Genomic DNA, 55905 nt, shown 5'->3' with positions numbered 1-55905 from the left:
CCGACGTCACCAGCGAGGACGGCGTGTCGGCGAACATCGCGGCCGCGGCCGACGCCATGGGCGGGCTCAACGTGGCGGTGAGCTGCGCCGGCATCATCGGCGCGGGTCGCGTGCTGGGCCGCGAAGCACCGATGCCGCTGGCGCGGTTCCAGAGCACGGTGATGGTCAACCTGGTGGGCAGCTTCAACGTGGCCAAGGCTGCAGCGGCTGTGATGCAGCACAACGCGGCCGGCGATGACGGCGAGCGCGGCGTGATCGTCAACACCGCCAGCGTCGCGGCCTACGAGGGGCAGATCGGACAGGCCGCGTACTCCGCATCCAAGGGCGGCGTGGTCGCCATGACCCTGCCGATGGCGCGCGAACTCGCCCGCTTCGGCATTCGCGTCAACACCGTCGCCCCCGGCATCTTCTGGACGCCGATGGTGGACGGGATGCCCGAAGACGTGCAGAAGTCGCTTTCGGCCTCGATCCCCTTCCCCGCCCGCCTCGGCCGCGCGGAAGAGTTCGCAGACCTGGTGCACTACATCCTCGGCAACCGCTACCTCAACGGCGAAACCATCCGCCTCGACGGCGCGGTGCGGCTGGCGCCGAAATGACCGCCACACAGCGGCGGTCATCCCGAACGCAGCGAGGGATCTCGCCCGCCGCCCGGATGTCATCCGAACGAAGTGAGGGATCTTCTCCACGCCGCACCGGCATGACGTCTCGAATGACGTGTGGCATCTTCTCCGGCGGAGATTCCTCCCTCCGGTCGGAATGACAGCGAGGCCTCGGGTCGGAATGACAGCGAGGCCTCGGGTCGGAATGACAACGAGGCGTGTCGATTCAGGTCCCGATTCCAACCCCCTTATCCCCAACCCCGGTCTTCCCATGAAAGCCTACGACGTCAAGAAAGGAAACGTGGTCGAACACAACGGCACCGTGTACCAGGTGCGTGACATCGAGCGCAGTTCGCCGCAGGGTCGCGGCGGCAACGTGCGCTTCCGTTTCATCATGTACAGCGTGCCCGGCGGCAACAAGACGGACGTGGGCTTCGATGCCGAAGACAACCTGACCGAGGTCGAGCTGCTGCGCCGCCAGGCCACGTTCTCGTACAAGGACGGCGAGGCCTTCGTGTTCCTCGACGACGAGGACTACACCCCCTACACGCTCGACGCCGAGGTGATCGGCGACGACGCGGGCTACATCACCGACGGCCTGCAGGGCAGCTACGTGCAGATCATCGACGACCAGCCGGTGGGGCTGCAGCTGCCGCAGCACGTGACGCTGCAAGTCGTCGATACCCCGCCCGAGCTCAAGGGCGGCACCGCCACCAAGCGACCGAAGCCGGCGACGCTCAACACCGGCCTCGAGATCATGGTGCCGGAGTACATCGCCAACGGCGAACGCGTGCTGGTGAACACCACCACCGGCGAGTTCGGCGGCCGCGCCGACTGAGCGGCGATTCGCGGCTTGCGCGGCTGGAAGGCTGAGGCGCATCGCGCCTCGCCAAGGTTTGACAAGCCTGGCAGCACCGTCAGCCAGGCGCAGTCCCCAATCGTCATCCCAGCGAAGTGCTTTGCAACAGCCGCAGGCTGGTCACGCCGCGATCCATGCTGCCGTGACGGCCCGGCGCGCCCGAAGCCCGTCCTGTAGCCGGCGTCAGTGGTCGGACATCGCAACGTCCTGCACCGTGCGCAGACGTTCACCCAGGCGTTCCAGGTTGCGCTCCGTTCCCTCCAGCCGCGCCAGCTGCGCCGGCGGCAGCCACTCACGGGCCTGCAGGTGGAGCGCGTCACGCAGTGCGCGCAGCCGCGCGTCATCCCGCTCGAGCAGGCCAGCCAGGCTTGCACGTTCGTTCGCCCGCGGCAGGCCGTAGCCTGCGGCACCCAGCAGCAGCGACGGACGTCCTGCCCAGGCACCATCGGCAAACAGTTGCCGCAGGCGTTCGGCGGCCTCGCCGGACGCTCCGTCGCCGCGCAGGATCCGCTGCTTCAGCGCCTCCCTCGCCTGTGCCTGCTCTCGCTGCATGGCGGCCTCTTCGAGCACCAGCAGCGCAGCCGTCGCGCGAAGATCGCCGCGTTCGAGAAAGGGCGTGCGCAATTCCGGATCCAGCGCAAACCATGCCCGCGCATCGGCGGCCGGCAGTCCGAGCGCCGCGTCGGCAATCGCGAACATCGCGTCGAAATGCTCGCCCATCGACGCGAACCGGTATCCCTCGCGCAGCGCACGCGCCGCGTCGTCGAGCGCGGACATGTCGGCGATGCCTTCACGCTCCAGCCGACGCAGCAGGCCCGTCGGCGTGATGCTGCGCAGTCGTGTCTGCGACAGCCGCGGCACGCCGTCGTTGAGCAGCTTCCAGGTCTCGACCGCGCAGTTGTTGTCGATGAAGCGGTAGCGGCCGTCGTAGCTCCAGTGCATCTGCGCCGCCCGTTCCAGCAGGCCCGCGACCTCGCCATCGTCCAGCCGCAGCGGGATCGACTGCAGGCCGCGCAGCTCGACCCGGGTGTACTCGTCCACCACCTGTTCCAGCGGCAGCACGAACAGCCGCGACGGATACGAACCGGTCAGGCCGCGCCAGCTGGAGACCTGCACGTCGTCGACGAATGCGCGGAACGACAGCACCAGGTGATGCTGCAGGTCGAGCCTGCACTCCGGCCCGCGCGGCCGCCCCGGCGCGCACACCACCAGCCGCAGCATGGCGTGGCCCCAGCGGCTCATTGGTTGTTCGCTGGCTTCGGCGAACAGGTAGTCCACCGAATGGATCCGCGACGGATCCAGCTCCAGTCCCTGCAGCATCGCTCCGCCCTGTCCCGCCGCGACGAACGGCAGTTGCCGCGGACAGCCCGTCGTCGCGCCCCGTGCCGGCGGCAGTCCGAACCGGTCCGCGAAATGACGGTACAGCGCTGGGCGCGCGCAGGCGTAGCCCGGATCGAGCAGGAAATGCTCGAAGTTCACCGCGACAAATTCGGCCGGTGAGGCCAGCTCGTAGGCATCGGGCGTGCGATCGCGCAGGTCGTTGCGTGAGGTGCGCAGCCCCAGGCGCAGCGGCTGCACCGGCCAGCCGGCCAGGTCGAGCAGGCGCGGCTCCCGCGACAGGCCGCCGCGCGGCGAGCGGTCGTGGACGTGCGCCAGTTCGTGCAGGAGTGCCGCCAGTGCGACGCGTGCATCCGGATCGGCATCGCCTGCCGCCGGATCGCGGCGCAACCATCCGTCCAACAGCGAGCGGCGCAGTCCGATGCGTCCGCCGTGCGCGCGCCCGTGCACCGCATGCGGCAGGTCATCGCGCCAGCGCAGCACGACGGTCGTATCGAGATCGTGCTCAAACGTCGCCGGCAGCAGCTCCCGCGTGCGCGACACGAGTGCGTGGCTCGCCTCCAGCTCGGCAAGCGCCAGGCCCGCCGGGTCGACATCGATCCGCAGCGTCGCCTGCAGCGGCGCGGCCGCCGCCAGCAGCGTGGCCAGCAGCCAGGCGTGGCCAATCGCGCCCATGGTTCCGCTCAGCGGGCGAGGATCGCCTGCGCCAGCCGCAGGTCGCTGGCGGTGCGCGCTGCCGGATCGCGTTCGCGCAGCTGGCGCAGCGCCGCCTCGAGCCGGGCGCCACGGATCACGCCATCGCTGGCGACGAACAGCGCAGCATCCTCGCGCGCAACGGCAACCACCTTGTCGTCGCCCGAGCTGCTGCCCGAAGAAGCCGAGCTGCCTGCCGAAGCCGCGCCCCCGGTGGTCCCGGCAAAGCTTCCAGCGTGGGAGGCAAGGCTGGTGCAGGCGCACAGCGCAAACAGGAATGCGGCAGCTTTCATCGACGAGAGGTCCGGGTGCGGGGTGGCCAGTTTAGCGGCTCGCCGGCGCGCCGGGCTGAATACGGCGCGCACTATCGCGCCGGCGGATCCTGGTCGAACAGCTTGCCCGGGTTCATCAGGCCATCCGGATCGAGCGTGCGGCGGATGCCGCGCATCAGCTCGATTTCAGCCTCGCTGCGCGTCGAGGACAGGTAGGGCTTCTTGACCAGGCCGATGCCGTGCTCGGCCGAAATACTGCCCGCGTGCCGCTGCAGCGCGCCAGCCAGCAGCCTGGTCACCCGCTCGCACTCGGACACGAAGTCCGGCTGCGCCATGTCGCCGGGCTTGAGCACGTTGATGTGCAGGTTGCCGTCGCCGATGTGGCCGAACCAGACCACGTCGAACTGCGGGTACTCGCGCGCCAGCAGCGCCTGGGTTTCGGCCAGGAACGCGGGCATCGCCGACACCCGCACCGAGACATCGTTCTTGTACGGCACATGCGGCGCCAGACTCTCGGTGATGCCCTCGCGCAGGCGCCACAGCTGCGCCGCCTGCGCCTGGCTCTGGCTGATCACCCCGTCCAGCACCCAGCCCTCGCCAACGCAGTGCTCGAACGCGGCCATCACCGCGGCCTCCTCCGCCTCGCCGGCGGCGAACTCGGCGACGACGTAGTACGGATACGCCTCGTCGAACGGCTTCTGCGCGCCGTGCGCGAGCACGTGGTGCAGCGCCCGGTCGGTGAAGAACTCGAAGGCCTCCAGCCGCAGCCGCGCGCGCAGGCTGGCGAACACCTGCATCAGCGCATCGAAGTCCGGCAGTGCAAGCAGCATCACGCTGGTCGGCGGCGGTGGATCGGTCAGCCGCAGCGTGGCCTCGACGATGATGCCCAGCGTGCCTTCCGAGGCCACCATCAGATGGCGCAGGTCGTAGCCGCTGGAATTCTTGACCAGGCCGCGCCCGAGCTCGAGCACTTCGCCCCGGCCGTCGACCACCTTGAGCCCGGCCACCCACTCGCGGGTGTTGCCATAGCGGATCACGCGGATGCCACCGGCGTTGGTGGCGATGTTGCCACCGATCGTGCACGAGCCGCGCGCGGCAAAATCCACCGGATACTCGAGTCCGTGTTCGCGCGCCGCGTTGTGCACGGCCTCCAGCGCGATGCCCGCCTGCACGGTCATGCTGCGGTCGATCGGATCGAACGCGAGCACCCGATTCATCCGCTCCAGGCTCAGCACCAGTTCGCCGTTGGCCGCGACCGCGCCACCGGACAGGCCGGTGCGTCCGCCCGAAGGCACGATCGCCACCTGGGCCTGGCGTGCCCAACGCACGATCGCCTGGACCTGCTCGACCGATGATGGCAGCGCGATCGCCAGCGGCGCCGGCGTCCAGCGCCGGGTCCAGTCGCGGCCGTAGTGCTCCAGGTCGGCGGCGTCCGTGAGCAGACGCAGCTCCGGCAACACCTGCAAGAGCACGTCAAGGCGCGGATCGGTCATCGGAAAAGGCGGCGGCAAAGGGAGCGCAAGCGTGCCAGCAGCGACGGGATGCGTCCAGCGCCACGGTGCACGCGCACGTGCATGCAAGCGCCTGGTTCCCGTACCGTTGCCTCACGCGCGTCGCACGTTGTTCGCAGCAGTCCTGGGCTTCCCGCATCCAGGGGTTTGGATCGTGTCGGTTTCGCGCGCAACGGAATTGGTACCGTCACTGTTCTGTCGATCCGCGCCCGGTGTTCCGCGCAGCATGGCAAAAAGCCTTGGTGCAGTGCGGAAACGCACGCCCGCATCTGGAATAATGCAGGGCTTCCCCGCAGCCGGATGCAAAGCGCATGACGCCACTGAAGACCTCGTTCCCGAAGCAGGACATCCGCATCGTCCTGTTCGAAGGCATCAGCCAGAGCGCAGTCGAGGTGTTCAAGGCCGCCGGCTACGAGCAGGTCGAGCTGCTGACCAAGTCGCTGGTCGGCGACGAGTTGAAGGCCAAGCTGGCCAACGCGCATATCGTCGGCATCCGCTCGCGCACCCAGCTCACCGCCGACGTGCTCGCCGAGGCGCGCAAGCTGATCACCATCGGCTGCTTCTGCATCGGCACCAACCAGGTCGACCTGGATGCGGCCGAACTGGCCGGCATCCCGGTGTTCAACGCACCCTATTCCAACACCCGCAGCGTGGCCGAGCTGGTGGTGGCCGAGGCGATCATGCTGATGCGCGGGATCCCGCTGAAGAACGCGGATTGCCACCGCGGCGGCTGGAGCAAGTCTGCGCTCGGCAGCCACGAGGTGCGCGGCAAGACCCTGGGCATCATCGGCTATGGCCACATCGGCACCCAGGTCGGGGTACTTGCCGAATCGCTCGGCCTGAACGTGCTGTTCCACGACATCGAAGCCAAGCTGTCGCTCGGCAACGCGCGTGCGGCGACCAGCCTGGAGGACCTGCTGGCGCGCTCGGACATCGTGACCCTGCACGTGCCCGAGACGCCGGCCACGCAGATGATGTTCGGCGCCGCGCAGATCGGGCAGATGAAGCCGGGTGCGCACCTGATCAACGCCTCGCGCGGCACGGTGGTGGACATCGATGCGCTGGCAGCGGCGCTGGAGTCCGGACATGTCGGTGGCGCGGCGGTGGATGTGTTCCCGGTCGAGCCCAAGGGCAACGGCGAAGCGTTCGAGTCGCCGCTGACGCGGTTCGACAACGTGATCCTGACCCCGCACGTGGGCGGCAGCACGCTGGAGGCGCAGGACAACATCGGCACCGAGGTCGCGGCCAAACTGGTTCGCTACAGCGACAACGGCGGCACGCTTTCGGCGGTGAACTTCCCCGAAGTCACCCTGCCCGAGCACGCAGGCAGCCATCGCATCCTGCACATCCATCGCAACGTGCCCGGCGTGCTGTCGCAGATCAACGAACTGTTCTCGCGCGAGGGCGTGAACATCGACGGACAGTTCCTGCGCACCGATGCCAAGGTCGGCTACGTGGTCATCGACATCGCGTCCACGCCGCAGATCACCGCGCGCCTGCGCGCCGCGCTCAACGAGATTGACGGAACGCTACGGACGCGGGTGCTGTACTGAGGAACCAGTCGTCGGCTGCCTGCGGCCAGAATGGGTTGTCATTCCGAGCGCAGCGAGGAATCTGCTCGCGTTCTCGTCGTCGTGATCTGCAAGCAGATTCCTCGCTTTGCTCGCAATGACAGATCGAGACAAAAGGAGAGCCACCCATGCCACGCACATCCACCGCCTTCCTGTTCGACCTCGACGGCACGCTGGTCGACAGCGTCTACCAGCACGTGCTGGCCTGGAAGGAGGCGCTCGACCGCGAGGGCGTCGACCTCTCGGTCTGGCGCATCCATCGCAAGATCGGCATGAGCGGCGGACTGTTCACCAACATCCTGCTGCGCGAAACCGGTATCGACATCACGCCCGAACGCCTTGAACGGCTGCGCGGCTGGCATGCCGAGGCCTACAACCGCCAGGCGGCCGCCGGCGCGATCCGGCCCCTGCCCGGCGCGCGCGAGTTGCTGGCCTTCCTCACCGCCGAGGGCATCCCCTGGGCGATCGCCACCAGCGGGCGCATGGAAACCGCGGCGCCCAATATCGCCGCGCTCGGCGTGGATCCGGCGCAGGTTCCGGTGGTCACCCGCGACCAGGTGCGTTACGCCAAGCCCGATCCGGACCTGTTCCTGGCGGCAGCCGATCGCCTGGGCGTGGATATCCAGCATTCGCTGGTGATCGGCGACAGCATCTGGGACATGCTGGCCGCGCAGCGTGCGCGTTCGCTGGGCGTCGGATTGTTGTCGGGAGGCTACGGGCGCGAGGAGCTGGAGCGCTCCGGCGCGTTCCGGGTCTATGACGATCCGGCGGACCTGCTGCGGCATGTGGACGAGGTGGCTGCGCGGCGCTGACGGGCGGCGCGCGCGGGCCGCAAAGCAAGGCTTGGACGACGGCACAGCGGCGTCAGGTTCGATGCTTCGGCTGCCCCCACCCCGACCCTCCCCCGCACGCGGGGGAGGGAGCAGGACACCGGAGTACGCGCTTTCGCTCCCTCCCCTGCGCGCGGGAAAGGAGCAGGACACCGGGGCACGCACTTTTCGCTCCCTCCCCCGTTTGCGGGGGAGGGCTGGGGTGGGGGCCAGCGCGCAGCGCTGGAACGCCGCTACGGCACCTCTTCAACGCCCTGCCGACGCGACAACCATCGCAACGCCATCCGCCGCAGCGACGTGTCCGCATCCGCATCATTCGCGATCGCGCCGATGTCGCGCCACGCCAGCGCATGCGATTCGGCGCTGACCACGAAGTCCTCGCGCTCGCCCGCATGCACCACGTAGCGCACGTCGTAGTGCCAATGGCCGCGCACGCCCTTGTGCTCGGGGATCCAGTGCCGGTCCAGGTCGAACACCTCGGGCTCCACGCGCAGCCCGGCCAGTCCCGACTCCTCCTCCGCCTCGCGCAGCGCGACCGCGCACAGGTCGCGATCGCCGTCGGCATGCCCGCCCAACTGCACCCAGATGCCGAGCTTGCGGTGATGGGTCAGCAGCACGCGCGTGCGCGAACGGTCGACCAGCCAGGCCGATGCGGTGAAGTGCCCGTCCAGGCGATCGCGCACGAACGGGTCGGCCACATCGCCCAGCAGCGCATGGAAGTCCGCGGCCACGCTGGCCTGGTCCGGACACTTCCTGGCGTAGGCATCGAAGGCGCCAGCCAGCACGCTGATCTGTAATTGCATCGGGCTCAAGGTCGCGCATCTCCAGTGGCATTGGTCATGGGCCTGAGATTCTGGCGCATGCTTGCGCGCTTGTGCGCCGGATCGGCGTTTGGCAAGGTAGCCGCGGTAACGATTCCGCGGCCGACCCCCAGCGGCGCCCCAGTCCATCTGCAGGGAACCACCGATGTCGAAAAGTCTGTTCAGGGTCAAGCCGGTCGAGCCGGCGCCGCACGTGGATGCCGGCGAACCGGTCGAAGGCTCCCTGGAGGGGGAGGCCACGTTCAAGCGGACGCTGACCGCCCGCCACCTGGTCCTGCTCGGCGTCGGCGCGGTGATCGGCGCGGGCATCTTCGTGCTGACCGGCCAGGCCGCGGCCAACCACGCCGGCCCGGCGATCATGCTGAGCTTCGTGCTCGCCGGCCTGGCATGCGCGTTCGCAGGCCTGTGCTACGCGGAGTTCTCGGCGATGATGCCGGTGTCGGGCAGCGCCTATTCGTATTCGTACGCCACGCTGGGCGAGTACGTCGCCTGGTTCATCGGCTGGTGCCTGGTGCTGGAATACCTGTTCGCCTCGTCCACGGTGGCGGTGGGCTGGTCGGGTTACCTGGTCAGCTTCCTCACCACGACGTTGGGCCTGCCCTTCCCCGCCGAACTCGCCTCCGCGCCGATCACCTGGGCAAACGGCGAGTTCGTGCGCACCGAGGGCGTGATCAACCTGCCGGCGATCCTGATCGTCGCCGCGGTCAGCGGGCTGTGCTACGTCGGCATCACCCAGTCGGCCTTCGTCAACGGGATCGTGGTTGCAATCAAGGTCGCGGTGATCGCGGCCTTCCTCGGCTTCGGCGTGATGTACATCGATCCGGCCAACTTCACCCCCTTCATCCCGCCCAACGAAGGACCCGGCCAGTTCGGCATGGAGGGTGTATTCCGCGCCGCGACCATCGTGTTCTTCGCCTACATCGGCTTCGATGCGGTCTCCACCGCCGCCGGCGAGGCCAAGAACCCGCAGCGCGACATGCCGATCGGCATCCTCGGCTCGCTGGTGGCCTGCACCCTGGTCTACATCGCCGTGTGCGCGGTGCTGGTGGGCATTGCGCCCTACCGCGAACTCGACACCGCCAAGCCGGTGGCGACGGCGATCGAGCTGGCCATGCTCGCCAACCCCGAAGCCAACCTCGCCTGGCTCAAGACCGCGGTCGAGGTGGGCGCGATCGCCGGTCTGTCCTCGGTGATCCTGGTGATGCTGATGGCGCAGCCGCGCATCTTCTACTCGATGTCGCGCGACGGCCTGCTGCCGCCGCTGTTCGGCCGCGTGCACCGCAAGTTCCGGACTCCGCACGTGGGCACGATCATCGTCGGCGTCGCGGCCTGCCTGCTGGCCGGCTTCATGCCGCTGAGCGTGCTCGGCGAGCTTGTGTCGATGGGCACTCTGATCGCGTTCGCGACCGTATGCCTGGGCGTGCTGGTGCTGCGCTACAGGCGGCCCGACCTCGAGCGTCCGTTCCGGGTGCCGCTGTTCTGGCTGATCTGCCCGCTGGGCGTGCTGTCCTGCCTGTTCCTGTTCCTGCAGTCGTTCATGGAGCACTGGCTGATCTTCGTGCTGTGGACGCTGCTCGGCCAGCTGATCTACTTCGGCTACGGCTACCGCAACAGCAAGCTCAACCGGGCCTGATCCAGGCATCGCGGCGCCCCACGGGGCGCCGCTCCCTATGCGACTACCTGCGCGAGTCCTTGCATGACGGCCCAGACCGCCAAGAAGATCGGCCCGGTCCTCGCGACCTTCGTGGTCGCCAACAACATGATCGGTTCGGGTTTCTTCCTGCTGCCGGCCTCGCTGGCCAGGTCGGGCGCGGTGACCGCGTTTTCGTGGCTGATCGGGACCCTGCTGGCGGTGGCGCTTGGCGCGGCGTTCGCGCGATTGGCGCGGCAGTACCCCGACCTGACCTCGCCCGACGACTACATCCGTCCCTCGCTGGGACGCGACATGGGCTTCCTCGCCTCGACCCTGTACTGGCTTTCGTCCTGGGTGGGCAACAACGCGATCGCGGTGGCGGCGTTCGGCTACCTGATCATCCTGCTGCCGATCAGTGACGCACCGGTGGTGCACCTTGTCGGGCAGGTGCTGCTGATCTGGGCGATGTTCGGCCTCAACCTGCTCGGCCCGCGCAAGATCGCGCACTTCCAGTCGTTCTGCGTGGTGTTCGGCCTGCTGCCGGTGGTGGCGATCCTGGTCGCAGGCTGGGCCCACTTCAATCCCGAGCTTTACCGCGCCGGCTGGAACGTGACCGGACAGTCCGACGTCTCGGTCGCACTCGGTTCGCTGGCCTCGGTGTTCTGGGCCTTCATCGGGCTGGAGACCGGGGCGATGATCGCCGGCGTGGTGCGCGAGCCGGATCGCAACGTCCCCATCGCCACCATCGGCGGGATCCTGCTGGCCGGCATCGTCTACCTGGTCTCGTCGGTGCTGATGATGGGGATCGTGCCGGTGGCGGAACTGGCGCAATCCAGCGCCCCGTTCGCGCTGGTCGCGGGCGAGATGTTCGGCGCCTGGGCGATCCCGGTGATCGCCGCTGCGGCCGCGCTCAAGGCCACCGGCACGCTTGGCGGCTGGATGCTGGTCACCGGCGAATCGGGCGCGCGCGCGGCCCAGCGCGGCTTCCTGCCGGCAATCTTCGGGCGCACCCTGCGCAACGGCGCGGCCTTCAGCGGCCTGCTGCTGGTGGTGCTCTCGATGACCGTCATCGCGCTGACCACGCTGTCGGATTCGGTGTCGGGCCAGTTCGAGACGATCATCAACATGGCCGTGACCCTGGTGGTGATGGCGTACGTGGCGGCAGGCCTGAGCCTGCTGCTTGGCCGCCGCGACCGGCCCTCGACGCTCGGCGATCGCCTGCTCGGCATGGGGGCACTGATCGCCTGCGGACTGCTGGTCTGGTCGACGCCGGTCGAGACGTTGATCGGCGCTGTCGTGATCGCGCTGCTGGCGCTGGCCGCCTACCGCGGGTTCGGCCGCAGGCGCGAGCCGGCGCCCTGAGCGACGCCGGCCGCGTGCGGCGAGGCGCTAGACTTGCGCCATGAACCAGACGCCCTACGACCCGCAGCGCCTGCGCGAGCGCGCCGCCGAGCTCATCGCCAACCTGCGCGAGCTTTCGCAGCTGGGCTGGACGCCTGCCACCAGCAGCAACTTCTCCTCGCGCCTGGACGGGCGCCATGCCGCGATCACCGTGTCCGGACGCGACAAGGGCCGGCTGGTGGAGAACGACATCATGGTCGTGGATTTCGACGGTTTGGCCGTCGGCAGCGACCACCGGCCCTCGGCCGAGACCCTGCTGCATACCCAGCTGTACCGCCGGTTCGACGAGGTCGGTTGCATCCTGCACACCCACTCGCGCAACCAGACGGTTGCCTCGCGCCTGTTTTCCGGCGCCGGCCACGTGCGACTGGAGGGCTACGAACTGCTCAAGGCCTTCCGCGGCAACGAAACGCACGAAACCAGCATCGACGTGCCGGTGCTGCCCAACAGCCAGCACATGCCGACGCTGGCCGCGCAGGTCGACGCCCTGCTCGATCGCGGCCCGATGTGGGGCTACCTGATCGATGGCCATGGCCTGTACGCCTGGGGCCGCGACATGGCCGAAGCGCGCCGCCACCTGGAGGCGTTCGACTTCCTGCTGGGCTGCGAGCTGGAGCTGCACCGGCTGGGCGCGCGCCACTGATCGCAGCCGCGTTGCGACGGTGGAATGCCTGTGTTCCGCCGCCATGACCCCCCGTCTTCGTCGTCCCTGCTAGCCTGATTCCCTTCCACCTTCCTCCCCCGCGAGCCTGCCGCCATGAGCCGACTGCGCATCTTCCCCGACGCCCACCCGGACGCACCCGAATTCACCAGCCACGATGGCGAGGAGATCGCGCGCGAACTGGCGAAGATCGGCGTGCATTTCGAGCGCTGGCAGGCCAGCCATCCGGTCGAGGCCGGCGCGTCGCCCGAACAGGTACTGGCTGCATACAAGGCCGACATCGACCGCATCTCGGCCGAGCGCGGGTTCACCAGCGTGGACGTGATCAGCATCGCGCCGGACAACCCGAAGAAGGAGGAGATGCGCGGCAAGTTCCTTGACGAGCACTATCACAAGGAAGACGAGGTGCGCTTCTTCGTCGACGGCTCGGGCCTGTTCACCCTGCATGTCGGCGACAAGGTCTACGAGATCGAGTGCGTCAAGGACGATCTGATCGCCGTGCCCGACGGCACCACGCACTGGTTCGACATGGGCCCGGAGCCGCGCTTCGTCGCGATCCGCTTCTTCCAGCAGCCCGACGGCTGGATCGGCCACTTCACCGGCACCGACATCGCGCAGAAGTTCCCGCGCTACGAAAAAGAAGCAGGCTGAGCCGGAGCGGTTCCGCCACGGATCACGCGGATGGACGCGGATCACGAGCAAGGCAGATGGCAGGCGCGCTCTCGGGGTTCATCGCCTTATCCGTGTTGATCCGCGTAATCCGTGGCCAAGGCAACAGCTGGAAAACTGTCATTTCGAGCGCAGCGAGAAATCTATGCTGTTGATTCTCCGAGATTGACCGGCTTCGCCGTTGTAAAGCGCCTCTCACTGTGTTCGGAATGACAAACGGGACTTTTTCGGCATTGCCCTAAGAATGAAGAACATGACCACCACCATCCTCACCGACATCGAAGGCACCACCAGCAGCATCTCGTTCGTCAAGGACGTGCTGTTTCCCTATGCGCGGCGCGAGCTGCCGCGTTTCGTGCGCGAACACAGCCAGGAGCCCGAGGTGCGGCGCTGGCTGGACGAGGTGGCGCTTGAGAACGGCGGCCTGTGCCAGGACGCGATGATCGTCGAGACCCTGCAGGGCTGGATCGACGATGACCGCAAGCACATCGCGCTCAAGGCGCTGCAGGGCATGGTCTGGGAAGCGGGCTACACGAGCGCCGACTTCACCGCTCCGGTCTATCCGGATGCGACCGAAGCCTTGCGTCAGTGGCATCAGGCGGGCCATCCGCTCGCGGTGTATTCCTCGGGCTCGGTGCCGGCGCAGAAGCTGCTGTTCGCCCACACCGATGCGGGCGACCTGACCGGCCTGTTCTCGGCCTGGTTCGACACCGGCGTGGGCGGCAAGCGCGAGGCGGCGAGCTACGCGAAGATCGCGCAGGCGCTGGCCGTGGCCCCGGGCGACATCCTGTTCCTGTCGGATGTGGTCGCCGAACTGGACGCGGCGCGCGAGGCGGGCCTGCGCACCATCCTGGTCGACCGCACGCAGGACTATCCGCAGCCGCGCACCGGCGATGCCGCCGGCGGCCATCCCCGCGTCACCGGCTTCGACGGCATCCCGCTGCCGGCATGAACGCGATGCCCGGGCATCGCCATCCCAGCGCCGCGTCGGCGCTGGTCGTCCTGCTGGCCTGCCTCGGTCTGCTGCCGCTCCACGCCCGCGCCGATGCCGTCACCCCGGCGGCGGCGGATATGGCCGCCATCGCCATCCGCGACCGCGCCCTGATCGAAGCACGACTGCAACAGATGCCGCCCCCGGTGGCCGGGCAGCCGGATCTGTACGCGCTCGCCTTTGCCGGCGACGGCGAGGAGGACGTGTTCCGCAACGAGGCGCTCTACTTCGAGCAGCTGACCACCGCCCGCTACGGCGCGGGCGGCCGCACCCTGGCCCTGGTGAACCATCCAGACAGCTTGGCCGACACGCCGCTGCCGTTGGCCACGACGGACAACCTGCGCATCGCGCTGCAGGGAATCGGCCGGCTGATGAACCCGGACGAGGACCTGCTGCTCCTGCTCATCACCACCCACGGCAGCCGTGACCATGCGCTGTCGGTGCAGCTCCCGGGTTACTTCGACACCGCGCTGCGACCTGGCGAGCTGCGCGCAATGCTGGACGAATCCGGCATCCGCAACCGGCTGTTGATCGTATCGGCCTGCTTCTCCGGCGGCTTCATTCCCGAGCTCGCCACGCCCGACACGCTCGTGATCACCGCAGCACGCAGCGACCGTCCCTCGTTCGGCTGCGGCGACACCGCGAGCGCGACGTACTTCGGGCAGGCGTTGCTGGTGGAAGGCCTGAATCGCGACGGAGGGCTGGTCGACACGTTCGCCTACGCCCGGCAGCAGGTGGCGCGGCGCGAGGTGAGGGAAGGCCACGAGGCGTCGTTCCCGCAGATCAATGTGGGCGACCGCATCCGCGCCCGGCTGGACGCCTGGGAAGCGGCGCTGGTGCGCGGACCGCCGCTGGCCTACCCGCATCCGCTGTAGCCCACCGCAGGGTGCACAGCCGCGTGCGCGTCCCGTCCCGCGATCGAGTCCGGCGGGCGCGTAGACCGGCTCCGGGCTGCCTCCGGACCCATCGCCAGCCGGCGACACGCGACGATCCGTCCGCAAGCCGACGCCAGCCAGTCGATCGCAACAAAGTCGTGTCCATCGCCGCCTTCGACGCAACCGATGCGATGTCCCCGCTGGGAACCGCCCTCGCCCGCTAGGCGCGCCGCAGCCGTCGCGCCACGCGGCCCACGGCCTCCGCGCACGGCAGCGCGTGCGACTTTGTCACGTCCAGCCAGTGTGAGTGGCCCACCGGCGTCGGCCTGAGCCCTACCGCCTTCGACCAGCGACGCAAGCGATGGTTGAACTGCATCGCACGGGTCCAGCGCAGGGTCTCGTCGGTCTGGAAGAAGAACGACAGCGAGATCGAGACGTCTTCGGCACCGTTCTTCACGTAATGCCCGCTGGTGTAGGGAATGTGCAGCGCGTCGCCGGGGCGGAATTCGAACTTGATCGCGTGCTGGTCGAGCTCCTCGCGCCACAGCGGTTCGATCGCCTGTCGGTCCATGTAGGCCTCGCAGACATCGACCGGCACGATGTCCGGCCGGAAGTTCGGAAACACCGCCACTTCCTTGCTGCCCCGGATCTGCATCAGCACGTTCGAATAACGGTCGAAGTGGAACGGCGTGATCGCGTTGGGCGAGGCGATGAACAGCCAGATGCGCGGCTCGTGGATCGCCTTCGATCGGCCGCCCTCGCGCAGCAGCGCCGTCATCTCGCGGCACAGGTCCTCGTACAGGCCACGGAATGCGGGATGCACCTCCGGATCGCTCACGGCAATGTAGGAATTGCCCGCCCGGATCGTCTCGATGGTTTCCTCGAGGCCCATGCCGTTGCGGTGTTCGACGTGCGCGTGGTCGAAGTTGATGCGCAGGTCGTCCAGCCCCCTGGAATACCTGACCCGCTCCGGCGGCAGCTCCGGCAGGACCTTCGCCAGGCCCTCGATGGTGAGCGCGGGATGGTCCAGCAGGCCGTGCCTGAACTGGAATGGCGCACGGTCCAACTGGCCGGCGGGCAGCCCGTCGGCGAAGCACTTCGACATGTGGTCCCCTGTGGCGCCCGCCGTCGTGGCGGTGTTCGCATCCGGACGCAAGAATCCGGAACCGGATCACAATATCCCGGCGCGGGTGTCCCAGCAACCGTTGCGCCGCCGATCAGCGCGCCTCCGCGTCCTCCAGCCGGTAGTGCGTGCTCGCCCGCGATTCGCGTCCCGCGTCATCGAAGCTGCGCACCTCGATGAGATGGCGACCGGCGTCGAGCCTGGTGGGCAGCGGCCCGCGCCACAGGTGCGGCGACGCTTCGGCTTCGGGCGATCGATCGAAACCGCGCAGTGTCTCTGCCTCATCATCGCGCGCATTTTCCGCGGCCAGCCGCGGATCGGCGCGCTCCACCCGCTCCATCGCCTGCCACGCGCCGCCATCGACGCGGTATTCCACCCGTGTGCCTGCGTGCCCGAGGAACACGTTGGCGTACACGCCCCAGGCCGGATACGCACCGCGGCGCAGCAGCTTCGGTGCGTGCAGCGCCATCGCATCGGTCAACGCCGGATCGTCGGCCGGCAGCGAGGTCGGATGCCAAGCCAGGCGGTAGCCTCCGTCGGCGTCGACCTGCAGCGTGGCGAATCCGCGCGGCGTGCCGTCGGCCATGGTCGCATCGGGCATGCCGTCGGCGGCCGCCACGCCCGACCAGTACGCGCCGCTCATCGCGCCGACGTTGTATTCGTGCAGTGGCGTCGCCCCATGCCAGCCGCTGCCAGCGTCGTGGAAGACACTGCGCTGGCTGTGGCGGTGGCCGCTGAGCAGCAACAGCTTCGGGAAGGGGCGCAGCAGCGCGAACAGGCGCTCGCGATCCTGCGCACGCATCGTCGGCGGGCGGCCCTGGCCGGCGGTATCGAACCAGGGGATGTGCGCGGCAATCACCAGCAGCCGGCAGTGATCCAATCCGGCCAGGTAGTTGTCCAGGAAATCGAACTGATCCTCGCGCAGCCCGCCGACATAACCGGGCCGCTGGCCGGGCTGCGCCACCACGTTGTCGAGCACCACGAAGACCGCATCGCGCTGCTCCCAGGCAAAGCTGTCCGGGCCGAACACGTTGCGGAAGCTCGCCAGCGAGGACGCATCGTCGACGGCGTGCGGGTCCAGGTCGTGGTTGCCGGCGGCGTGCAGCCACGGCACGCCCACCGCAGTGGTGGCGCGGACCAGCGCCGGATACAGCGACAGTTCGTCGTTGGCGATGTCGCCCAGGGTCAGGCCCAACCTGGCATCGCGATGCGGCGCGAACGTGCGCGCGGCGATCCGCGCGTAATGGTCGACCTCGCGCGGCGTGCCAGCCTGGGGGTCGCTGCTGACGATCACCTTCAGCCCCTGCGGCTCGTCGTGCGGCCGCAGCGCGAAATCGCAGGACGCATCGCCCGTCGCGCGCCAGAATCCCGGCAGGCCGTCGGGACCGGATGCCACGGCATATCCAGCCGGCTTGATGACGAAGACCGGCGCGTCCGCGCGCGGCGGCAGGCGCCAGCGCCCCTCCACGTCGCTGGAAACGATTTCCACACCGTTGGAGACCCGCACGCCGGGGAGCGCCGGTTCCCCGGCATCGCGCCGGCCGTCACCGTCGACGTCCTCGAACACGACGCCGCGATCGCAGGCCCATGCCGACGCGACCGACATCGCGACGATCAGCAGCAGCGCACGGACCACGTGTCGATGGACCACACACCCTCCCCTTGTCGACAAAACTGGCCCATTATGCCGCCGGTCAGCGTTTGCACTGTGAGTCATCACGACGGGCCTTGCGCCATGGACTTCACGACGGAGACGGGATGAGGATTGCCTGGCGATGGCTGCCTGCGCTGCTGGCGCTGGTCGTGTGCCTGCCGGTCTGGGCGCGACCCGTCCTTGAGCTGGCGCCGGCGACGGCCAGCGCGTCACTCGCGCCACACCTGGGCTACCGCCACGACGCCACCAGCTCCGATCGCGCCGAGGACGCGTGGCGGCGCGTCGAGGAAGGTGGGTTCGCCGCCCTGCCGGGCGGCAAGGACGCCTTCGGCTTCCAGAGCGGCGCGTTCTGGTTCCACGCCACCGTCGTCAATCGCAACCCCGGCGAGCAACGCTGGCTGCTGGTGCAGGAATACCCGCTGAGCGACAGGCTCGACATCTACCTGCGCTATCCCGACGGCCGCACGATCCACCACGTGGGCGGGGACCACGTGCCGTTCTCTGCGCGCTCCGTGCGCTACCGCCATCCCAACGTGCTCGTCGACCTGCCGATGGGCGAGCCGGTGCAGCTGCTGCTGCGCGTGCAGAGCCAGAGCTCGATGCAGGTGCCGCTGCAGCTCTATACGCCGTCGGCGTTCACCGAGGTCTCGCGCGACGCGCAGCTGGCGATCGGCCTGTACTACGGCATCCTGCTGGCGCTGTTTTTCTACAACCTGGTACTGTGGCTCTCGCTGCGCGACGCCAGCTACTTCTGGTACCTGTGCCATATCAGCGCCTTCGGGCTGGTGCTGTTCACCCTCAACGGACTGGGCTTCGAATACCTGTGGCCGAACTCGTCGTGGATGGCGGACCACATGGTGCCCATCTCGATCTGCCTGGCGCTGATCGCGATGCTGCAGTTCGCGCGCACCTTCCTGGAGCTGCCGCAACGCGCGCCGCGGCTCAACCTGGTGACGATCGCGCTGATCGGGTTTTTCACGGTGTTTGGCGTGGCCTCGGTATGGCTGCCGTACCGGATCGCCACGCCGGTCGCATCGCGCGCAGTGCTGGTGGGCGTGGTCTGGATCGTGTTCGCCTCGCTGCACGTGCTGCGCCGCGGCTACACGCCGGCGCGCCTGCTGCTGCTGGCCTGGTCTATGTTCCTGCTCGGCACGGCGGTCTTCACCCTGCTGGCGTTCGGCGCTCTGCCCAAGAATTTCGCCACCGAATACGGCGTGCAGATCGGTTCGGCGCTGGAGATGCTGCTGCTCTCGATCGCGCTGGGCTATCGCTACGCGCAGCTGCGCAACGAGAACCAGCGCATCACCGACGAGGCCAACCGCCAGCTCGAGCGCAACGTGGCGCGACGCACGCAGGAGCTGCAGCAGGCGCTGGTGCAGCTCAAGGATACGCACGAGAAGCTGCAGGACTCCAGTCGTCGAGACGGGCTGACCGGGCTGTTCAATCGCAGCTATTTCCACGAGGGATTCGATCGCATGCTGGCCGAGTGCCGCCAGGCGCGGCGGCCGTTGTCGCTGCTGATGGTCGACCTCGATCACTTCAAGGCGATCAACGACCGCTACGGCCACCTGGTAGGCGACGCCTGCCTGCGCTGGGCCGCGCGCCGCATCGGCCGCACGCTGCGCCCGCATGAGGCCCTGCTGGCGCGCTTCGGCGGCGAGGAATTTGTGGTGGTGCTGCCCAACCATGACCTCCGCGCAGCGGTCGCGGTGGCCGAGGAGCTGCGCCGCTCGCTGGTGGACGAGCGCTGCGAGACGCACGACCTGCAGGTCCGGATCTCGGCCAGCATCGGCGTGCACACGGTCGCACCGGATGCAGCTGACGACATCGACGACGCGCTGGATACCGCCGACAAGGCGCTGTACGCAGCCAAGGCCAACGGCCGCGACTGCGTGCGGACCTCGATCAGCGCCGCGTAGGTGCGAAAGAACTCCCGCCGCACATCCGCGGCTGCTGCCGAACCACCTCGCACTCAGCGCCGCCGCGTCGCCAGCTTCGCCTCCACCTCCGCCAGCCCCAGGCCGCGCGCGCGCAGCAGCACCAGCAGGTGGAACACCAGGTCGGCGGCTTCGCCCAGCAGCGCATCATCGTCCTGCACGACCGCAGCCAGCGCGGTTTCCACGCCTTCCTCGCCGACCTTCTGCGCGATGCGCCGCGTTCCTCCCTCGAACAAGCTGGTGGTGTAGCTGCCTGCGGGCATGTCGGCATGGCGCTGCTCGACCAGCGCCGACAGCTCCGCCAGCGCGGCACCGGGCGCGGAGGCAAAGCAGCTCTCGCGCTGCAGGTGGCAGGTCGGCCCCTGCGGATGCGCGGTCACGAGCAGGGTGTCGCGATCGCAGTCCAGGTCCAGCGACACCAGCTCGAGGAAATGTCCCGAGGATTCGCCCTTGGTCCACAGCCGCCCCTTGCTGCGGCTGAAGAAGGTCACGCGACGCGTGGCCAGGGTGGCTTCGAGCGCGGCACGGTCCATGTAGCCGAGCATCAGCACGCGCAGGGTGCGCGCATCCTGCACGATCGCGGGCACCAGGCCATCGTTCTTGTCCCAGTCCAGCGCGTCGGCGCCGAAGCTGCCCGCATCGGGTCCGATCTCATGCATCACGCACCTCCACTCCACTTTCGCGCAGGAACCGCTTGAGTTCCGGGATCCGGACCTTGCCGCTGTGGAACACGCTTGCGGCCAGCGCGCCGTCGACGTCGGCATCACGGAATGCATCCGCGAAATGCGCCGGCTCGCCCGCGCCACCCGAGGCCACCAGCGGCACCGTGCACAGTGCCCGCGCCGCGCGCAGCTGTTCCAGGTCGTAGCCGCTGCGCACGCCGTCGCTGTCCATGCAGTTGAGCACGATCTCGCCGGCACCCAGGCGCTGCGCTTCGACCACCCAGTCGAGCGTGCGGATCGATGGCGCGCGCATGCGGTCGGGATCCCCGGTATGCGTGCGCACGCGCCATTCGCCGTCGGCCTCGCGGGTCGAGTCGATGCCCACCACCACGCACTGCACGCCGAATGCACGGGCCAGTTCGCCGATCAGCGCCGGGCGCTCCAGCGCCGGCGAATTGATCGAGATCTTGTCGGCGCCGGCGTGCAGCACCGCGCGTGCGGTGTCCACGTCGCGGATGCCGCCGGCCACGCAGAACGGGATGTCGATGTTCGAGGACACACGCTCGACCCAGCCACGGTCCACCGAGCGCCCCTGCGGGGTCGCGCTGATGTCGTAGAACACCAGCTCGTCGGCGCCCTCGTCGCGATAGCGCAGGGCCAGCTCGACGATGTCGCCCATGTCGACGTGGTCGCGGAAGCGCACGCCCTTGACCACGCGGCCATCGCGCACGTCCAGGCAGGGAATGATGCGGCGCGCGAGCATCAGGCCGGCTCCGCCGTGTTGCCGACCTGCGCCAGCGCCTGCGGCAGCTGCAGCCTGCCTTCGAGCAGCGAGCGGCCCAGCACGATGCCGGCGCAGCCCTGGGCTTGTGCGGCGAGGACGTCCGCCAGGTCGCGCACGCCGCCGGAAGCCTGCAGCGCCAGCCCCGGCACCTGCTCCACCAGCAGGCGGTACAGGTCCAGGTTGGGCCCGGTCATCATGCCGTCGCGGGTGATGTCGGTGCACAGCAGATGTCGCAGGCCCCGCGTGGCATAGCGCCGCGCCATCTCCTGCAGGGTGCCGGCGGCGGTCTCGGTCCAGCCGTGCACCGGCAGGCGCCAGACGCCTTCGCGATCCTGGCGCGTGTCGAGCGCAACGGTGATCCGGTCGCTGCCGAACTCGTCGATCCAGCCGCACACCGCTTCCGCCTCGCGCACGGCGAGTGAACCGATCACCACCCGCGCTGCGCCGGCATCGAGGATGCGCTGCACATCGTCGCGTGAGCGCACGCCACCGCCGGTCTGTACGCGCAGCCCGGTGCTGGCGCTGATGCCGCGCACCAGTTCGAGCAGGGTGTAGCCGCCGGCACGTGCGGCGTCGAGATCGACCAGGTGCAGCCACGCGGCGCCCTGTTCTGCGTATGCCTGCGCAAGCGCCAGCGGATCGTCGCCGTATTGCGTCTCCTGCGCGTAGTCGCCCTGCGCGAGGCGCACGATGCGGCCGTGGCGGACGTCGATCGCGGGATACAGGGTGTAGCTGCTCATGCCGGTTCCATCGTCAGGAAGTTGTGCAGCAGGCGCGCGCCGGCCGCGGCCGAACGCTCCGGGTGGAACTGCGCACCCATGACGTTGCCACGCCGCACCGCCGCCGCGAACTCGTGGCCGTGGGTGGTGCTGGCGATGCAGTCGGCGGTCGCGTCGGCGGCGTAGCTGTGCACGAAGTAGGCGTGCTCGCCGTCGGTGAAGCCATCCAGCAGCGGGTCGGCACGGCGCAGCGCCAGCCGGTTCCAGCCCATGTGCGGCACGCGGATGTCCGCGTTGCCCGGAATCCGCCGCACCCGCCCGGGCAGCAGGCCGAGGCATCGCGTGTCGTCCTCTTCGGAGTGCTCGAACAGCAGCTGCATGCCCACGCATACGCCAAGCAGCGGCTGGCGCAGGCCGCGCAGCACGTCCACCAGGCCGAGTGCGTGCAGGCGCCCCATGACCGTCGCCGCAGTCGAGACACCGGGCAGGATCACGCGGTCGGCGGCCTCGATGGTGTCGACGTCGGCGCTGAGCACCGGATCCACGCCCAGCCGCTGGAGTGCGCAGCGCACAGAACCGATGTTGGCGCCGCCCGCATCGACCATGACCAGTCGCATCACAGCACGCCCTTGGTGCTCGGCAGCTCGGCGCCCTCGCGCCGCACCGCCATGCGCAGGGCACGCGCGAAGGCCTTGAAGCAGGCCTCGACCTTGTGATGGTCGTTGTCGCCCTCGACCTTCAGGTTGAGGTTGAGCGCGGCCGCATCGCATACCGAGCGGAAGAAGTGCTCGACCAGTTCGGTCGGCATCTCGCCCACGCGCTCGCGCTTGAAGCTGCCGTCGAACACCAGATAGGGTCGGCCGCCGAAATCGAGCGCGGCGCTGGCCAGGGTCTCGTCCATCGGCAGGGTGAAGCCATAGCGCGCGATGCCACGCTTGTCGCCCAACGCCTCGCGCAGCGCCTGCCCCAGGGCGATGCCGGTGTCCTCGATGGTGTGGTGCTCGTCGATGTGCAGGTCGCCTTCGGCCTGCACCGACAGTGCGATGCCGCCGTGCTTGCCGATCTGGTCGAGCATGTGGTCGAAGAACGGCAGGCCCGTGGACACCTGCGCATCCGCCACCCGGTCGAGATCGACTTCGACGCGGATGCGCGTTTCCTTCGTGTTCCGCTGCACCAGTGCGCAGCGCGGTGTATCCGCCAGTTCGTGGGCGATGCCGGGCCAGTCCCACTCGCCGCCGAACTGCGCGGTGCGCAGCTGGAAGCCGCGGATGCCGAGGTTGTCGGCGAAGCGGATATCGGTTTCGCGATCACCGACCATGGCGGAGCGGTCCAGGTCGATGCCGCGGTCGCGCAGGTAATGCTGTACCAGTCCCAGGCCGGGCTTGCGCGTGGGCGCGTTGTCGGCCGGCCAGCTGCAGTCGACCAGCACCTCGCGGAACACGATGCCCTGGCTTTCGAACACCTGCAGCATCAGGTTGTTCGGCCCGTCGAAGGTTTCGCGCGGATAGGCTTCGCTGCCGAGGCCATCCTGGTTGGTGACGATCACGAACTCGAAGCCGGCGTCACGCAGCTTCAGCAGCGCCGGGATCACGCCGGGGAAGAAGCGCAGCTTGTGGTAGGCGTCGATCTGGAAGTCGTCGGGCTCCTCGATCAGGGTGCCGTCGCGATCGACGAAGAGGATTTTCGTGGCCATCAGGCGGCTCCTGCGTTTGTCCCCACCCCAACCCCTCCCCCGCAAGCGGAGGAGGGGCTCAAGGCGGAAATCGTCGACAGCACGCGGTCGTTCTGCTCCGGCGTGCCGATGGTGATGCGCAGCGCGTCGCCAAGCCCCGGCGCGGCACGCTGGTCGCGCACGACGATGCCCGCGCCCAGCAGCGCGTCAAACGCGGCCGTGGCATCGTCGAAACGCACAAGCAGGAAGTTCGCCTGCGAGGGATAGACCCGGCGCACACCGGGCAGGCTCGACAGTGCGCCAAGCAGGCGCTCGCGTTCGCGGCGGATCTGTTCGATGCGCGCGGCCGTCGCCGCGCGGGATTCAGGTGACAGCGCCTCGACGCCAAGCCGGGCGACCGGGCCCGGCACCGGATACGGCGCCTGGCAGCGGCGCAGCACCGCGATCAGTTCCGGCGCGGCGATGGCCACGCCGATGCGCGCCGCCGCCAGCGCATGCGCCTTCGACAGCGTGCGCAGCACGACCAGGTTGGGATGCGCGTCGAGCAGGCGCGTGGCCGACGGCGTGTCCGAGAACTCGCCGTAGGCCTCGTCGACCACGACAAGGGCGCGGCCGGCAAGGCGCTGCGCCAGCGCGGCGATATCGTCCAGCGCGATCGCCGCACCGCCCGGATTGGAGGGTGAGCACAGGAACAGCAGCTTCGCGCCACGCGCCAGCGCTTCGCGTTCGATCGCATCGAAATCCGGCACCAGCCCCTGGCGTGCGTCGTCGCGCAGCGCAACCTCGACCAGGGGCGCGCCCTGCAGCCGCGCGCTGACCGCATACATGCCGAACACCGGCGGCGTGACCAGTACCGCATCGCGACCTGGCGTGCAGGTGGCGCGCACCAGCAGGTCGATCGCCTCGTCGCTGCCCCGCCCCACGATCAACTGTTCCGGCTGCACGCCATAGAGGCCGGCCAGCGCCGCACACAGCGCCGCCGGTTGCGGGTCCGGATAGCGGCGGCAGCTGGCGTCCGCGTCTGCCGCATTGCCCCAGGCCGATTCGTTGGCATTGAGCCAGATCTCGCCGTCGAGCTTCGAACTGCGGGCCGAACTGTAGCCGGCGAAATCGCGCAGGTCCGCGCGCACCAGCGAGAGCACGTCGCCTGTTGCCCTGTTCATGCCGCCTCCGGTGAAAGCGCCCTGTCCAACCGCAGACGCACGGCATTGGCGTGCGCCTCAAGCCCTTCGGCCTCGGCCAGAGTCACCGCGCAGGGCCCGATCGCACCGATGCCGACAGCGCTCGCGGACTGCACGCTGACAAAGTTCTGGAAACTGGCGACCGAGACCCCGCTCCAGGCGCGCGCGGCACCGCCGGTCGGCAGCACGTGGTTGGTGCCGCTGCAGTAGTCGCCAAGTGCCTCGGGCGTGAAGTCGCCGAGGAACACCGAGCCCGCTGCCTCCACCCGCTGCAGCCAGGCACGCGGCTCGCGCAGCGCCAGGATCAGATGCTCCGGCGCATAGGCGTTGCTGATGGCGAAGGCTTCGTCGAGCGTGTGCACGCGCACCAGGCGCGATTGCGCCAGCGCCTGGCGTGCGATGTCGGCGCGCGGCAGCGCCGCGAGCTGGGTGTCCAGCTCGGCCTCGACGCGCGCGAGCAGCGCGTCGCTGTCGCTGAGCAGCAGCACCTGCGAATCCGGACCGTGCTCGGCCTGGGACAGCAGGTCGGCGGCGACGAACCCGGGATCGGCACCCGCGTCGGCGATCACCAGCACTTCCGACGGTCCGGCCGGCATGTCGATCGCCGCCACACCCGCGCGCGCAACCTGCTGCTTGGCCTCGGTGACGAAGCTGTTGCCCGGCCCGAACAGCTTGGCGCAGCGCGGCACGCTGTCGGTGCCGAACGCCATCGCCGCGATCGCCTGCGCGCCGCCCAGCTTGAACACGCGATGCACGCCGGTCATGCGCGCAGCGACCAGCACCGCCGGGTCGGCCGTGCCGTCCTTGCGCGGCGGCGTGCACAGCACAACCTCGCGGCAGCCGGCCAGCCGCGACGGCACGCCCAGCATCAGCGCCGTGGACGGCAGCGGCGCGCTGCCGGCCGGCACGTAGAGCCCCACCCGCGCGATCGCGCGCACCATGCGTTCGCAGACCACGCCGGGCGCGGTCTCGACCGCATAGTCCTGCGCCATGCCGGCGCGGTGGAAGCGCTCGATGCGCGCGGCCGCCTCGCACATGGCCGTCTTGAGTTCCAGCGACACGGCCGCCTCGGCCGCAGCGAACTCCTCGGCCGTGACCTCGAAGGACTCCGGCGCAACCCCATCGAAGCGCAGCGTGATCTCGCGCAGCGCCACGTCGCCACGATCCTGCACGTCCTCGACCAGCGCCTCGACCGCGGCGCGCGTCTGCGCGGCCACCTTCTGCACCGGGCGCTGCAGCACCTGCGCGCGCGCGTCGTCGTCAAGTGCGCTCCAGTCCAGCCGGCGCAGCAGGGCCACGTTCATGCCAGCATCCTCTCGACCGGCAGCACCATCAGGCCACGCGCACCGGCGCGCTTGAGGTCCTCCAGCCGCTGCCAGGTCATCGCGCCATGGCACAGCGCCTGCAGCGCCAGGGTGTCGGCACCGTCGACCTGCAGCATCGTCGGTCGCTCGGCGTCGGGCAGCAGCTCCAGCAGCCCCGGCACCTCGTCGCGCTGCGCCTGGAACATCAGCAGGCGGCTGTCCTTGAGCCGCAGCACGCCGTCCAGCCGACGCAGCAGCATCTGCGCGAGCTCGCCACGGATGTCGGCGAACGGCTGCACGGGGCCGGCCAGCACGGCCTCGCTGCGCATGATGGTCTCGACCGGTCGCAGCTGGTTTGCCGCCAGCGTCCCACCACTCGACACCAGGTCGCAGATCACGTCCGCCTGTCCGAGCCGCGGCGCGATCTCGACCGAGCCGGACAGCACGACAATGCCCGCCTCGACTCCCTGCTCCGCAAGCCACTTGCCCAGCAGGCCGGGATAGCTGGTGGCGATGCGTCTGCCCTGCAGCTGCTGCGCACCCTGCCAGTCCCAGGCGTCGGGCACCGCGATGTCGAGCCGGCAGCCGCCGAAGCCAAGCGCAACGACCTCCTGGGACATCTGCGGCTTGCCGGCCGCGGCGCGCTCAGCCGCCTGTTCCTCGAGCACGTTGCGGCCGACGATGCCGTAGTCGCAGACGCCGTCGGCCAGCAGGCCGGGGATGTCGTCATCGCGCACCAGCAGCAGGTCCACCGGCGCGGTCTCGCCGTAGCAGAACAACTTGTCGCGGCTCTCGCGCCAGGACAGGCCGCAGGACGCGAGCAGGGCGCGGGCCGGATCGCTCAGGCGACCGGATTTCTGGATGGCGATGCGCAGGCGATCGCGCGTCGCGGGGACGGCCGTGGGGCTCATCTCGGGAATTCCTCAGTGGTCCGACGCAAGCCGGGGGTACTGGCGCTTCACCGCGGCCGCATAGCCGCCGGCGCCGTGTTCGAGCGTGCGCGCGACCCTTCCGATCGTGGTGACGCTGACCAGGGTGCGCTCGTGGATCTCGCGGTACGGCAGTCCCTGCAGCAGCAGGGGCACCACCCGCCAGCGGTCGGCCATGGCCTCGAGTTCGGCCGGCGTGCACAGGTCGCGCAGGAAGGCGGCCATTTCGTCGACCCGTTCCAGGCCAGCCAGGGCCTTGGCCAGCGCCCGGAAGGAGGCGTCGGCATCGGAGTCCGGCAGGGGTTCGAGGCGCTGTTTCATGGCCGGCATAATGTAATAGCGTGCTATTACATTAGTCAATAGCCGGAGTCCGCGGCTGAAGCCGCTACAGCCGCAGACGCCCAGCCGCGAATCAGTCCGCGCCCGGTTCCGGTTCCCGCTCGCGCACCATCACCCAGCCGGCTACCACGCCGGAGATCGCCCCGACCCATTCCAGGAAGACGCGCGTCCCCACAGAATCGGCGTCGTGGATCTTGGCCAGCGCAAGGCGCGCGTACAGCGGCGATTCGAGCGTCACCACGCCCAGGTAGAACAGGTGCCAGCTGTCGATCCCGGCGCCGATCGCCACGGCGGTGACGCAGGCCCAGCCGATGGCGTGGGCCTCGCTGAAGCCGGCGCGGCGCCCCAGCCAGCGCCAGAACAGCAGGCAGGCGATGCCAATGGCGAAGGCGATCAGGGCAGCGATCAGGACGCCGGTCCAGCCGACGGGCAACGGCAGGTTCATCCCGTCACCGGCCGATCGCGGACAGCAGGCTGCCGTCGGCGACCATGGCCACTGCCGCAGCGACCTCGCCATCGAGCGCACGGTCGCGATCGAGGAAGGCGATCCGCCGGCGGATCTGTGCATGCGCCAGCGCCACCGCGGTGCCCGGATGGAACGGCTCGGCCGCCGCGAGTTGCGCGCGCAGCGCTTCCACTTCCTCCAGGAAGCCAGCGTGCAGCGGCGAGCCCTCGTCCACGCCGCGGATCTTGCGCGCAAAGCCGGCCGCGTCGCTGCGCCGCGCCAGGTCGCGCGCGGCATTGATCATGTCGACGCGGAAATCCAGCGCCTGCGCCGCCGTGTACAGCTCCAGCGCCAACACCTTGCCCAGGTCGTCGACCATCGACAGCACGTGGCGCGCCTCGTTGGCGCCCATGGACACGTGGTCCTCGGCATTGGCGCTGGTCGGGATCGAGTAGACGCTGGCCGGATGCGCACGCGTGGCCAGGTCGTTGACGATGGCCGCGGCCGTGTACTGCACGATCATGTAGCCCGACTCGGTGCCGTCCTCGTTGCCGATCAGGAACGCCGGCAGGCCGTCGCTGGTGGACGGATCAACCAGCTTGTTGAGCCTGCGTTCGCTGATCGAGGCCAGCACCGGGATCGCGGCCTTGACCGCGCTCATCGCCAGCGCCAGCGGCATGCCGTGGAAGTGCCCGGCGGAGATCACCTTCTGCTCGACGTGTTCGGCCTCGCGATCGGGGAACACCAGCGGGTTGTCGGTGACCGCGTTGAGCTCGATATCGAACACGCGCCGCGCGTACGCCACCGTGTCGCGCACCGCACCGTGCACCTGCGGGATGCAGCGCAGCGAGTAGCTGTCCTGCGGCTGGTGCTTTTTGCCGCCGCGGAACGGCTTGAAGCGTGCGTAGAACTTCTCGCGGCCGTGGCGCTGGTCGCTTGGCACCCAGTCCCAGCCGATGTCGAAGCTCAGGTCGCGCGCCTCGTCCGTGTCCCAGCTCGTCGGCAGCCAGGCCTGGAACCTCGGCACCAGGTGGTAGGCGATGTCGGCCAGGGTCGAACCGGCGAGCAGCTCGCACAGGTGCGCAGCCGTATGCACCTGGCCCGGATGCGGGCGCAGCGCGTGGACCTCTTCGGAAAACGCACCCAGGCGTCCGGCGAAGGCATCGATGGTCATCGCCGCGGCGAGGTCGGCGGTTTCGAGCAGGCGCTCAAGCCGATGCAAAGCGAGCGCACCGGTGGCGAGCATCTGCGCGGTGCCGTTGTTCAGCGCCAGGCCTTCCTTGTACGACAGCGACACCGGCGCCAGCCCCGCCGCCTGCAGCGCCTGCGCACCGGGCATGCGCTGCCCTTCGAACCAGGCCTCGCCGCCACCGAGCAGCACGATCGCCAGGTGCGACAGCGGCGCCAGGTCGCCCGAGGCGCCGACCGAGCCCAGCCCCGGCACCACCGGCACGATGCCGGCATTGAGCAGCGCCGTCAGCGCCTCCAGGGTCTGCACGCGGATGCCCGAGTGGCCCTTGAGCAGGGTGTTGATGCGGATGCACAGCATCGCGCGCACCACGTCCGCGGCCAGCGGCTCGCCGACGCAGACGGCATGGGTGACGATCAGGTTGTGCTGCAGCTCTTCGTGCAGCGAGCGGCCGGACTTCCTGGCGCCGGGCAGCTCGTCGCGCAGCGGATGCGCGCCCAGCAGCTTGTCGGCATTGCTGCCGAAACCGGTGGAGACGCCGTAGATCGGTTCCTCGCGCCGCACCTGCTCGGCCAGGAAGTCGGCCGCGCGCGCCACGGCGCGCAGCGAAGCGGGATCGAGCGCGACCTGCGCGCCGCTGGCGACCATCACCAGCTGGTCGCGGGTGAGGGATTTTCCGTCGAGGAGGACAGGTTTCATTGGTCGTTCGCCGTTGTCATTCAGAAGCTTCCCGCCCGCACCGCCGCATTGCTGTCATTTCAAACGCAGTGAGAAGTGCTGTTCAACGGCGAAGCCGGTAAATCCCGCCTGGCCTCGCGCATAGAAAGCAGATCCCTCGCTGCGCTCGGGATGACACCAGGATGGCGCTAGGTTCCGGTCTAGCCGCGCGCCTTCCCCAGCGCGCGCCACTGCTCGCGTTCCACCAGCAGGGTACGCGCAAGATCACCATCGGCGACCTCGAACTGCTCGCCGCGGCGCAGGTCCTTGACCGCGACCACGCCCTTGGCCGCTTCGTCTTCACCGCGGATCACCACGAAGCGGATCCCGGCGCGGTCGGCGTACTGCATCTGCTTGCCGAGCTTGCGCGGCTCGAGCTGGGTCTCGACGTTGAGCCCGGCCGCGCGCAGCTGCTGCGACACGCCGAGCGCATGGTCGAGCCCGGCGTCGTCGAACAGGGTGACCAGCACGTCGACCGAACTGTCGGCCGTGGTCACCAACCCCGCCTCGCGCAGCTGCCAGAACAGGCGCGTCAGCCCGATCGAGATGCCCACGCCGGGGAGCTTCGACTTCGTGTAATGGCTGGCGAGATTGTCGTAGCGCCCACCCGAGCAGATCGAGCCGATGCCCGGGTTTGCGTCCAGCGTGGTCTCGTAGACGATACCGGTGTAGTAATCCAGGCCGCGCGCGATCGACAGGTTGATCGCGTAGCGCGACTCCGGCACGCCCAGGGCCTTGAGCCGGTGCAGCACCTCGCGCAGCTCGCCGCGACCCTCCTCGAACAGCGGCGTGCCGCCGCCGAGCGCGTCGAGCTTCGCCAGCGCATCGCCGTGGTCGTTCGAACGCACGCGCGAGAACGCCATCAGCCGATCGATCACCTCGTGCGACAGCGCAAAGCCCTCGCCGGCCAGGGTCGCGCGCACCGCGTCCTCGCCGCGCTTGTCGAGCTTGTCGATCTCTCGCAGCACCGGCACCTGCGCGTCCGCGCCGATGCCCTGCCCTTCGAAATAGCCGCGCAGCATCTTGCGGTGGTTGAACTGGATGGTGAAATCGCCGATATCCAGCGCCTCGAACACCGCGCTGATCACCGCCGGGATCTCGGCGTCGTGGCGCGTGGACAGCGCGTCCTTGCCGATCACGTCGATGTCGCACTGGTAGAACTCGCGGAAGCGCCCGCGTTGGGCGCGCTCGCCGCGGTACACGCGCTGCATCTGGTAGCGGCGGAACGGGAACGCCAGCTCGTGCTCGTGCTCGGCCACGTAGCGGGCCAGCGGCACGGTCAGGTCGAAGCGCAGGGCCAGTTCCGGCAGGCCCTCGGACGCCTTCTCCAGCGCGCCGGTGGACTGGGCGAAATACACCTGGCGCTCGGTTTCGCCGCCGGACTTGGTCAGCAGCACCTCGGACAGTTCGAACACCGGCGTCTCGATCGGCAGGAAGCCGAAGCCCTCGAAGATGCGCCGGATCGTGTCGAGCATGCGCTGGAACGCGATCTGGTCGCGAGGCAGCAGTTCCATGACGCCGGGCGGGGTTCTGGGCTTGATCATGCCTGTCGCGGAAGCCTGGGAAAGACGCCCATTCTACCCGCCGGTGCCGCCGCGCCGGCGCATTGCCCCGCGCGGCGCATCGGGGAGTTGGGACATTTTTTCCGGAGGCCGAACCCGCGCGTACCGGTATCATGGGAAAAGTCTGCGAAGCACGAACCCCATGTCCAGCCTTGCCGTCGGCCGCTGCCGCCACCAGAGCCGCGCCGTCGTTCCCCTCGATTGTGCGCGCTGCGCCGTGCGCGACCTCGCGGTCTGCGCCGCACTGCCGCCGCCGGAAGTCGACTCGCTGGAGCGCTTCGCAAACTCGCTGTCCCTGCAGGCAAACGCCGAACTCGCGCGCAGCGGCCAGCCCTGCAGCCACGTCTACAACGTCACCAGCGGCATGCTGCGGCTGGTGCGCACCTTGCCCGACGCGCGCCGGCAGGTGGTCGGCTTCGCCGTGCCGGGGCACTTCCTCGGCCTGTCCGATGCGCCGCTGCACCGGCACAGCATCGAGGCGGTGGTGCCCAGCCGCGTCTGCGTGTTCGAGCTCGACGCGCTGCGCGACCTGCGCCAGCGCTTCCCCAGCTTCGAGCACACCCTGCTCGAGCGTGCCTGCCGCGAACTCGACGACGCCCACGATTCGATGCTGCTGCTGGCGCGGCTGGCGCCGATGGAGCGCCTGGCCAGCTTTCTGCTGCGGCTGCGCAGGCAGATGCGGATCCGCGACGACGAGCCGAAGATGTCGCTGCCGATGGGGCGCAGCGACATCGCCGATCACCTCGGGCTGACCGTCGAGACCGTCAGCCGCAGCTTCACCCGCCTGCGCGAGCAGGGCCTGATCGCCCTGCCCGACCCGCAGCACGTGGAGATCCTCGACCACGCTGCGCTCGCGGAGTTGGCCTCGGTCCTGCACTGACGCAGGCCGCGCCGCCGGGCCGCGCGCTCATTGCGGATCTTCCAGCGGATGCAGCCGGCCTTCGCGCAGCAGCAGCTCGCGATCCACGGTGCCGGGCGGAAGTGGTGCATGGGTGATGACCAGCACGCTGCGGCCGAGACACCAATGAGGCAGCGCGCGCATCACCGCATCGGCGGTGTCCTGGTCCAGGCCCTCGGTAGGCTCATCGAGCACCAGCAGCGGCGCATCGCGCAGCAGCGCGCGCGCCAGGGCGATGCGCCGCGCCTGCCCCGCCGACACCGTGGCGCCGCCTTCGCCAATCCAGGCCTGCAGTCCGCCCGCGGCCTGCGCCCACGCATCCAGGCGCACGCAGGCAAGCGCCTCGCGCAGCCGCGCATCGCTGGCGTCGGCGCAGCCCAGGCGCAGGTTCTGCGCCAGGGTGCCGGCGAACACCGGCGCCTCCTGCGGCAGCCAGGCCACGCGCGCATGCCAGTCCGCCTGTGCAGCCTCGCGCAGGTCGACCCCGCCCCAGCGCACCGCACCGGACTCCGGGTCCACCGCGCGCAGCGCCAGCGCGGCCAGGCTGCTCTTGCCGATGCCGCTGTCGCCGCGAATCGCGACGCGTTCGCCCGGGTCGATGCACAGCTCCGCGCCATCGAGGATGCGGCGGCCGCCGGGCCAGCCGAAGCGGACCGACTCGAACACCAGCGGCCCGCCCGCGGGCAGCGCGCGCGGATGCGGTGGATCGGCCACCGCAGGGGCCTGGCCGGCCAGCGCGTCGATCCGACGCATCGAAGCGCGCGCCGCCTGCAGCGCCTGCCAGGCCAGCGCCGCACCCGATCCGATCTCGGACAGGGCCAGCGCCGCGAACGCCAGGCCGGCGGCGTGCGCGGGGTCGATCCGCCCTCCCACCACCGCCCCGCAGGCGAACCAGAGCAGGCCGACCCATCCGGCCGCGCCCACTGCGCCATGCATGCCGGTGCCGTCGGCGACCCGCAGCCGCCGCCGGCGTTCGCGTTGCGCCAGGTCCGCGCCCTGCCCCGGCAGCGACTGCAGCCAGCGCCCGGTCGCGTCCATGGCGGCCAGGTCGGCAGCTCCGTCGTACAGCTCGTGCAGGCTTGCGCGAAGACCGGCGCGCACCTGCGCGCGCACCGTTTCCGCGTGCTGCTGCCGGCGCGCCACGCGCCACGGCACCAGCACCGCACTGGCGGCGGCCGTCAGCGCGATCCAGCCGCCCAGCAGGGGATCGAGCACCAGCGCGAATCCGGCCAGCACGAGCGCGGCGAGCGCCAGCGTCAGCAGCGGCCCCAATGCCCGCACCAGCAATCCATCGACCGCATCGATGTCGTCCATCAGCCGCGCCAGCAGGTCGCCGGTGCGCAGCCGCGACAGCTGACCCGGCGAGAGCCCCAGCATCCGCGCGAACAGCCACACGCGCAGGTCCCGCGCGACCCGCAGCGTCGCCTCGTGGCCGACCAGCTTTTCGCCGTAGCGGCACACGATCCGCGCCAGGGTCAGGGCACGGATGCCGGCCGAGGGCAGGAAGAAGTTGAAGCCGCCGAGCACGCCGAAGGTCAGCGCCGCGCCGGTCAGGAACCCACCCGAGACCCCAAGCAGGCCGATGCCGGCGAGCATCGTCGCCAGCAACAGGGCCACGGTCGCCGCAACGGCCAGCCGGTGGCCGGCAAGCACCTGCCATGCGCGGTCACCGCTCACCTGCGCACCTCTGGCGGGACCGCGGCGATCCCGCCCCCGGGCAGCCGCAGCACCTGCCCGGCCCAGGCCATCACCGCCAGACTGTGCGTGGCGACCACCACCGTCCTGCCCGGCGCGAAGGCATCGAGCGCGGCAAGCAGGTCGGCCTCCGTGGCGGGATCGAGGAAGGCGCTGGGCTCGTCGAGCAGCAGCACGTCCGGATCGCGCAGCAGCGCACGCGCCAGCGCAACACGGCGCGCCTCGCCGCCCGACAGCCCCAGGCCGCGCTCGCCCACCGGCGTGTCCAGTCCCAGCGCAAGGTGGCGGGCGAAGCGCCACACCTGCGCCGCCTCGGCGGCGGTCTGCACGGCAGCATCGGTGGCATCGGGATCGCCCAGACGGATGTTGTCCGCCAGCGTGCCGCGGAAGATCCAGGGCCGCTGCGTGGCCAGCGCAATGCGCGCACCGGGCGGCAGCTCGAGCCAACCTTCGGCCGGCGCCAACCAACCGGCCAGTGCCTCGAGCAGGCTGCTCTTGCCCGATCCGCTGCCGCCCACCAGCGCCAGCCGCTCGCCATGCGCCAGCTCGAACGACAGGTCGGCCAGCACCGGCGCATCCGCGCCCGGGTGGCGCAGCGCCAGCCGCGACGCCACGATCGCCATGTCCGTGCGGCGTGCCGCAGGGGGTGCAGGCGTCGTGGGAGGCGTCGCGGCATCCGGAAGAGCGCCCAGCGTCTCTTCCACCAGCGCCGCCGCGGCCAGCGCATTGGCCCGGTCGTGGTAATGCGCGGCCAGCCGCCGCAGTGGCCCGAAGTACTCAGGCGCGAGCAACAGGCAGAACAGGCCGGTATGGAGCAATCCCGCCGGCAGTGCCGGGCCAAAGTCGACCAGGCCGAGGTAGCGGAAGCCGAAGTACATCGCCACCAGGGCGACGCTGACCGAAGCGAAGAACTCCAGCACCGCCGACGAGAGGAAGGCGATGCGCAGCACGCGCATGCTGCCGTCGCGCACCGCGTCCGCAGCTTCGGCCGCCTCGGCCAGTTCCTCACGCCCGCGGCCGTGGATGCGCATCAGGTCCAGGCCACGCAGGCGATCGCCGAAGTGCGCGCCGGCCCGCGCCAGCGCCTGCAGCTGGCCCCGCCCCGCGGCTTCGGCGCCCCAGCCCACCAGCATCTGGAACAGCGGCACCAGCGGCGCGGTCAGCAACAACAGCAGGCCAGCCACCCAGTCGGCCATGAACACGGCCAGCAGCAGCACCGCCGGCACCCAAACGACTTCCGCGCGCGCCGGCAGGTAACCCGCGTAGTGGCCGTCGAGCGCATCGACCTGCGCCATCGACATCTCCACCAGCGCGCCCTTGCGCCTGCTGCGAAGCCACAGCGGCCCGCGCGCGAGGGCCAGTTCCGCCAGTCGCGTGCGCAGCCGCGCCTTCACCTCCTCGGCCACGCTCGCCGCCGCGCCCTGCGCAAGTCGGGCCAGCACTATGCGCAGCAGCATGGCCGCCAGCAGCACCGCAAACGGGCCCGTCAGCGCCGGCGGCGCGATCCGCTCGATGAAGACCGCCTGCCCGATCGTCGCGATCGCCCAGGCCTGCGGCCACAGCAGCCAGCCCGCGAGCACCGTGCAGGCCAGCGACCTGCGATGCGTCGCGCGGACCGGCGCGAGCTGCGCGTCCAGCCAGTCCACGCGGCGCTTGCGTTCTGCCGGCGCGGGCCCGGCAAGGGAGGCGTTCATCGCGTCTCGGAAACAACGGAAGCGCGCAGTATGGCGGCTGTGGCATGGGCGCGACGCGAGAAGCCGGAGCCGATGTCCGGGCCGTCTTTCCAGCTCCAGAAACAGGAAGGCCACCCGCAAGGGTGGCCAACTGCTTGAATCAATTGGTCGGGGAGACAGGATTCGAACCTGCGACCTCTACGTCCCGAACGTAGCGCTCTACCAGACTGAGCTACACCCCGACAGGTGAGCCGCATATTCTAGTGATCCCGATGCCCGGCAGGCAAGGGGTTGACGCGGAGGCGTCATTTGAGCTGGGCGAGGATCTCGTTGGCGTGCTTGTCCATCAGCCCGCCCGACGACCCCGCCGCGGTGGCATTGGTCGAGGTCACCTCGAACGAGGCCACCTGCGTGCCGTTGGCCTCGACGACCCGCACGCGGCTGATGATCTTGTCGCGGCCGGCCATCGCACCGGCCCAGAAGCGCGCGCCGTCCGAGCGCAGGTAGAAGTGGGTCAGCGCCACCTCGATCCTGCGTCCGGTGGTGCCCGGCACGAACAGCCCGGCGTCCCTGAGCGTGCGCTGGATGGTCCGGTCCAGCTCCGCGATCGCCGCGACGTCATCACCGCCCTGGTTCTCGAAGACATAACCATAGGGGCCGGCAATGGCCGCGGCCGGCGCCTGCAGGACCGCACTTGTGGTCGAACAGGCGACCAGCGAGAGGCACAGTACGAACGCGGTGACGACCTGTCTCATGCGGATGCCTAGCCTGGAAACAGCCGGCAGCATACATAGGTTCGCGTCGCAGCCAGGTGCGGGCGCGGGCCTTGACAGCCCCTTGCAGCCGCTGCGGCATCATGCGCCGCAAGCGGACGACCGCCGATCGACACGGAGCCGTATCTGGACACGGGTCTCGCCATGCACGCGCACTGGGCCGCATTGCCGCGACACTTCTACCGCCGCCACCCTGCCCTGGTGGCGCCGGAACTGTTGAACAAGATCCTGCTGCGCGATGACGGCCGCGCCGCGCGCATCGTCGAGGTCGAGGCGTATGCCGGCAGCGAGGACCCCGCGGCCCACTCGTTCCGCGGCATGACCGCGCGCACCGCCACCATGTTCGGCGAGCCGGGCCATCTGTACGTCTACTTCACCTACGGCATGCACTGGGGCAGCAACGCGGTGTGCGGCGACGTCGGCCAAGGCATGGGCGTGCTGCTGCGCGCCGCCGAACCGCTGCAAGGCGTGGAGGCGATGCGGCAATTGCGCCCGGCCGCGCGTCGCGACCGCGACCTCGCCAGCGGGCCTGGCAAGCTGTCCCAGGCGTTCGGCATCACCGGCGCGCTGGACGGCGCCGACCTGGTCACGGCCGACAACGGCATCGCCATCGTCAGTGACGGCATGCCGCCGCCGCAGGATCCGGTCGTCGGCCCCCGCATCGGCATCAGTCGGGCGGTGGAATTTCCGTGGCGCTGGCACGTGTCCGGCAGCAGCCACGTGTCGGTCCGGGCATCCACTACGGGCCGGCGCGCGCCAAAGGTTTGAAGGGCGCCACGTCCGATGCCCGCGCCTCGCCATATCAGGCTGGCGGCACGCACAGCCCTGCCAGTGCCTGGCGGATGTCGTCGCGCCGATACGGCTTGCCCAGCAGCGGCACGTCGCGGAAGCGCTCGGGAATCCCTTCGGCGCCATAGCCGGTGCTGAACAGGAACGGCACCCGCCGGGCGCGCAGCTCGTCGGCCAGGGGGAACGAGGCCACGCCACCCAGGTTCACGTCGATGATCGCGGCGTCGATCCGCGGCAACGTGGCGACCATTCGCGTTGCTTCGTCCAGGCTGCCGGCACTGCCGGCCAGCGCGTAGCCCAGGTCCTCGACCATATCCTCGAGCAGCATCCGGAGCATGGCCTCGTCCTCGATCAGCAGGACGCGGCAGCCTGCACTGACCATCGTTCCCCATCTCCCGTGCGACCATCGGATCGTGCGTGGCGCCGATCCACCGGCGGCCTGGAGCTGGATGCTACTACGCCGCGCATCGCCACCGCGCCAGCATCGCGCGCGACGCGCAACCTTGACGGCCGCTTCACTTTCGCAAGCCTAATTTGACAACCCGGCGGAGAGAAGACCACATGCAGTCGGTGCAGGACGAGACGACCACGCACGAGCTGGAAGATCCATCACGTCAGTTCGCCCTGCTCCTCAACTCCGTCACCGATTACGCCATCTACATGCTGGACGCGACCGGGCATGTCCGCTCCTGGAACCCCGGCGGCGAACGCATCAAGGGCTACCGTGCGGAGGAGATCGTCGGCAGCCACTTCTCGCGCTTCTATTCAGTGGAGGACGCCGCTGCCGGCCTGCCCGAACGCAACCTGCACACCGCCCACGTGGAGGGCCGCTACGTGGGCGAAGGCTGGCGCCTGCGCAAGGACGGCACGCGCTTCCACGCCAGCGTGGTGATCGACCCGATCCTGGAGGACGGCCGGCTGCTCGGTTTCGCCAAGATCACGCGCGACATCACCGAGCGCTACGAGGCGGAACTGCGCCTGGAGCAGGCACGCCATTCGCTGCTGCAGTCGCAGAAGATGGAGGCCATCGGCAAACTCACCCTCGGGCTGGCCCACGACTTCAACAACCTGCTGACCATCATCATCAACAGCCTGGATGTCATCGACGGCCGTGTCCGCGACGAACGCGTCTCGCGCACGGTGGAAACCGCGCTACGCGCCTCCGAGCGCGGCGTGCTGCTGTCCAGGCAGCTGCTGACATTCGGCCGCGGCCAGAACCTCGCGCCCGAGCGGCTCGATGTCAACGGGCTGATCGGCAGCTGCGAGGAGCTGCTGCGGCGATGTGCCGGCGACCCGATCGAGTTGACCGTCGAACTCGCCGACGGGCTGCCCGAGGTCGACGTCGACGCCGGCCAGCTCGAGGCCGCCCTGCTCAACCTGGTGAGCAACAGCCGCGATGCAATGGTGGGCGGCGGCCAGATCCGCATCCGGACGTTCCTGCGCCAGGGCCCGGACCCGCTGCTGCCAGAGGACGGCGACGCGCGATTCGTGTGCATCGAGGTCGCGGACACCGGCCCGGGTATCCCGGCCGAGAACCAGACGCGCGTGTTCGAGCCGTTCTTCACCACCAAGGAAGTCGGCAGGGGCAGCGGCCTGGGGTTGAGCCAGGTGTTCGGTTTCGCCTCTCAGTCCGGCGGCGGCGTGGAACTGACCAGCACGCCGGGCAATGCGGCGATCCTGGTGATCCGCCTGCCTGTCCCGGAGGCGGAATGAGCGCCTCGACGACACTGCATGTGCTGTTCGTGGAGGACGAGGACGACCTGCGCCTCATCATGGAAGGCGCGCTCGCCGACCACGGTTACGAGGTCACGATGGCCCGAAACGGACGCGAGGCGCTGGAACAGCTCCAGGGTGAGCACAGCTTCTCGCACGTGGTCACCGACGTCAGCATGCCCGAGGGCGTTTCCGGGCTGGCGGTCGCGGCCGAAGCGCTGCTGCAGCAACCGCGGCCGCGCGTCGTGGTGGCATCGGGTTACCAGCGCTCGCAGCTTGAGCACCTGCCCGAAGGCGCGCATTTCCTGTCCAAGCCCTACCGCATCAGGCAGTTGCTTGCCGCACTCGACGGCTAAGCGCGAGCCACAACGCGGCGCACTTCAGCATGGTGAATCCACTGATCGCCGCTCGCACGCCACCTTGACGCGAAGTGGCGCAGCCTCGCGCCACCTCGGCATTGGGCCGAGGCAGGAGACCACGACATGCGTGACAGCGAAGACACCCAGCGTGAACCGCAGGACCGCGGCAACCAGGAGCGCCAGCAGGGACAGCAGCAGCCCGGGCGCGACGAAGAAGAATAACGCCCTCCCCCATGGCGTGATGCCCGGAGAGGGCCCCGCAAGGGCCCTCTCCGCGTTTCGCTACCAGGCCTGCAACTGCTTGGCGCAATGCGCTGCACGCTCAGTCCGGATCGCCCGCAAACAGCCCGGCCTGTGCAGGCGGATACACCAGCAAGTCGCCATCGGGCCGCGCATCCGGATGCAGGACGTGCTGCTGGACCTGACCGGCCCCGAGGATGTGGACGACCTCCACCCCGCGGTGCACGAGCAGGTCCGAGATCAGCCGCCGGTGGCACCGCCACCACACCGCTTCGGCACACATCAGCGCAGTGGGTCGCGCCTTCGCGCTTTCCAGCGCGAACCCGAGTCCTTCGGCGAATTCGGCGCTGCGCAGGTGATCCGCATACCCCTGGAATGCGGCGTTGCGCCAGGCGCCGTTGGGCGATCCTGCGACCGGCCTGCGGCGCCCGCCAAGCTGCGGCAGCCAGTGGTAGTGCACACCCGCCGCCGGCAACTGCACGGCCATGGCCTCACTGGCAAACCAGGGATGGCGCCTGGACCCTGGAAAACGCCGCACATCCACCACCGCCTCAAGCCGGTGCGCGGCCAGCAGGCCCATGAACTCGTCCCAGGTCCGGGTCGAATGCCCGATCGTCCAGATGGACTGCGCCGGGGGATCCCGGTGCCCTTCGGAGGTGGAATGTCCAGGCATGGCAGCGCTCGGGGAAGGTGCGCCATTACACCGCGCAGTGCGTCGTCGCGACGTCGTTGCATTGCGGATGCATTACCCCAGCCGGTCCAGCACCTCGACAAGCTCCGGCACCAGCGGCGCATTGAGCACATACGGTGCCTGCCCGCCTTCGAGCGCGAACTCCAGCGATGCCGCGTGCAGGAACAGGCGCCTGAGCCCAAGCTGCTCGCGCAGGCGCTTGTTGACTTCGGCGTCGCCGTACTTGTCGTCGCCCGCGACCGGATGCCCGATGTGCTGCGCATGCACGCGGATCTGGTGGGTACGGCCGGTCTCGATCCGCACCTCGCAGTAGGAATGCCCGCCGCGCCGCTCCAGCACCCTGAAATGGCTCAGCGAAGCCTTGCCCGCCGGGTTGACCTGCACATGCCGCTCGCCGCCCTGGCGCAGGCCGACGTGCAGCGGCGCGTCGACGCTCATCACCCCGTCGGGCATGCGCCCGGTCAACAGCGCCAGGTAGCGCTTGGCGATGCCCCGGGCCTGCACCGACGGATCCTCGCGCAGCAGCGCCTGCAGCTCGCGCAGCGCCGAGCGCTTCTTGGCGATGATCATCAGCCCCGAGGTGTCGCGGTCAAGCCGGTGCACCAGCTCCAGCGGTTGCCCCGGCCGCAGCGCCCGCAGCGTCTCGATCACGCCGAAGCTGATCCCGCTGCCGCCATGGCTGGCCACCCCGGTGGGCTTGCTGATCGCCAGCAGGCGCGCGTCCTCGAACACGATGCTGGCCGCCATCGCCTCCAGCAGGCCCTTGGCGGGCGTGCCCTTGTCTCCAGGTTGCTCGAGACGGACCGGCGGAATCCGCACCTGGTCGCCTTCCTCCAGGCGCGTCTCGGGCTTGGCCCGTCCGCCGTTGATCCGCACCTGGCCGCTGCGCACGATCTTGTAGACCAGCGACTTGGGCGCCCCCTTGAGCTGGGAGAGCAGGAAGTTGTCGAGCCGCTGGCCGTCGCGCTCGCCGTCGATCTTGACGGTGCGCACGCCGCCGCTGGGGGGTAACTGGATGTCATTCATTCTCGGGCTTTATCTGCTACACTCGGCGGGCGAGATAAGGTGCTGATTTCGCTGGAAGATCACGGGTCGAAAGCCCTCCTTCCGCGAGGTCCGTGCCAGTACGCGGCCACCGCCCCCGGGGCGGCCATGTTAGCGGCTGGACGGCAGTCCCGGACATCGCCTGTTGCCACGGCAGCGGTGCTGAACATGTCCCGTGCGGCGCAAGCGCCGGCCCGAAAGGCCGCCGCGAAGCAGCCGCCGGCCCCGTAACACTCTTTTTGATATTGAAGCGCTCCCGCGGTCCGCCGTGGTGTCGTAGCGCTGGAAACCCGGGATCGCCGCTGCGCTTGCGCGGCTGGCGGCCAACCGAAGCTCCAGGCGAAACGCCCCGGCGTTCCGCGCGCCTGTCCACGCTCGACGAGAGCGCGGCAGCGGCAAGCGCGAGGAAACGCAAACCATGAAGCGAATGCTCATCAACGCCACGCAGGCCGAAGAACTGCGCGTGGCGATCGTCGACGGCCAGTCCCTGTATGACATCGACATCGAACAGCCGTCCCGCGAACAGAAGAAGTCCAACATCTACAAGGGCCGCATCACGCGGCTCGAACCGTCCCTCGAGGCGGCCTTCGTCGAGTACGGCTCGGAACGCCACGGCTTCCTGCCGCTGAAGGAAATCTCCCGCGACTACTTCCAGGCCGGCGCCGACCACCGCTCCGGCAACATCAAGGAACTCCTGCGCGAGGGCCAGGAGGTCGTGGTCCAGGTCGACAAGGAAGAGCGCGGCAACAAGGGCGCCGCGCTGACCACGTTCATCTCGCTGGCCGGCCGCTACATGGTGCTGATGCCCAACTCGCCGACCGCCGGCGGCGTCTCGCGCCGGATCGAGGGCGACGACCGCGCCGAGCTGAAGAAGGCGATGGACGTGCTGGAAATCCCCGACGAGATGGGGGTGATCATCCGCACCGCCGGCGTCGGCCGCGACTCCGAAGAGCTGCAGTGGGACCTCGATTACCTGCTGAGCATCTGGCGCGCGATCGCCGAGGCCGCGCTGAGCAAGCCCTCGCCGTTCCTGATCTACCAGGAATCGCGCCTGATCACCCGCGCCCTGCGCGACTACATGCGCGCCGACATCGGCGAGATCCTGGTCGACACGCCTGAGATGTACCAGGAGGCGAAGGAGTTCGTCGAGCAGGTGATGCCGCACAACCTGCGCAAGCTCAAGCACTACACCGACGACGTGCCGCTGTTCAACCGCTACCAGATCGAGTCGCAGATCGAGAGCGCCTACGAGCGCACGGTGCGCCTGCCCTCGGGCGGCGCGCTGGTGATCGACCAGACCGAGGCGCTGACCGCGATCGACGTCAACTCCGCGCGCGCCACCAAGGGCGCCGACATCGAGACGACCGCGTTCAACACCAACCTGGAGGCGGCCGAAGAGGTCGCGCGCCAGATGCGCCTGCGCGACCTGGGCGGCCTGGTGGTGATCGACTTCATCGACATGGACTCGAGCAAGCACCAGCGCGAGGTCGAGAACAAGCTGCAGAACGCGCTCAAGTACGACCGCGCGCGCGTACAGCTGGGCCGGATCTCCAAGTTCGGCCTGATGGAAATGAGCCGCCAGCGCCTGCGCGCCTCGCTGGGTGAATCCAGCCAGATCGTCTGCCCGCGCTGCGAGGGCCATGGCCGCATGCGCAGCGTCGAATCGCTGAGCCTGTCGATCATCCGCGTGGCTGAAGAGCACGCCATGAAGGACAACACCGGCCAGGTGCTGGTGCAGGCGCCGGTGGAGATCGCCAACTTCCTGCTCAACGAAAAGCGCGGCGCGCTGGCCGAGATCGAGCAGCGCCACCGCGCACCGATCGTGATCGTGGCCGACGAGCAGTTGCACACGCCCCACTACGAGGTGACGCGCCTGCGCGATAACGAGCTCAGCGAGGAAAGCGCGCGCCCGAGCTACCAGCGCGGCACGCCGCGCAAGGTGGCGACCATCACCTTGAACAAGAACAACCTCAACATCCCGCCGCCGGCCGTGACCAACGTGCGTCCTTCGCAGCCCGCGCCCGTGCGCGAGCCGCAGCCGGAAGCGGCACCGGCACCTGCTCCAGTGGTCCCGGTGGCTGCGGCCGCCGCGATCGCGGCGCCGGTCGCCGCTGGCGGACTGGTCGGCTGGTTCCGGCGGATCTTCGTCGGTGAGCCGGCCGCAACGCCGGCAGCGGCTTCGCGTGCGGCGCAGCCGTCGCAGCGCGGCGAACGCAACGACCGCAACGACCGCGGCAACCGGGGCGACCGCGGCGAGCGCAACGGCAGCCGTCGCGACCAGCGCCAGGGCAAGCCCGCGCGCCGCGAAGGCAGCAACGGGCAGGGCCCGCAGAAGGAAGCGCGCCAGGCGCAGCCCGCACGTGGCCAGCAGCCCGCCAGGCAGGCGCAGGCGGGCGAGGAGCAGGTGCAGTCTCAGTCGCAGCCACAGCAAAAGAAGGCCGCAAAGCAGCCCAGGGCACGGCAGCCCAGGGCGGTCGAAGCCGTCGAACCCGCGACGAATGCGCCGTTCGAGGCGCCAGTGACGCCGTTGGACGCGCCTGTCGTCGAGCCGATCACACACGCACACCAGGCCGATCCGGCTGCAGCACACGAGCCGGCGATTGTCGCCAGCGAAGCTGTCGCTGCAGCGACCGCCAACGGCGCGGATGAGAACGGCGAACACGCTTCGTCGAACGGCGAGGAAGGCACGGGTGCCCGCCGCCGCCGTGGACGTCGCGGTGGTCGTCGCCGTCGTCGCGGTGCCGGCGAAACCGCAGGACTTGCCGATGGCCTCAACGATGACCTGAGCCAGGACGGCGAAGACGGCGAGGATGAGGGCGAGGACGAGGCAGTCGCGACGCCGCAGGCACTGCGCGCGCAGCCGGAGTTCGAGTTCGACGAGCCCGGCGCATCGTCGCAGGCTGCGTTCGCAGCGGTGAAGCCGGAGCCTGCGCGAGAACCCGCCACGCGCGAACCAGTCGCGAATACCGTTGACGAGGCGCAGTCCGCGGCAGTGGTCGCACCGGCCGCCGAGCGGCCGATGCCGGTCGAGGCCGCGCGGCCGTCGCCCAGCGCCGATACCGCCCCCGCAGTCGCTGCTGCCGACGACGACGCTCCCGACGACGCGCAGGACACCGCGCCTGCCGTTGATACGGTAGCCGTCGCCGCAGTTGCGGATGTGGCACCAGCGGTGGAGCGGGAAGCTGCCGCCACTGCCGTGGATGTCGCACCGGCCGTGGATCGGGAAGCTGTCGCCGCTGCTGCGGATGCCACACCGGCCGTGGTTCCGGAAGCTGCCGCTGTGGTTGCAGATGCGGCACCGGCTATCGCTCAACCGGTCATCGCCCCGCAGGTCATCGCGCCCGTTGGCGACGACGCTGGTCCGGATTTTGCCACGGCTCAGGACACCGCCATGCAGGTGACGCCCGTGGCAGCGGAACCGGCACAGGCCGCGGCGATTGCCGTCGGGCAGGCACAACAGGACGATCAGCGTGCACCCGGTCTGTTCGACGCGCCCGCCCCTGCTCCGCTTGCGTCCGCAGTGCAGGATGCTTCGCCTGCCGATGAAGCCGCCGACGCGATCGACGAAGCCTCCGCTTCGCAGGACGAAGACAGCGGCGAGAGCGCCGGCAGCCGCAGCGCCTGATCGTCCGCTGCAACGGTGTTCCCTCGCAGGTGCTAGATCACCTGCGAGGGATCCACCAGCCCGTAGCGACTGGCGACCCGCGCCAGCGCGATGTTGTCCTCGATCCCGAGCTTGGCGAACAACCGCGACTTGTGCGTGTTGATCGTCTTCGGACTGAGGCTGAGCCGGCGTGCGATTTCTTCCTGGCGCAGGCCCTGCACCAGCAGCATCGTGATCTCGAGTTCACGCGGCGACAGTTCGTCGAACGGCGTGGCTTCCCCGTCCAGGCCCGACAGCGCCAGCTTCTGCGCGATCGCGCTCGCCAGGAACCGCTTGCCGCGGGCCACGTCGCGTACGGCGCGCACCAGTTCGGCCGAATCCCCGCCCTTGCCGACATAGCCCGACGCGCCGGCCTCGATCAGCTTGCGCGGCATCGGACCGTCTTCCAGCACCGACACCACGATCACCTTCGCGTGCCCGCCCTTGACCAGGCGCTCGGTGATCTCCAGCCCGCTCACGCCAGGCAGGTGCAGATCACACAGCACCACGTCGGGCCGCAGCTTGCGGATCATCGGCAACGCGGTCTCGCCGCAGTCGGCTTCGCCCACCACTTCGATGTCGGTTTCGGCTGAAAGAATCATGCGCATCCCTGCGCGGACCAGCGCATGGTCATCGACCATGAACACCCGGATCGTCATCCCTGTTCCCCTTGCTCCACCCCTGCGTTGCCGAGGCTAGCGCCATGCGCCACGCGGGCGCAAGCCGCTGCGGCTCCGCATCGGTGCGCTGCGGCCGTCGGGGGCACCTGCATGGCGGTCCGGACGAGCCAACCACGCCTCGCGATTGCGGGATCCAGCCGTCATCCCCGCGAACGCCGGGATCCATTTTGACGGCGGCCGTGTCGCTGAAGATCAACATGGATTCCAGCGTGCGCTGGAATGACTGCTCGACTGCCGCGGAATGGCGGAGAGAGTGGGAAACGGTACCCCCAACCCCTAAGCCATCGAAAATAAAGGCCTGACACTGCTCGGACTGTGTCCTAGAGAGTGTCTTGGGAGTCTAGCAGGCTCCGACGGGCAACTTCCAGAGCCCTCGCTAGGGCGCGTCTTTTCTAACCAGCGTGCCCTCAAAGTCATGCTTGGTATAGAAGATCCACGCCTCTGCCTGCGGACCCTTGACGATGCGATGTGGGCTACCTGCTTCGCCGCGCTGCACCGAGTAGCCAGGAAGCTCCATCTTGATCGGAACAGTCCCAACTTGGTTCCCGTTCATTGCGAGCGCCAAGCTGCTCGCAAAGAACAGCATGCCCTCACCGCTCGTCTCTACGTCAGCCTCGGACTCGAAATCGAAGCTTTCAACACTCCCGCTCCGCCGCTCACCTTTTAAAAGCCCGAAAGCCAAGTCGATGTCGGCCACTTCGGCCATGCTGATCGACAGCGCTCCGGGCGCAACGTAGTCCCAGCCCAGAGTTCGGGCGATCAGGTGCACGCGACCTAGCGTGCGGGCCATGAGCACGAAATTCTCGAAAATTTCAAAGTCTTCTCGCCCTGGCCGTAGAGGCATACGGCCGTGCGGGAACACCATCTCAGCATAGAAGCCTTCATGCGCCATCACCTGCTCAGCCCAGACGCCTATCAGGGCTAGCTGATCGAACTCGCGGAGGAAGGTTTGGCTCAACCGAGTGTGCCGAATACCAAGCGTGAGCTTGACGTCTGCCTTGTCAGCCACTTGCTCGAACAGAATGGAGAGATCGACGATCCCATCGCGCTTGACTGTTGAGACGGCTGCGCCGCCCTGCCCTCGGAACAGATCGGTTGGGATCGCCAGAGGCTGCACGGACACGGATCGCTCGTAGCCTGGATACAGATAGACCGTTCCCGTCTCAGCAGGCTCAGACGAGATTGTCAGATTCCCTACAAGGGGTCCGAGCGGCTCCCTAAACTTTTCAACGTCCTCGCGATGCACTCGCAGCGCATCGACAGCAACCGTGTTCGGGAGGCCGAACTGAATGACCTCTCGAAGCTTTTGCATGTTCTCATCGGTGCGGACAGGCTGAAACGTCATGCGCATCCGCTCCCCGGGAGCCGGCATGCCAAAACTGGCCTGATCTGGCCCTTTAGTCTCCGCAGCGCCTGCCAGCATCAAGGGTTGTGAGGACCTCGGCGCCACGCGCGTATGCTCGAAGACTTGGCGCAGGAACGATTCGAACGCCTGCCGATCATCTAAGCGGCGGGCTGGATCGAAGCGCACCCCGCTCGCCCCGGCGCCATCCAGGCGAGCGCGATGTGCCTCACACCATTCCTGCGCATGGACCCAGTAATGCGTAAAGTCAGCGGCCGTTCGAACGATGATCACCGGATCCTCGCACTCGGCATACGTCCGAAGGCGCGACTTGCTTACCGGCGCGGTCAACACTCTGGGGCGCTTGCGCTGGATTGTGCCTTTGCACTGCACCAGGAACTGGCGCCCCTTGTAGACGCCCCGATCAGGCATCACGGTGAAATCGTATCCGCTGTCGATCCAGTAGCAGCCGACAGACCAGCCCCAGTCGGTGAACAAATCACCTACTCGATTCTCAGCTCGTTTGCCGGTTGCAGCGCTGCGAGGGAAGTTGCCGGACGCCATCAGGTGATGTTCGCACCCCCTTGGCACTTGGGATAGCGCGAGCAACACAGGAACATGCCTCGGCGGTCCCGACGTCCCCCCGGTTTTGAGTAGCACGGCGATTGGATCCAGTTCTACAACCACCGGCGCCCGCACCAAGCGCTGGGCATGAAGACACCCGCTGAGGCCTATGCTTTAGCGGCCTGACCTGTGCAGGAACCGCTGGGTCATTACACAGTCGACGAGGACTGCGACCGACGCGTCGTGGTTAAGAGCGGTTGCCATCAAGAGTCCATCTGATTGAAGGGGTCGTCGCACGCCCGAAACACTCCTAGCACCGCTGACAGACCTACAAAGAGGCAGAAAGCGGTTCGGTTAGGAAGGAAGACGTGCAGTGAGCAAGCACTAATTGACAACAATGATTTCATCATCTGCCAGCCAACCAGAGCGCAAGGCAAAGTCTCGCACCCGACCTGGCTCCTTTGTGTAGGCGACTAGCGCCAGGCTTTTCTCAGCGCGACTCGCGACGACGTAGAACAGTCGCCTAGTCGATTCCACGATCCTTCCCTCATCCTTCCCGCCGAACAGATCGCCATACTTAAATGAAAATCCCTTCGCTTCGAAGTCGTCCATCACAACCATCACGCGCTCGAACTCAAGTCCTTTAACGCCTTGGTGTGTGTCGAACCGAGCGCGCCCTTCAAGGTATTCCCGTAATGGCGTGATCTGTGAGAACGGAGTGGCAAGTAGTTCATCAATAGCTTCTATGCGCGCGAGAGTCTTCGGATCGTTCTCTCCATCACCCTCTCCCGCGTTAGCTTCTGCATCCATCGCCACAGTTGCCCAGGCCGAAAGTCGTTCTGGAACTTCCAAGAGATTGGATCTCGCAACCTCGCGGAGAACAACGAGGAGCGACGGATCTTGATTCTCAGTCATCAAGCCTGCAAGCGAGTCAACTGCGGCTTGAACATGCGCTAGGTATCCCCGCCCCGGATTTACTGCGAGTGCCTCCGTCGTCATGAGTGGAGAATGCATTTTCAGAAGCCGCATAAGTCCGAAGCGATCACCTGCCTGACGTGCTTCGACAAGAGGCAGCATCTGATCTGTAAAGAACAACGCCACAGACTGCGTGCGCTGAAGGAGACTTTGCGAGTCAAGCGCATACAGAGCACTGAAGACTTCGAAACACCCTAGTCGCCTAGCAGCCATCTTGTGTTCAAGTGTGAGCGTTTTCACCTTGTCTGGAACAGCCCAAGCGTCGTCGCCGGTGATCTCGGCCATCCTCTGTGCGACCCCAATCTCTGCACCGCCTACGTCGGGATGCTCAGCTGGAAGAACGAAGAGGCGAACGAAGCCTTTGGCCGCGTCGGATCTCGGCCGCTGCTTTTGCTGATCGGTGGCATCTCGCACAGCGTTCAGCAGCTCGATGACGCGCGACGGGCAGCGGTGATTCATCACCTTCTTCGGCGTGCGCCAAGCAGGCGGTAAACCTACGTCGAGATCCTCTTTTCCGTCCACGTAGATGCGCTGCATCATGTCCCCGATCAGGCCCATCGCGAAAGCGCCCGAGTGCTCAGCGTCAACGCGGAAGAACGCATCGACCAATGCCGCATTGGTATCCTGGCTCTCGTCGACCAAGAGAATCGGGTAGCGTCCGACAAAGATGCCACGCATACGGGGCTTCTCGCTCAGAAAATGAGCGGTGATCTTGATGACATCTGCATGGTTGAGCGCATCACGTGTGCGGTTCGAGCCCGTCGGGCTATAGATGAACTTACGAATACCAGGCATTGCTTCAAGCCGGGCGCTATAAGCCGCGATCTTGGCAATTCGTTCTTCCCTCGCCTTCCCAGCCCGGCCGTTCGCTTCCTTTTGACGGAGATCGGCAATCTCAGCGACGAGGTGGTCTGTCAACCATGCGCGGATATCCGAATTGAGCCCTTCAATCAGAGACCAAGCGAAGCTATGGATAGTGCGAACGTCAAACAGGGGGTCAAACTGAACGCGCCGCTTGATCTCATCGCACGCTGCATTAGTGAAGGTGATGACTGCGATGCTCTGACCACGTTGCCGAAGCCGAGCGCCCCAGGCTGCTTGCACATGGCTTAGAGCGGAAACGAGAGAGCGCGTCTTACCCGAGCCAGCGCCAGCGAAGAGAAAGAAGCTCGTGAGAGCATTGGGGTTTAGACATGCTGCGATCTCCGCATCGGCCGCGGCGTCGATCTCATCATTCGGAGCTTCGATTGCGCTGTTCATGCCGGCGCCGCCTGCGCCTGAGCTTGGTCTTCATCATCTGGCGGCGGATGCTTTCCGACCATGTCGTCTTCTTTTCGTCGAAGTCTTTCGACAAGCCAGAGAAGGCCTGCGTCAATGTAGCTAGGCAGCTGCAATCCCTGAAGATCCTCGTTCTCCAAGATGTTCATCGCCAGTTCCGCTTTGTCGCCTGCAGCAAGATCAGCGTGAAGCTTCGTCGCTAGCTCAAGCACAGTGGTGCTTCCGACGATCGCATCGCGAAATTTCTTTGCAAGCCCAGGACCCGGCAGCGTTCTGAAGAACTCGATGTTCCGATACACCAGCGCATCCTCGAAAGTGTTGGCAATGGCTTCTACATCGACATCTGTTCCAAAGGTAAGCTTTACCGGCTGTTGATAGGCAACCCGAACTCCAAACCCCGTTTTATCCAGTGTCGCGAGTGAGCCCTCACTCATATCGAGTAGAGCATCCAAGTCATCTTCTTTCGGTACCCAGTTCCCTAAGGTGTAGTTGCGCGATTTCTGCGCGTCGCCGCGCTTTGGAAGGACCTTCGATCCCGTTGCCGACTTAGCGTCTAGATCGGTGATGACCAGGGTGTTGAGCCCAAGGTCTGTGAGCAGCGACTTCAAGCGATGCGCATGACTTCCACCAATCTCGAGCCACGTGATGTAGCACCTCGTCAGATACCTATAGGGATCTCGACTTCGGACCATGTGGGGCACGAGAATTCGCTCAGCAGGACCTTCCACCAAGATCGCGCCATCCGCGAAGAAGAGATCGCAATGAGTGACTTTGAGATATCGGCGGACGAATCGCTTCGTGTCTTCATCGTCGCCAAAGGTGCGAGACAGCCCTACGACACGAGATATCGGGACAGCACCTTTGACGGCGTGGACTGGCATACGGCGGAAGTAGCGCAGTGAGGCGAATTCTGCCTCGTGGGCGACGTGGCTCGAATGAGTGCTGACCACCATCTGCGTCTGAAATTCTTCTGATTCGCCTAACAGTTCGTGCTTTCGAAGCACGCTGTAAGCATGCGCGATGAACACCTGCTGCACTTGCGCATGCAAGTGGGCTTCTGGCTCTTCCACTAGCACAAGGTGCAACCTGGGCACATGGGAATCGTTTGCGGCCTTCTTTCCGGCCTTGCCCACACGCATCCATTTGTCGCGAAACCCCATGAGGGCGAACACCATGGAGACCAAGTTCTGGTATCCAAGGCCGTTCGAGTCTTCTGGGAGGCGGCTGACCATGCCGGCCTCAGCAAGATGCGTTGGAACTTCATAGTTCAGCGCCGAGCCGTGTCTCAATGCGTCCAAAGGGCGCAGATCAGCAGCGAGCGAAAGCTTCGGATCGGTCAGGCCTGGGTAGCCAATTCCTTCAAGCTCCTCGATAGCTGACGCGAACGACTCAGCCAACTGTTTTCCGAATTTTACGCGAGCTGCATGGATCGCTTGCAGGGCGATCAGGTCATCGGCTTCTGGTTGATCAAAGGGATCAAGGTGCTGAGCGTAGTACCCGCGCAACTGCGCCGATAGCTTAGTGCTAACGCGTGCTGTGATGTCAGCCTCATCTTCGCCCTTGCCGCCTTTCCGGACCGGCATCCCCAGCCCGCGCTGGGCACTGATCTCGTCGATCCTAATGAGCCCCTTGAAGGGGTCATCAGATAGCGGCTCGCTACTAGGCGGTAGAGGCTGAGGAAAGGCTTCCCCATCCTTCGGTTGTTTAACCGCGGCTGGGTCGAGGAGATAGGACTTCACTTCAAACAGCGCGTTCAAGCGCTTTGATAGAAATTCGATCATCGACTTCGGCCAGAGAGAGAACGGTTCGGACTCTTCGTCCTCACCAGGCTCCACAGCAGCCAAAACGGTTTTCACGGAACTTCGTGCCGCCAGATACTCTCTCTTGTAGTCCTCGATGTTCTTGGGCTCGAAGCGAAGTCGAACCCCGATCGCAGATCCATCCCAATCGAGCGTCGGAAGAATCTTCTGAACGAAATGAACCTGGATGTCTGGCACCGAAAGCCAGACATCTAGCGACGGCGCAACCCTGCCCCAGTCGAACTCTTCCGCCTCATCTCCTTCGGTTTCTGCCTCCCAAGCCTGCCCAAGTGCGGTGATTGAAGCCCAGTGGCTAAGAGTGAAGTCGTTGATCGATAGCTCGCCATGATCAACAAGGAAACGCCTAAGCGCGACCATCGCTGACGATTTTCCGCTGTTGTTCGCTCCAACAAAAACTGTCGAATTCTTGGCAAGGTCAATTCGGACCGCCAACAACTTGCGGAAACTGGAAATCTCTACAAATTCAATGCGCACTACAAGCTCCGTTGATGCAACACCAGGGAACTGCTCGACTATCAGTCGAGCGGTATGACTTCAAAATCGAGTGAAGCAAGCGCTGGGCTGAAACGATTTCCAGTTTTCACGCCAGAAAGCTTCTCTCGCGGAGTGAATTCGCGCGAATAGACTGCGTGATGCTCGTCATCGAGCTCATGCCCGACGATCTGAGCACGCATCTCGGACGCCACACCCCTGCCCTGCAGCTCCTGGATCACCGACTTGCGCAGGGAATGAAATCCGCGCTTGCCAGGTGGCCACCCGGCCGCATGCGGTTTCAAGTAGTAACCAAACGCCTCGTAATCCAATTTCCGCGGCCGTTGATCGCATCGACCTCGCCCTTCGGGAACAGCTGGCTCTCGTTCGCGCACACCAGGGACTGAACGTGATCCAAGAACCCCATTTCGATCAGGCGGGGATGGATCGGCACAACGCGCCGGCTTACTTCGGTCTTGAGACTCTGGTGTTCCCCCTCATCGGTGAAGCTGAAACACGGAATCCCATCGAACTCGATCACATCCAGCACGCGGAGCTGACCAATCTCCGAGACCCTAGCGCCCGTGTAGAGGCCGATACAAGCCGCCCACCGAGCATGGAAGGACATCTTGGCAATATGCTCGGGGGCGAAGAGGACCGCGATCTCTTCGCGCGTAAACGCCTTGAACCCGAACTTGCGCCGCTTGCGCTTCTCGTTCGCCGTATACGAAATGTGGCCGCGCGCGGGGTTATCGCCCGTTGGGTAGTGCCCCGATGCCATCGCCCAGGCAAAGAAACTGTGGCGCCCGCCCACATACGACTGCTTGTTTGTAAGCGTCGGTGTTGCAATGCCTTGGTCGCGCAGATGCTGATACCAGCCAGCGAGGTCCACGCGGGTCAGCGTATGTAGGCCGCGGTTCTCGCCGACAAAGCGCACGAGATCCTCAATCGCCGAGCCCTTGATGATCAAGGTCTTCTTGGTCGTGCTCGGCTCCAAGGATTTCAGCCAGGCCGCCTTCGCGAGCTTCATCGAGATCGGCGCGGGCACCGTCAGCTTCGGCGCAGGTTCCTCGACGGGCGGTGCCGGCGTTGGACCGGACTGCGTGGGCCGCAGCAGCCCCACCGCGCCAATCTTCGCGAGCGCGTCCATCGCCAAGGCATGGTCGTCGGGGCCATCGACGCGAATGCGCCCGGTCGAAAGATCAATCTCGTAGCGCGAGAGGCCATTTCCGGCCACGCTCGCCAGCACATCCTCTGCGCTCGGTCCCCTAGGCATCCCCTGCCTTCCGATCTCTTCAAAGGCCCGAGCATACCGCTCGGCGAACACGAGTGCCCGTTGCTGCGCTAGTCGAACATTGGAGGTGCGGAGCGCATGCTTGATGACACGTCGACCAAGGAGCGATTGGAGGCGCCGCGGCACCAACTGGCGAAACACGAAGTTGCCGCCAGAGCTTTTGATCAAATAATGCGGGATGCGCATGTCGGGATGTGTCCCGAACTGTGTCCCGGCCCCGATCTCCAATCCACGCTAAAAGCGTTTTAAATCAGACACTTATAGAGGACTGGCGGAGAGAGTGGGATTCGAACCCACGGAAGGTTTGACCCTTCGCCGGTTTTCAAGACCGGTGCCTTAAACCGCTCGGCCATCTCTCCGATTTCCAGCGCATCCCGGCCACGGCGCTTGCGCGCCGTCTTCGCCGGTTTGACCAGCGGCTGCGCCGCTGTTCCCTCCGGCCTGCGGCCTCCGGGTCAAGACCGGTGCCTTAAACCACTTGGCCATCTCTCCGGATTTGCGCCTGCGCAACACGGCGCTTGCGCGCGTATCCGCAGCTCTTGCAAGGCGGCGGTGCGTCGGCCTAGCGCATTGTCGCATGGGCTCCGGCGTCGCCAGCGCGACGCGGTGCGGCGAGGGCCGCGGGCACGCTGCCTTCCTTGCCGCAGCTGCGGCAGTTGAGGCTGGATTCCTCGATCAGCGGCGGCAGCTTCTCGGCCAGGAAATCGATGAACGCGCGCACCGACGGCAGCATGCCGCGACGCGAGGCGAATACCGCGTGCGCAACGCCCTGCGGCAGGCGCCAGTCGGGCAGCACAACTTCCAGCTCGCCACCGCGCACAGCCTCGGCGCACATGGTCTCGGGCAGCATCGTGATGCCGAGGCCCTGCTTGGCCAGCGCCATCAGCATCGGGAAATCGAAGCCCGACACGCGCGCCTTGAGTTCGACGCGGCGAACCTCTCCCTCCTTGCCCTGCAGCTCCCAGCGCTGTCGTCCCTCGTCCTCGCCCATGGTCATGGTGGTGTGTTCGCCCAACTGTTCCGGCGAGGTCGGGCGGCCGGCGCGGTCGAGGTACTTCGGGCTGGCCACCAGCAGTTCCTGTATCTGGCCGAAGCTGCGCATGACCAGGCTGCCGTCGTCGTCCAGGCGCGTGCGCACGCGGATCGCCACGTCGAAGCCTTCGTTGATCACGTCCACGCGGCGGTTGCTCACGTGCAGCTGCACGCGCACCTCGGGATAACGGGCAAGGAATTCTGGCAGCAGCTTGGGCATCAGCTGCTGCGCCAGGCCCACCGGCACGCTGGCCTTGACCACGCCACGCGGTTCGGCGCTGAGCCGGTCCACCACTTCACGCGCCGCGGTGGCCTCGGCCAGCATCGACACGGCGTGGCGGTGCACGCTCTGGCCGACGTCGGTGACGGCAAAGCGCCGCGTCGAGCGCTGCAGGAGGCGCACGCCGAGCTCGTTCTCCAGCTGGCTGATGCGTCGGCTCAGGCGCGACTTGGGGATCCCCAGGGCGCGCTCGGCGGCGGCAAAGCCACCGTGTTCGACCACCATGGCGAAATAGTACAGATCGTTGAGGTCCTGCACTTTAACCTCCTATTTGGAACAATGCGTGATATTTAACGGCATTTATTCCATAAACGCAACAAACTACCGTGTCCTCCTTCGGCAACCGCCAACGAGAGAGGAACAGGATCATGAAACTGCTGCAGCTCGATTCCAGCGTGCTCGGAGAGAACTCGGTCACCCGCCAGCTGACTGGCGCCATCGTCGCACGTTGGCAGGCCGAGGTGCGCGGGCTGGAAGTCCAGGTCCGCGACCTCGAGCGGGACCCGCTGCCGCATCTGTCCGGCGACATCCTCGCCGGTCGTGACGAGCTGGGCGCCGCACGCGGCACGGCCGCGCTGGAGCAGTTCCTGGCCGCGGACGTCGTGGTGATCGGTGCGCCGATGTACAACTTCGGCCCGCCCTCCTCCCTCAAGGCGTGGATCGATCGGATCGCGGTGGCCGGACGCACCTTCCGCTACACCGAATCGGGCCCGGTCGGCCTGGCCGGCGGCAAGCGCGTGATCCTGGCGCTGGCGGCGGGTGGCGCGCACGAGGGACAGGCCACCGACTTCGTCGAACCCTACCTGCGGCAGGTGCTGGGATTCTTCGGCATCACCGACATCGAGACCGTGCGCGCCGATGGCGTGGCGCTGTCGCCGGACCATCGGGCCGCCGCGATCGAGCAGGCGCTCGCCTCGATCCCGGCCGCGATGGCCGCAGCGGCCTGAGAGGCCGTCCATGCCGTTCGGGTGCAGACAAGCCTCGTTCCCAACGCTGAGCTGCAGGGGCAGATCCCTCGCTACGCTCGGGATGACACGTTGGAATGCGCTCGGGACGGGACGTTGGGATGCGTCCGGAATGGGACGTTGGGATGCGTCCGGGACGGCACGTCGGGAGGCAAACTGGCGAAAACCGGTGCAGCTCAGGCGATGCGATCTGCGCCACCCATGTAGGGCCGCAGCACGTCCGGCACGGTGATGGAGCCGTCGGCCTGCTGGAAATTCTCCATCACCGCGATCAGGGCGCGGCCGACCGCCGTGCCGGAGCCATTGAGGGTATGCACCGGCTCGGGCTTGCCGCTGTCGGGGTTGCGCCAGCGCGTCTGCATGCGCCTGGCCTGGAAATCGCCGCAGTTCGAACACGAGGAGATCTCGCGGTAGGTCTGCTGCGAAGGCAGCCACACCTCCAGGTCGTAGGTCTTGCGCGCGGCAAAGCCCATGTCACCGGAGCACAGCAGCATGCGCCGGTACGGCAGGCCGAGGCGCTCGAGTACGGTCTCGGCGCTGCGGGTCATGCGCTCGAGTTCGGCGTCGCTGTCTTCCGGGCGCGTGATCGACACCAGCTCGACCTTCTCGAACTGGTGCTGGCGGATCATGCCACGCACGTCGCGACCGCCGCTGCCGGCCTCGGAGCGGAAGCACAGCGAATGTGCGGTCATGCGCAGCGGCAGCCGCGCGGGATCGAGGATCTCGTCGCGCACGGTGTTGGTGA

Annotated in this window: 49 protein-coding genes, 2 tRNA genes and 1 pseudogene (2 of these 52 running past the window's edge); 18 read left to right on the top strand and 34 right to left on the bottom strand. The window is 67.7% G+C overall.

The annotated features are described in order from the left end of the window. Both ACW5DW_RS07300 and yeiP read left to right on the top strand, forming a co-directional pair. Window positions 1-596: the 3' portion of an SDR family NAD(P)-dependent oxidoreductase gene (locus ACW5DW_RS07300; protein WP_457018093.1), read on the top strand. Its footprint begins 175 nt before the window's first position; only the last 596 of its 771 coding nucleotides appear in the window; its start codon lies off the left edge, out of view; the stop codon is at window positions 594-596. Between the two features lie 274 nt (window positions 597-870). Next, window positions 871-1437: an elongation factor P-like protein YeiP gene (gene yeiP / locus ACW5DW_RS07295; RefSeq protein WP_457018092.1), complete on the top strand. Its 567-nt coding sequence runs from the start codon at window positions 871-873 to the stop codon at window positions 1435-1437. Window positions 1438-1641: 204 nt separating this feature from the next. Here the strand turns inward: yeiP and ACW5DW_RS07290 are convergent, their stop codons facing one another. The 3 genes from ACW5DW_RS07290 to ACW5DW_RS07280 form a co-directional block, all read right to left on the bottom strand. Beyond that, entirely contained in the window at window positions 1642-3471 is a 1830-nt protein-coding gene (locus ACW5DW_RS07290; RefSeq protein WP_457018091.1) for a DUF7844 domain-containing protein, read from the bottom strand. 8 nt (window positions 3472-3479) lie between these two features. Next, the gene (locus ACW5DW_RS07285) at window positions 3480-3782 is read right to left on the bottom strand and encodes a DUF2388 domain-containing protein (RefSeq protein ID WP_457018090.1); all 303 of its coding nucleotides are present in this window, start codon (window positions 3780-3782) and stop codon (window positions 3480-3482) included. A gap of 71 nt (window positions 3783-3853) precedes the next feature. Further along, window positions 3854-5254: an FAD-binding oxidoreductase gene (locus tag ACW5DW_RS07280; protein ID WP_457018089.1), complete on the bottom strand. Its 1401-nt coding sequence runs from the start codon at window positions 5252-5254 to the stop codon at window positions 3854-3856. 329 nt (window positions 5255-5583) lie between these two features. On the opposite strand from ACW5DW_RS07280, the gene serA reads away from it, so the two are divergent. Then, on the top strand, window positions 5584-6825 hold the full coding sequence (gene serA, locus ACW5DW_RS07275; protein ID WP_457018088.1) for a phosphoglycerate dehydrogenase: 1242 nt from the start codon (window positions 5584-5586) through the stop codon (window positions 6823-6825). 146 nt (window positions 6826-6971) lie between these two features. Next, window positions 6972-7655, top strand: coding sequence for an HAD family hydrolase (locus ACW5DW_RS07270; protein WP_457018087.1), 684 nt, complete (start codon window positions 6972-6974; stop codon window positions 7653-7655). A 251-nt stretch (window positions 7656-7906) separates the two neighbouring features. Here the strand turns inward: ACW5DW_RS07270 and ACW5DW_RS07265 are convergent, their stop codons facing one another. After that, the gene (locus ACW5DW_RS07265) at window positions 7907-8476 is read right to left on the bottom strand and encodes an NUDIX hydrolase (protein WP_457018086.1); all 570 of its coding nucleotides are present in this window, start codon (window positions 8474-8476) and stop codon (window positions 7907-7909) included. Between the two features lie 163 nt (window positions 8477-8639). Between ACW5DW_RS07265 and ACW5DW_RS07260 the strand changes: the two genes are divergently transcribed. The 6 genes from ACW5DW_RS07260 (at window position 8640) to ACW5DW_RS07235 (ending at window position 14724) form a co-directional block, all read left to right on the top strand. Further along, on the top strand, window positions 8640-10127 hold the full coding sequence (locus ACW5DW_RS07260) for an amino acid permease (protein WP_457018085.1): 1488 nt from the start codon (window positions 8640-8642) through the stop codon (window positions 10125-10127). Between the two features lie 63 nt (window positions 10128-10190). Beyond that, the gene (locus ACW5DW_RS07255) at window positions 10191-11489 is read left to right on the top strand and encodes an amino acid permease (protein ID WP_457018084.1); all 1299 of its coding nucleotides are present in this window, start codon (window positions 10191-10193) and stop codon (window positions 11487-11489) included. Window positions 11490-11529: 40 nt separating this feature from the next. Then, a complete protein-coding gene (locus tag ACW5DW_RS07250) occupies window positions 11530-12171 on the top strand; it encodes a methylthioribulose 1-phosphate dehydratase (protein WP_457018083.1) in 642 nt (213 codons plus the stop codon). Window positions 12172-12285: 114 nt separating this feature from the next. Then, window positions 12286-12840, top strand: a complete 555-nt coding sequence (locus ACW5DW_RS07245; RefSeq protein WP_457018082.1) for a 1,2-dihydroxy-3-keto-5-methylthiopentene dioxygenase — start codon at window positions 12286-12288, stop codon at window positions 12838-12840. A gap of 271 nt (window positions 12841-13111) precedes the next feature. Then, the gene (gene mtnC, locus ACW5DW_RS07240; RefSeq protein WP_457018081.1) at window positions 13112-13810 is read left to right on the top strand and encodes an acireductone synthase; all 699 of its coding nucleotides are present in this window, start codon (window positions 13112-13114) and stop codon (window positions 13808-13810) included. After that, a complete protein-coding gene (locus ACW5DW_RS07235; protein ID WP_457018080.1) occupies window positions 13807-14724 on the top strand; it encodes a C13 family peptidase in 918 nt (305 codons plus the stop codon). Before mtnC ends, ACW5DW_RS07235 begins: the two co-directional genes overlap by 4 nt. Before the next feature lie 220 nt (window positions 14725-14944). Here the strand turns inward: ACW5DW_RS07235 and ACW5DW_RS07230 are convergent, their stop codons facing one another. Both ACW5DW_RS07230 and ACW5DW_RS07225 read right to left on the bottom strand, forming a co-directional pair. Further along, window positions 14945-15829, bottom strand: a complete 885-nt coding sequence (locus ACW5DW_RS07230; RefSeq protein ID WP_457018079.1) for a cupin-like domain-containing protein — start codon at window positions 15827-15829, stop codon at window positions 14945-14947. Between the two features lie 112 nt (window positions 15830-15941). Continuing rightward, window positions 15942-17498 carry a calcineurin-like phosphoesterase C-terminal domain-containing protein gene (locus ACW5DW_RS07225; RefSeq protein ID WP_457018078.1) on the bottom strand — a complete coding sequence of 519 codons (1557 nt, stop codon included), beginning with the start codon at window positions 17496-17498 and terminating at the stop codon, window positions 15942-15944. Between the two features lie 107 nt (window positions 17499-17605). Here ACW5DW_RS07225 and ACW5DW_RS07220 point away from each other — a divergent pair, with 107 nt between their 5' ends. Continuing rightward, window positions 17606-19420: a sensor domain-containing diguanylate cyclase gene (locus ACW5DW_RS07220; RefSeq protein WP_457018077.1), complete on the top strand. Its 1815-nt coding sequence runs from the start codon at window positions 17606-17608 to the stop codon at window positions 19418-19420. A 53-nt stretch (window positions 19421-19473) separates the two neighbouring features. Here ACW5DW_RS07220 and hisIE read toward each other — a convergent pair whose 3' ends face one another. The 12 genes from hisIE to hisS all read right to left on the bottom strand — a co-directional run bounded on the left by hisIE (window position 19474) and on the right by hisS (window position 30923). Beyond that, entirely contained in the window at window positions 19474-20097 is a 624-nt protein-coding gene (gene hisIE / locus ACW5DW_RS07215) for a bifunctional phosphoribosyl-AMP cyclohydrolase/phosphoribosyl-ATP diphosphatase HisIE (RefSeq protein WP_457018076.1), read from the bottom strand. Beyond that, window positions 20090-20863: an imidazole glycerol phosphate synthase subunit HisF gene (gene hisF, locus ACW5DW_RS07210; protein WP_457018075.1), complete on the bottom strand. Its 774-nt coding sequence runs from the start codon at window positions 20861-20863 to the stop codon at window positions 20090-20092. The genes hisIE and hisF overlap by 8 nt, the downstream gene beginning before the upstream one ends. After that, a complete protein-coding gene (gene hisA / locus ACW5DW_RS07205) occupies window positions 20863-21624 on the bottom strand; it encodes a 1-(5-phosphoribosyl)-5-[(5-phosphoribosylamino)methylideneamino]imidazole-4-carboxamide isomerase (protein WP_457018074.1) in 762 nt (253 codons plus the stop codon). Before hisA ends, hisF begins: the two co-directional genes overlap by 1 nt. Continuing rightward, window positions 21621-22223, bottom strand: a complete 603-nt coding sequence (gene hisH / locus ACW5DW_RS07200) for an imidazole glycerol phosphate synthase subunit HisH (RefSeq protein WP_457018073.1) — start codon at window positions 22221-22223, stop codon at window positions 21621-21623. Before hisH ends, hisA begins: the two co-directional genes overlap by 4 nt. Then, on the bottom strand, window positions 22220-23296 hold the full coding sequence (gene hisB / locus ACW5DW_RS07195; RefSeq protein ID WP_457018072.1) for a bifunctional histidinol-phosphatase/imidazoleglycerol-phosphate dehydratase HisB: 1077 nt from the start codon (window positions 23294-23296) through the stop codon (window positions 22220-22222). The genes hisH and hisB overlap by 4 nt, the downstream gene beginning before the upstream one ends. Further along, on the bottom strand, window positions 23296-24438 hold the full coding sequence (hisC, locus tag ACW5DW_RS07190; RefSeq protein WP_457018071.1) for a histidinol-phosphate transaminase: 1143 nt from the start codon (window positions 24436-24438) through the stop codon (window positions 23296-23298). Before hisC ends, hisB begins: the two co-directional genes overlap by 1 nt. Beyond that, window positions 24435-25745, bottom strand: a complete 1311-nt coding sequence (gene hisD / locus ACW5DW_RS07185; RefSeq protein WP_457018428.1) for a histidinol dehydrogenase — start codon at window positions 25743-25745, stop codon at window positions 24435-24437. The genes hisC and hisD overlap by 4 nt, the downstream gene beginning before the upstream one ends. An 11-nt stretch (window positions 25746-25756) precedes the next feature. After that, entirely contained in the window at window positions 25757-26671 is a 915-nt protein-coding gene (hisG, locus tag ACW5DW_RS07180; RefSeq protein WP_457018070.1) for an ATP phosphoribosyltransferase, read from the bottom strand. A 12-nt stretch (window positions 26672-26683) separates the two neighbouring features. Beyond that, on the bottom strand, window positions 26684-27010 hold the full coding sequence (locus ACW5DW_RS07175) for a YerC/YecD family TrpR-related protein (RefSeq protein ID WP_457018069.1): 327 nt from the start codon (window positions 27008-27010) through the stop codon (window positions 26684-26686). A 91-nt stretch (window positions 27011-27101) separates the two neighbouring features. Continuing rightward, window positions 27102-27473 carry a hypothetical protein gene (locus tag ACW5DW_RS07170; RefSeq protein WP_457018068.1) on the bottom strand — a complete coding sequence of 124 codons (372 nt, stop codon included), beginning with the start codon at window positions 27471-27473 and terminating at the stop codon, window positions 27102-27104. Between the two features lie 4 nt (window positions 27474-27477). Then, complete coding sequence (locus ACW5DW_RS07165; protein WP_457018067.1) at window positions 27478-29361, bottom strand: HAL/PAL/TAL family ammonia-lyase; 1884 nt, start codon at window positions 29359-29361, stop codon at window positions 27478-27480. A 179-nt stretch (window positions 29362-29540) separates the two neighbouring features. Beyond that, a complete protein-coding gene (gene hisS / locus ACW5DW_RS07160; protein ID WP_457018066.1) occupies window positions 29541-30923 on the bottom strand; it encodes a histidine--tRNA ligase in 1383 nt (460 codons plus the stop codon). Window positions 30924-31083: 160 nt separating this feature from the next. Here hisS and ACW5DW_RS07155 point away from each other — a divergent pair, with 160 nt between their 5' ends. After that, a complete protein-coding gene (locus tag ACW5DW_RS07155; RefSeq protein WP_457018065.1) occupies window positions 31084-31821 on the top strand; it encodes a Crp/Fnr family transcriptional regulator in 738 nt (245 codons plus the stop codon). Window positions 31822-31848: 27 nt separating this feature from the next. On the opposite strand, the gene cydC is transcribed toward ACW5DW_RS07155, so the two are convergent. From cydC to ACW5DW_RS07135, 4 genes are all read right to left on the bottom strand, one after another. After that, window positions 31849-33516, bottom strand: a complete 1668-nt coding sequence (cydC, locus tag ACW5DW_RS07150) for a thiol reductant ABC exporter subunit CydC (RefSeq protein ID WP_457018064.1) — start codon at window positions 33514-33516, stop codon at window positions 31849-31851. Beyond that, on the bottom strand, window positions 33513-35228 hold the full coding sequence (gene cydD / locus ACW5DW_RS07145) for a thiol reductant ABC exporter subunit CydD (protein WP_457018063.1): 1716 nt from the start codon (window positions 35226-35228) through the stop codon (window positions 33513-33515). The genes cydC and cydD overlap by 4 nt, the downstream gene beginning before the upstream one ends. A 144-nt stretch (window positions 35229-35372) precedes the next feature. Further along, window positions 35373-35449, bottom strand: a tRNA-Pro gene (locus ACW5DW_RS07140). A gap of 63 nt (window positions 35450-35512) precedes the next feature. Beyond that, window positions 35513-35962, bottom strand: a complete 450-nt coding sequence (locus ACW5DW_RS07135; RefSeq protein WP_457018062.1) for a DUF4410 domain-containing protein — start codon at window positions 35960-35962, stop codon at window positions 35513-35515. Window positions 35963-36124: 162 nt separating this feature from the next. Between ACW5DW_RS07135 and ACW5DW_RS07130 the strand changes: the two genes are divergently transcribed. After that, window positions 36125-36748, top strand: coding sequence for a DNA-3-methyladenine glycosylase (locus ACW5DW_RS07130; RefSeq protein ID WP_457018061.1), 624 nt, complete (start codon window positions 36125-36127; stop codon window positions 36746-36748). Between the two features lie 34 nt (window positions 36749-36782). On the opposite strand, the gene ACW5DW_RS07125 is transcribed toward ACW5DW_RS07130, so the two are convergent. After that, window positions 36783-37151 carry a response regulator gene (locus ACW5DW_RS07125; protein WP_457018060.1) on the bottom strand — a complete coding sequence of 123 codons (369 nt, stop codon included), beginning with the start codon at window positions 37149-37151 and terminating at the stop codon, window positions 36783-36785. Window positions 37152-37330: 179 nt separating this feature from the next. Between ACW5DW_RS07125 and ACW5DW_RS07120 the strand changes: the two genes are divergently transcribed. Together ACW5DW_RS07120 and ACW5DW_RS07115 are read left to right on the top strand one after the other, a co-directional pair. Beyond that, window positions 37331-38482 carry a two-component system sensor histidine kinase NtrB gene (locus ACW5DW_RS07120; RefSeq protein WP_457018059.1) on the top strand — a complete coding sequence of 384 codons (1152 nt, stop codon included), beginning with the start codon at window positions 37331-37333 and terminating at the stop codon, window positions 38480-38482. Further along, window positions 38479-38838: a response regulator gene (locus tag ACW5DW_RS07115; RefSeq protein WP_457018058.1), complete on the top strand. Its 360-nt coding sequence runs from the start codon at window positions 38479-38481 to the stop codon at window positions 38836-38838. Before ACW5DW_RS07120 ends, ACW5DW_RS07115 begins: the two co-directional genes overlap by 4 nt. Before the next feature lie 325 nt (window positions 38839-39163). Here the strand turns inward: ACW5DW_RS07115 and ACW5DW_RS07110 are convergent, their stop codons facing one another. Together ACW5DW_RS07110 and ACW5DW_RS07105 are read right to left on the bottom strand one after the other, a co-directional pair. After that, window positions 39164-39754, bottom strand: coding sequence for a DUF488 domain-containing protein (locus ACW5DW_RS07110; RefSeq protein ID WP_457018057.1), 591 nt, complete (start codon window positions 39752-39754; stop codon window positions 39164-39166). Between the two features lie 72 nt (window positions 39755-39826). Continuing rightward, window positions 39827-40798, bottom strand: a complete 972-nt coding sequence (locus ACW5DW_RS07105) for an RluA family pseudouridine synthase (RefSeq protein ID WP_457018056.1) — start codon at window positions 40796-40798, stop codon at window positions 39827-39829. A gap of 436 nt (window positions 40799-41234) precedes the next feature. On the opposite strand from ACW5DW_RS07105, the gene ACW5DW_RS07100 reads away from it, so the two are divergent. Continuing rightward, entirely contained in the window at window positions 41235-44441 is a 3207-nt protein-coding gene (locus ACW5DW_RS07100; RefSeq protein WP_457018055.1) for an Rne/Rng family ribonuclease, read from the top strand. Window positions 44442-44473: 32 nt separating this feature from the next. On the opposite strand, the gene ACW5DW_RS07095 is transcribed toward ACW5DW_RS07100, so the two are convergent. Together ACW5DW_RS07095 and ACW5DW_RS07090 are read right to left on the bottom strand one after the other, a co-directional pair. After that, window positions 44474-45118 (bottom strand): response regulator, encoded by a 645-nt coding sequence (locus ACW5DW_RS07095; protein ID WP_457018054.1) that lies wholly within the window; start codon window positions 45116-45118, stop codon window positions 44474-44476. 397 nt (window positions 45119-45515) lie between these two features. Continuing rightward, window positions 45516-47045: a DUF4365 domain-containing protein gene (locus ACW5DW_RS07090; RefSeq protein ID WP_457018053.1), complete on the bottom strand. Its 1530-nt coding sequence runs from the start codon at window positions 47043-47045 to the stop codon at window positions 45516-45518. Between the two features lie 102 nt (window positions 47046-47147). On the opposite strand from ACW5DW_RS07090, the pseudogene ACW5DW_RS07085 reads away from it, so the two are divergent. Next, a pseudogene (locus ACW5DW_RS07085) lies at window positions 47148-47231 on the top strand (integrase core domain-containing protein); the annotation flags it as partial. Between the two features lie 198 nt (window positions 47232-47429). Here ACW5DW_RS07085 and ACW5DW_RS07080 read toward each other — a convergent pair. The 6 genes from ACW5DW_RS07080 to ACW5DW_RS07055 form a co-directional block, all read right to left on the bottom strand. After that, window positions 47430-49280 (bottom strand): UvrD-helicase domain-containing protein, encoded by a 1851-nt coding sequence (locus ACW5DW_RS07080; protein ID WP_457018052.1) that lies wholly within the window; start codon window positions 49278-49280, stop codon window positions 47430-47432. Beyond that, window positions 49277-51592 carry an AAA family ATPase gene (locus tag ACW5DW_RS07075; protein ID WP_457018051.1) on the bottom strand — a complete coding sequence of 772 codons (2316 nt, stop codon included), beginning with the start codon at window positions 51590-51592 and terminating at the stop codon, window positions 49277-49279. Before ACW5DW_RS07075 ends, ACW5DW_RS07080 begins: the two co-directional genes overlap by 4 nt. A 41-nt stretch (window positions 51593-51633) precedes the next feature. Further along, window positions 51634-51921, bottom strand: coding sequence for a hypothetical protein (locus ACW5DW_RS07070; RefSeq protein ID WP_457018050.1), 288 nt, complete (start codon window positions 51919-51921; stop codon window positions 51634-51636). Beyond that, window positions 51891-53069 carry a DUF6538 domain-containing protein gene (locus tag ACW5DW_RS07065; RefSeq protein ID WP_457018049.1) on the bottom strand — a complete coding sequence of 393 codons (1179 nt, stop codon included), beginning with the start codon at window positions 53067-53069 and terminating at the stop codon, window positions 51891-51893. Before ACW5DW_RS07065 ends, ACW5DW_RS07070 begins: the two co-directional genes overlap by 31 nt. A gap of 83 nt (window positions 53070-53152) precedes the next feature. Further along, window positions 53153-53242: transfer RNA gene (locus ACW5DW_RS07060), tRNA-Ser, on the bottom strand. A gap of 203 nt (window positions 53243-53445) precedes the next feature. Continuing rightward, entirely contained in the window at window positions 53446-54453 is a 1008-nt protein-coding gene (locus ACW5DW_RS07055; RefSeq protein WP_457018048.1) for a LysR family transcriptional regulator, read from the bottom strand. Between the two features lie 110 nt (window positions 54454-54563). On the opposite strand from ACW5DW_RS07055, the gene ACW5DW_RS07050 reads away from it, so the two are divergent. Beyond that, window positions 54564-55142, top strand: a complete 579-nt coding sequence (locus tag ACW5DW_RS07050) for an FMN-dependent NADH-azoreductase (RefSeq protein WP_457018047.1) — start codon at window positions 54564-54566, stop codon at window positions 55140-55142. 194 nt (window positions 55143-55336) lie between these two features. Here ACW5DW_RS07050 and serS read toward each other — a convergent pair whose 3' ends face one another. Further along, a protein-coding gene (gene serS, locus ACW5DW_RS07045) for a serine--tRNA ligase (RefSeq protein ID WP_457018046.1) crosses the window boundary here: on the bottom strand, window positions 55337-55905 show its 3' end. Its footprint extends 712 nt past the window's final position; only the last 569 of its 1281 coding nucleotides appear in the window; its start codon lies off the right edge, out of view — the gene reads right to left on this strand; the stop codon is at window positions 55337-55339.

The organism is Luteimonas sp. A482, from assembly GCF_054072655.1.
The sequence above is the reverse complement of the archived record's forward strand: the minus strand, read 5'-3'. Positions and strand labels throughout refer to the sequence as shown.

What these genes read in the sequence shown, in the direction of transcription:
- hisA (WP_457018074.1), bottom strand. Translation starts at nt 21,624, where the DNA reads ATGAGCAGCTACACCCTGTATCCCGCGATCGACGTCCGCCACGGCCGC.
- ACW5DW_RS07155 (WP_457018065.1), top strand. Translation starts at nt 31,084, where the DNA reads ATGTCCAGCCTTGCCGTCGGCCGCTGCCGCCACCAGAGCCGCGCCGTC.
- ACW5DW_RS07110 (WP_457018057.1), bottom strand. Translation starts at nt 39,754, where the DNA reads ATGCCTGGACATTCCACCTCCGAAGGGCACCGGGATCCCCCGGCGCAG.
- ACW5DW_RS07100 (WP_457018055.1), top strand. Translation starts at nt 41,235, where the DNA reads ATGAAGCGAATGCTCATCAACGCCACGCAGGCCGAAGAACTGCGCGTG.
- ACW5DW_RS07125 (WP_457018060.1), bottom strand. Translation starts at nt 37,151, where the DNA reads ATGGTCAGTGCAGGCTGCCGCGTCCTGCTGATCGAGGACGAGGCCATG.
- ACW5DW_RS07170 (WP_457018068.1), bottom strand. Translation starts at nt 27,473, where the DNA reads ATGAACCTGCCGTTGCCCGTCGGCTGGACCGGCGTCCTGATCGCTGCC.
- ACW5DW_RS07130 (WP_457018061.1), top strand. Translation starts at nt 36,125, where the DNA reads ATGCACGCGCACTGGGCCGCATTGCCGCGACACTTCTACCGCCGCCAC.
- ACW5DW_RS07265 (WP_457018086.1), bottom strand. Translation starts at nt 8,476, where the DNA reads ATGCAATTACAGATCAGCGTGCTGGCTGGCGCCTTCGATGCCTACGCC.
- hisC (WP_457018071.1), bottom strand. Translation starts at nt 24,438, where the DNA reads ATGAACAGGGCAACAGGCGACGTGCTCTCGCTGGTGCGCGCGGACCTG.
- ACW5DW_RS07255 (WP_457018084.1), top strand. Translation starts at nt 10,191, where the DNA reads ATGACGGCCCAGACCGCCAAGAAGATCGGCCCGGTCCTCGCGACCTTC.
- ACW5DW_RS07175 (WP_457018069.1), bottom strand. Translation starts at nt 27,010, where the DNA reads ATGAAACAGCGCCTCGAACCCCTGCCGGACTCCGATGCCGACGCCTCC.
- ACW5DW_RS07285 (WP_457018090.1), bottom strand. Translation starts at nt 3,782, where the DNA reads ATGAAAGCTGCCGCATTCCTGTTTGCGCTGTGCGCCTGCACCAGCCTT.
- ACW5DW_RS07290 (WP_457018091.1), bottom strand. Translation starts at nt 3,471, where the DNA reads ATGGGCGCGATTGGCCACGCCTGGCTGCTGGCCACGCTGCTGGCGGCG.
- ACW5DW_RS07135 (WP_457018062.1), bottom strand. Translation starts at nt 35,962, where the DNA reads ATGAGACAGGTCGTCACCGCGTTCGTACTGTGCCTCTCGCTGGTCGCC.
- ACW5DW_RS07250 (WP_457018083.1), top strand. Translation starts at nt 11,530, where the DNA reads ATGAACCAGACGCCCTACGACCCGCAGCGCCTGCGCGAGCGCGCCGCC.
- hisS (WP_457018066.1), bottom strand. Translation starts at nt 30,923, where the DNA reads ATGATCAAGCCCAGAACCCCGCCCGGCGTCATGGAACTGCTGCCTCGC.
- mtnC (WP_457018081.1), top strand. Translation starts at nt 13,112, where the DNA reads ATGACCACCACCATCCTCACCGACATCGAAGGCACCACCAGCAGCATC.
- ACW5DW_RS07080 (WP_457018052.1), bottom strand. Translation starts at nt 49,280, where the DNA reads ATGAACAGCGCAATCGAAGCTCCGAATGATGAGATCGACGCCGCGGCC.
- yeiP (WP_457018092.1), top strand. Translation starts at nt 871, where the DNA reads ATGAAAGCCTACGACGTCAAGAAAGGAAACGTGGTCGAACACAACGGC.
- serA (WP_457018088.1), top strand. Translation starts at nt 5,584, where the DNA reads ATGACGCCACTGAAGACCTCGTTCCCGAAGCAGGACATCCGCATCGTC.
- ACW5DW_RS07235 (WP_457018080.1), top strand. Translation starts at nt 13,807, where the DNA reads ATGAACGCGATGCCCGGGCATCGCCATCCCAGCGCCGCGTCGGCGCTG.
- hisG (WP_457018070.1), bottom strand. Translation starts at nt 26,671, where the DNA reads ATGAGCCCCACGGCCGTCCCCGCGACGCGCGATCGCCTGCGCATCGCC.
- ACW5DW_RS07050 (WP_457018047.1), top strand. Translation starts at nt 54,564, where the DNA reads ATGAAACTGCTGCAGCTCGATTCCAGCGTGCTCGGAGAGAACTCGGTC.
- ACW5DW_RS07095 (WP_457018054.1), bottom strand. Translation starts at nt 45,118, where the DNA reads ATGACGATCCGGGTGTTCATGGTCGATGACCATGCGCTGGTCCGCGCA.
- ACW5DW_RS07280 (WP_457018089.1), bottom strand. Translation starts at nt 5,254, where the DNA reads ATGACCGATCCGCGCCTTGACGTGCTCTTGCAGGTGTTGCCGGAGCTG.
- ACW5DW_RS07270 (WP_457018087.1), top strand. Translation starts at nt 6,972, where the DNA reads ATGCCACGCACATCCACCGCCTTCCTGTTCGACCTCGACGGCACGCTG.
- ACW5DW_RS07105 (WP_457018056.1), bottom strand. Translation starts at nt 40,798, where the DNA reads ATGAATGACATCCAGTTACCCCCCAGCGGCGGCGTGCGCACCGTCAAG.
- hisF (WP_457018075.1), bottom strand. Translation starts at nt 20,863, where the DNA reads ATGCTCGCGCGCCGCATCATTCCCTGCCTGGACGTGCGCGATGGCCGC.
- ACW5DW_RS07115 (WP_457018058.1), top strand. Translation starts at nt 38,479, where the DNA reads ATGAGCGCCTCGACGACACTGCATGTGCTGTTCGTGGAGGACGAGGAC.
- ACW5DW_RS07220 (WP_457018077.1), top strand. Translation starts at nt 17,606, where the DNA reads ATGAGGATTGCCTGGCGATGGCTGCCTGCGCTGCTGGCGCTGGTCGTG.
- hisIE (WP_457018076.1), bottom strand. Translation starts at nt 20,097, where the DNA reads ATGCATGAGATCGGACCCGATGCGGGCAGCTTCGGCGCCGACGCGCTG.
- ACW5DW_RS07230 (WP_457018079.1), bottom strand. Translation starts at nt 15,829, where the DNA reads ATGTCGAAGTGCTTCGCCGACGGGCTGCCCGCCGGCCAGTTGGACCGT.
- ACW5DW_RS07120 (WP_457018059.1), top strand. Translation starts at nt 37,331, where the DNA reads ATGCAGTCGGTGCAGGACGAGACGACCACGCACGAGCTGGAAGATCCA.
- ACW5DW_RS07245 (WP_457018082.1), top strand. Translation starts at nt 12,286, where the DNA reads ATGAGCCGACTGCGCATCTTCCCCGACGCCCACCCGGACGCACCCGAA.
- ACW5DW_RS07165 (WP_457018067.1), bottom strand. Translation starts at nt 29,361, where the DNA reads ATGAAACCTGTCCTCCTCGACGGAAAATCCCTCACCCGCGACCAGCTG.
- ACW5DW_RS07090 (WP_457018053.1), bottom strand. Translation starts at nt 47,045, where the DNA reads ATGGCGTCCGGCAACTTCCCTCGCAGCGCTGCAACCGGCAAACGAGCT.
- ACW5DW_RS07260 (WP_457018085.1), top strand. Translation starts at nt 8,640, where the DNA reads ATGTCGAAAAGTCTGTTCAGGGTCAAGCCGGTCGAGCCGGCGCCGCAC.
- ACW5DW_RS07065 (WP_457018049.1), bottom strand. Translation starts at nt 53,069, where the DNA reads ATGCGCATCCCGCATTATTTGATCAAAAGCTCTGGCGGCAACTTCGTG.
- hisB (WP_457018072.1), bottom strand. Translation starts at nt 23,296, where the DNA reads ATGGCCACGAAAATCCTCTTCGTCGATCGCGACGGCACCCTGATCGAG.
- cydD (WP_457018063.1), bottom strand. Translation starts at nt 35,228, where the DNA reads ATGAACGCCTCCCTTGCCGGGCCCGCGCCGGCAGAACGCAAGCGCCGC.